The organism is Candidatus Pelagibacter sp. (assembly GCF_052049935.1).
Lineage (GTDB): Bacteria > Pseudomonadota > Alphaproteobacteria > Pelagibacterales > Pelagibacteraceae > Pelagibacter.
The window spans coordinates 57672-114911 of the sequence record NZ_JBNGZA010000003.1 but is presented as its reverse complement, the minus strand read 5'-3'; the positions used below and the strand labels follow the sequence as shown (position 1 = coordinate 114911).

Sequence of the window (57240 nt, the reverse complement as noted above, 5' to 3'; positions counted from 1 at the left end):
AATTATATCTGGGGTTGCTAGAGGTCCAATTTGTTTTCTAACCCAAAGTTTTAAATCTCTTTCAAGCTCCCCATTTTCTTGTTCACCTGCATTTAAAGTAACATAGCAATATAGTCCATTACCTTTTATGTCGTGCGGATAGCCAACCACTGCAGCTTCTGCTACTTTTGGATGAGCTACAAAAGCACTTTCAATTTCTGCTGTCCCTAAATTATGCCCTGAAACAATGATGACATCATCAACTCTACCTGTTATCCAATAGTAGCCATCTTTATCTCTCCTACACCCATCACCTGTAAAATATTTTCCATCAAATTGAGAAAAATAAGTATCTATAAATCTTTGATGATCACCATAGACAGTTCTCATTTGACCTGGCCAAGATTGAGAAATACACAATCTACCTTCACCAGCCCCTTTAATTTCATTTCCATCTTTGTCAACTAACGATGGTTTAATACCATAAAATGGCTTTGTAGCAGAACCAGGTTTTAAGTTGATTGCACCTGTTTGTGGAGCAATCATAATACCACCAGTTTCAGTTTGCCACCAAGTATCCACAATTGGTGACTTTGAATTACCAACAGTTTTATAATACCACATCCAAGCCTCAGGATTAATTGGCTCACCAACTGTTCCTAACAGCTTTAATGTTTTTCTTGAAGTTTTCTTGACTGGTCCATCGCCTTCCCTCATTAAGGCCCTAATTGCTGTAGGTGCAGTATAAAATATATTTACTTTATATTTATCAATGATTTGCCACCAACGCGAGCTATCAGGATAAGTGGGAATTCCTTCAAACATAATTGTTGTTGCTCCGTTCGCCAGAGGTCCATAAATAATATAACTATGACCAGTTACCCATCCAATATCAGCAGTACACCAATAAATATCTTTTGGTTTGTAGTTGAATATATATTCATGAGTCATTGAAGCATAAACCATGTATCCGCCTGTTGTATGAAGAACCCCTTTAGGTTTTCCTGTTGATCCTGATGTATAAAGTATGAACATTGGATCTTCAGCGTTCATCTCTTCAGGTTCACAATGTGATGGAACATCTTTAGTTAATTCATGGTACCAAACATCTCTATCGTAATCCCAACTAACAGAGTTACCTGTTCTCTTAACAACAATGCATTTTTTAACATTCGGACAACTTCTCAAAGCCTCATCTGTAATTTCTTTTAAAGGGATTGTTTTTCCACCCCTTACTCCTTCATCGGCAGTAATGATGTATTCCGACTCGCAATCATTTACTCTTCCTGAAATTGAATCTGCTGAAAAACCTCCAAAAATAATTGAATGAATTGCACCTATTCTTGTACATGCTAACATTAAAACTGCTAGCTCGGGCACCATTGTTAAATATATTGTCACTCTATCACCTTTTTTTATACCTAGTTTTTTTAATCCATTTGCAGCTTTAGAAACTTTTTGGTGTAGTTGTTTATAAGAAATCTTTTGTGAGTCTTTTGGATCATCACCCACCCAAATAATTGCTGTTTCATCACCTTTATCTTTTAAATGTCTATCGATGCAGTTTGCAGAGGCATTCAAAGTTCCATCCTCAAACCATTTTATTTTAACTTCTGATGTGCTGTATTTTACATCTTTAATTTTTGTATATGGCTTAATCCAGCTAATCCTTTTTCCTTCCTTAGCCCAAAATTCATTATTGTTTTTAATAGATTCGTTATATTTTTTTGTATATTGAGCTTTATTAGCTAGACTTCTTTTAATCCATTCAGATCTTGTTTTAATAACCAATTCTTGTTCTTTATTATCATTGTTTTTAGATATTTTTTTTCTTACTTTATTTTTCTTTTTAGAAACTTTCTTTATTTTTATTTGTTTTGATTTTTTTTTGTTAACCTTCTTTTTCTTTTTAACTTTTTTCGAAGGTTTTTTTTTGGACTTCTTTTTTTTCTTTTTTGACATGTTTATGTTTTACTCATTCTTATAAGAATTTTCCAGCTTTTAGAGTCAATACTCATTACGGATAATCTACTTTGTTTTATTAGAGATAATTGGCTTAATTCCTTAATTTTTTTAATTTCATTAAGTGTTATTGATCTTTTAAGTCTCTCTTTAAATTTAACTGTAACCGCAACAAATCTTCCTGATTTATCAGTTTTATCTAAATAGGATTCTTTTAAAACCTCAACTATACCAACTATTTCTTTTCCAATATTTGAATGGTAAAAAAAACAAAGGTCACCTTTTTTCATTTTTTTTAAATTATTTGCTGCTTGGTAATTTCTAACCCCATCCCAAACAGCTCCTTTGTCACCAGCTTTCATCTGTTGAGTTAGCGACCAAACATCAGGTTCTGATTTTAATAACCAATATTTCATTTATAATTAATAAAATATTATTTTAAATATTTAAATAAATAATCATTAAAATTAAATTTTTCTATAAATATATAATTTTTTTGTTTTAGAAATTCATTCAATTTTTCAAATTTATGAGTTTCTACAATTAAATATTGAAAAGAAAAATTATTAAAATTAATTCCATTTAACACTTCAAATTCTGCCCCTTCAACATCTAAACTTAAAAAATTTATTTTTTTTGGGGCATTAGCTTCATACAAAATTGAGTCAAGCGTTCTAGCTTCAGCTAAAAAAGTAGTTTGTTTTTCAAAAAAATTCAATTCAGGTGTAGAAAGATGATCTTCTCTAAATGATTTTGAGGTTTGATCTATAGAGGTAGTTTTTAAATTTGAATAAATTAATTCTACATTTTTTTTCGTAAAATTAAAACTTACACAAGCATTACAAAAGAATAAATTCCTTTGAGATCTATTATGTTTACATTCTTTAAAAAGTTTTGGAGTTGGCTCAATTAAAATTCCCTTCCAATTTTTGTTTTTTTCATAATAATAAGTGTTTGATTGTGTTATCCCATCATGAGCCCCAAGTTCTACATAAAAACCATCAAAAAAATTAAGATATTTTTCCAACTTTAAATCCAAATTATTTTTTCCAAAATTTTTTTTTAATTTTTTTTTGAGGAAAGATGGAATTTTAAAATTAAAGATTTTCTTAAAGTAAAAATATATATTCATTAGATTATTTTTATAATTTTATTTTAAATTAAATTTTTACACCCGCTCCCTTAAGAAATATAGCACTTTCATCAAGTTGCCATCTTGGTTTTGCTGGAAAGTTTAATTTATCTAATAAGCCTAATTTATATTTTTCTAGGCCTACCAAACCAATCATTGCAGCATTATCACCACATAACTCAATTGGTGGAAAAATAGATTTAAAATTTCTTTCATTACAAATTTTTTTGAACATTTCTCTCAATTTTTTGTTAGCCGCTACACCACCTGCTATTACAAAAATATTATTATCTGAGTTGTTTATTTTTTCATATTCATCAAACGCCATATTAGTTTTCTTATACATAATTTGTTCTATGGTGTTTTGAAATGAAGCGGCAATATCAAATTTGTCTTGTTCATTTTTAATTTCTTTTGAAATCTTTAAGATAGCCGTTTTTAATCCTGCGAAAGATAAGTTGCACCCACCTCGATTAAAAATTGGTTTTGGTAGAACAAATCTTTCCTTATTTCCTTTTTCAGCTAATTTTTCAATTTGAGGGCCACCAGGAAACTCAACACCAATTAATTTTGCAGTTTTATCAAATGCTTCTCCAAGAGCATCATCTATCGTTGTTCCAATTCTTTTATATTTATTGAGCCCTTCAACGACTAGATATTGACTATGTCCTCCGGAAATTAATAACAACAAATATGGATAATCTAAATTTGAATTTAATTTTGGACTTAACGCATGACCCTCTAAATGGTTTATAGCAATAAAGGGTTTATTTAGGGAGTTTGCAAATGCTTTACCAAAACTTAAACCAACAGACAAACAAACCACCAACCCAGGACCTGCTGTAGATGCTACAGCATCAATATCACCAATTTTAATTCCACTATCTTCAATTGCTTTTTTGGTTATAAGATCTATTTTTTCTAAATGAGATCTTGCTGCTAATTCAGGTACTACTCCACCAAATTCCTTATGAACATTAGTTTGACTTGAAACAACATTAGACAATGCAACTGGTTGATTTTGACTATTTTCAGTTACAATCGCAGCAGCAGTTTCATCACAACTTGACTCGATACCAAGAACTATGGGTTTTTTACTCATACAAATTATTAATATTAATAGTAAAACTATTACAAAAATAAAACTATGAAAAAAATAATTATTGGAAGTAGAGGTAGCAAACTTGCTTTATTGTATGCCCATAAAGCAAAAAAGAGTTTATTAAGTAACACAAGTTTAGTTGCTGATGAAATCCAAATAAAAGAAATAGTTACAAGAGGCGATCAAGTACAAGATAAAAGATTATCAGAAGTTGGTGGAAAAGGATTATTTTCTAAAAATATTGAACAAGAATTATTGGATAATAAAATTGATATTGCTGTTCATGCTTTAAAAGATATGCCAGCTTTAGAAACAGATGGATTAACAACAAATTGTTTCTTAGAAAGAAATGATCCAAGAGAAGTTCTCATTACAAAAAACAATAAAAAAATTGGTGAACTAAATTCCGATGCAATTGTAGGTACGTCGTCATATAGAAGAGAGTTTCAAATAAAAAAAATTAGAAATGACTTAGAAAGCAAGTTGATAAGAGGAAATGTAGACACAAGAATTAGAAAACTAGATGAAGGCCAATATGATGCTATCATGTTATCTTATGCAGGGTTGGATGCTTTAAGCTTTAATACTAGGATTTCTCAAATATTTTCCGTATCTGAAATATTACCAAGTGCAGGACAAGGTATTATAGCGCTACAATGTAGGTCAGATGATCAGGAAATTAAAACAACACTTGATAAAATAAACGACCATCATACAAAATTAAGAGCACTCACAGAGAGAAATGTATTAAAAGTTTTAGATGGCGATTGTGAAACTGCTATTGGTGTTCATTCTATAATTGAGGGAGACAAAATAACTCTTGAAGCAGAATTGTTTTCTTTAGATGGTACACAAAGATTTTATGAAAAAAAAAGTTCAAATATTTTAAATTGTGAAAAACTAGGTATAGAGGTTGGTAAAATTTTAAAAGAAAAATCAAAAGATAGTTACAAAAAAAAATAATGCATATTTTGTTAACAAGACCAATAGATGACTGTATTGAAATGATAGAAAAATTTAAATCACTAGGTCATGATGTGTCTCATCTAGCATTATTGAATATAGAAAAAGTAAATCATGAAAATTTCAATTATGACAGTTATGATGCATTAATTTTTTCAAGCTCTAATTCAATTAAATTTCTGGACATAAAAAATATTAATAAAGATATTAAATGTTTTTCAGTAGGGTCTGCAACCGAAAGAAAAATTCGCGCGCTAGGATTTCAAAATGTAATACCTGCTGAAGGCAGTGTTAATAGTTTGATAGAAATTATTCAAAATAATTTTGATACTTCAGATGGTAAATTATTATATATCAGTGGTCAAACTATTGCTTATGAATTAGACAAAGATTTAAAAAACAAAGGATACAATATTGATAGATTAATTAATTACAAAACAAGTCATAATGATTTTAACGATATTAATTTTATTAAAGAGTTAAAAAAAAAAATTCCAAATATTGTTTATATTTATTCTGAAAATAGTGCGAAGAGTTTTTTGAAATTCATTAATAATTCAGGTTTGAAAGATGATTGGATGGATACAAACTTAATGTGTATGGGTGAAAAAGCCTCTATAATACTTAATGAGATTAAATGGAAAAAAATTTTTCTTTTTAACCCTGGAGAAGAAGAGTTTTTGTTATATAAAATTTAATTATGGAATTATTTAATAATTTCTCAGATATCTTTTTTTCAGTTTGGAACAAAGGAATTCTTGGTGTAGATATTTTTCAAATTTTAATTGGAGTAGGAATTTTTCTTTTATTCTTAATATTTAGAGGAATCATAAGTAAATTAATAATTAAAAAGTTAGAGTTAATTTCTAAAAGAACCACAAACAAACTAGATGATACATTTGTTAAATCAATGGTGGGTCCAGCAAGATTCTTACCAATTGTCTTAGGTTTTTTTATTGCAAGTTATTACATGACATTTTCAGTTGAAGGTAGGGAAGTTGTAGACACTATAAACAGAACATTAATCACCATTCTTATTTTCTGGGTCATACACCAAATTATAGAACCTATTTCTTATATCTTAAGTGGTTTAGACCAAATTTTAACTAGAGAGCTAATTGGTTGGATTATTAAATCATTAAAAATTTTAATTTTTATTTTAGGTCTTGCAGCAGTTTTAGAATTATGGGGAATAAAAATAGGACCAATTATTGCAGGTTTAGGATTATTTGGTGTTGCAGTTGCTTTAGGTGCTCAGGATTTATTTAAAAATTTAATTTCTGGTATTTTGGTTTTAATTGAAAAAAGATTTAAAATTGGTGACTGGATTTCTGTTGATGGAGTTATTGAAGGTATAGTTGAAAAAATTGGATTTAGATCCACGACAATTAGAAAATTTGATAAATCTCTTGCAATAATTCCAAACTTTCAATTTGCTGAAAATGCAGTTGTAAACGTAAGCGAAACATCAAACTGGTTGATTAGTTGGAATATTACATTGCAATACGACACAACAGTTGATCAACTTAAAACTATCAGAAATGAAATTGAGAAATATATTCTAGAAAGCAAAGACTTTGATACTAAGGTTGGTATTGCGGTTAGAGTTGATAAATTTTCAGATAGTTCAATCGATATGTATGTTCGTTGCTTTACAAATAGTAGAAGTTGGAATGATTGGCTTTCAGTAAAAGAAAGATTAGCGATAAAAATTAAAGAAATAGTCGAGGGTAACAAAGCGTCATTCGCGTTCCCGAGCCAATCAATTTATGTTGAAAAAAAATGATTGCTATATTTTACTTGGCTTTACAAATTTTAAAGCTTTATTCATATGTAGTTGTAGGAAATGTTGTTATAAGCTGGTTAATAGCTTTTAACGTTCTTAATACGGGGAATCGATTTGTTTATGCTATTTTAGAACTTACTTATCGATTAACTGATCCAATTTTAGTAAAGATAAGAAGATTTTTACCTAACCTGGGATCATTAGACATATCTCCAATTATATTACTTTTGTTGATTTGGTTTATAGAAATGTGTATGAAGCTCTACATAGCACCATTAATATTTTAATTTATGATTTTAATTGACGGAAAAGAAGCAGCTGCTGAATTAAGAGAAGAACTTAAACAAGAGGTTACGGAGTTAAAAAGCAAACATAACAGGGTTCCGGGATTAACTGTAATACTAATTGGTGAATTAGCTCCGAGTAAAATTTATGTAAGAAATAAGGAAAAATCTGCAACAGAAGTTGGATTAAAATCAGAAGTAATTAGATACCCAGAAAATGTTGAGGAGAAAACTGTATTAGATAAAATTGAGGAGCTTAATAAAGATGACAGTGTTTCAGGTATATTAGTTCAGTTACCTTTACCAAAACATATTGATAAACAAAAAGTGATAGAAGCAATCTCACCATCAAAAGATGTAGATGGTTTTCATCCAATGAATGTTGGAAATTTATCCTCCGGATATGAAAGTTCTGTGCCTTGTACACCACTTGGATGTTATTTATTAATTAAAAAAATTGAGCCAAACTTAAGTGGAAAAAAAGCAGTAGTTGTTGGTAGATCAAATTTAAATGGAAAACCAATGACCCAATTACTTTTGAAAGAAAATTGCACAGTAACTATTACTCATTCAAGAACCAAAGACCTCAAGGCAGAGTGTTTAGAGGCAGATATAATTGTAGCTGCAGTTGGAATTCCAGAATTAGTTAAAGGAGACTGGGTTAAAAAAGATGCAATCGTAATTGATGTGGGAATAAACAAAACAGATAATGGTATTGTCGGCGATGTTGCTTTTGATGAAGTTTCAAAAAATGCAAAAGCTCTAACACCTGTTCCTGGCGGAGTGGGGCCAATGACAATTGCTTGTTTGTTAAAAAATACTATTGAGTGTTTTAAAAGATCCCAAAAATAAGGACTTTTTTTAAAAAAGTTTAATTGTCTCAACGACTGTATTGATCAAATATTTTCTCTTCACTTTGATAATGTTTCTTTATGAAGAAGCCAAAGTATGAATATAGAATTGCTATAATCATGATACTGCTCACAGCTGTTCCAATAGGAGCAACACAGCTTGGTTGGTATCTTTATGGAAAACAAGTTGGTTTTGATTATGGTATGATAGCAGGAACTTTTGCAGTAATATTGGCTGGGTATTTAATGTACGAAAAAGGTTGGAGAAACGAAGATGAGGATGAGGATTAATTAATGGAAAAAATAATTTTTTTTGGATTAGCAGTACCAATTCTTGGTTTTGTTTTTTATTTAGGTGGCTCAGCAATAATGAAAGGTTTCAAAGCTAAGGTAGAGTTTGCACCAAAAAAAAATCAAGATGAAGATACAGATCAATCTCATTCAGAATTAGATACTAACACTACTAACACAAATAATAATAATCTTAGTTCAGAGTTAGCAAATTTAAATAATCTTCTTAAAGATGGGGTCTTAACTCAAGAAGAATTTGATAAAGCAAAAAAGAAAATTTTAGATAATTAAGTTCATTGGACAAAAAACCATATCATCATTTACCAGATGGAACATTTAGAAATCCTGAAGGTTCTCCAGTTCGCACAAATAAAGTAAATTTTTCATATAGATCATTTAAAAAAAAAACTAATAAAGTAGATAAAAGTGTTCCAAAAGATTTTGTTGTTAATAAACAAATTGTTTTAGAAGATCTCAATAAACATAAAGATGACGATTATATCGCTTGGATTGGACATGCCACTTATTTAATTAAGTTAGGTGAGACAACCATCATTACAGATCCTGTATTTTCAAAAAATGCAGGGCCGTTAATTTTTGGCCCCAAGAGATTTACTAAGCCCGCAATAGATTTAAATGAACTGCCAAGAACTGATTTATTTTTATTAACACATAATCATTATGACCATCAAGACATGAAAACAATTAAAAAGTTTCCTTATAAAAATGCAAAAGTTTTAGTTCCTCTAAATCTTGGAAAATATTTCACAAAAAATAATTACAAAGATGTAAATGAACTAGATTGGTATGATTGTATTAATATTAATAAAGATTTAAAAGTTACTTTATTACCAGCAATTCATTGGTCAAAAAGAAGTTTAACAGATACTAACAAAACTTTATGGGGTAATTTTTTGATAGAATATAAAAATAAAAAAATATTATTTGCGTGTGATACTGGATATGGAAATATATATAGAGAATTAGGTAAAATTTTTGGTCCGATAGATTTAACCATGATTAATATTGGCGCTTATGATTTTAAACCAATATTTGATAAAACTATTTATCACACAACTCCCGAGGAAGCCCTTAATGTTGCTAAGGATTTAAGTAGTAAAAAAGTTTTAGGTATGCATTGGGGAACATTTGTGCTTTCATTCGAACCTGTAATGGAACCACCGATGAGATTAAAAGAAAATGCTGAAAATTATGGTTACAATAAAAAAGATGTATTCACTTTTAAGATAGGTGAGGTTGCTTCATTAAAAAATTTATTATCTTAATAATTAGCTTTTCTCCATAACCCACAAATTATTTTCAGATAAAAAGTAAATTTTTCCATTATTTGGATGAACTTGGATGTCTCGTATTCTTCCAATCTTATTCTTAAAAATTATTTCTTCTTGTATATTTTCTAAATCATTAAAGGTTAATTTTCTTAAAGATTTGTCTTTTAGTGATGTGATTAAAGCGTGACCATTCCATTCTTCAAACTCATTTCCTTTATAGATTGTAATTGCGCTAGTTGCAATTGATGGAACCCAATATTGAATTGCCTTTGTAAAATCCGGTTTCCATTTTGGTCCAATTGGAATCCCTGAATAATTTTTTCCACCCCAGCCTAAAATTTTCCAACCATAGTTTTCACCTTTTTTAATTTCTCCAAACCAATCACCACCTCTAGCACCATGGTTGCTTGCATAAATTTTTCCGTCAAAAGAAGAATAGGTAAGTCCTTGAGGATTACGAACACCAATTTGATAAATTTCTGGTAACCAATTTGATTTACCCTCAAATTTAGGATTATCTTTTGGAATACTACCATCTAAATGAATTCTAATAATACTTCCAGGATGGTTGGTTGGATCTTGAGCAATCATACCACCACCTCTTTCACCAGCAGACGCAAATAAATAATTATCCTTTATAGCCAGTCTTGATCCAAAGTGATAACCAGAATCTATTGGTGGGTTTGCTTGAAATATATTTTTAAAATTTAAATTTTTTTTATCTAATGTTGCTTTAGCTATTGAAGTACTTGTCTTCCAATTCCCTCTATCTTCTGTGTAGGAGATCCATAATTGATTATTTTGATAGAGAATATCTAAAAGTCCACCTTGACCAGATACTGTATAATTTAAATTATGATTTACAATATCTGTATTACCATTTGAAACATTAACAATTTTAATTTGTCCATTTTTTTCAGTAATAATTAATTCGTTTTCATTAATAAAAGATGATCCCCAAGGCTCATCAAGATTTGTAATTTTAGTAAATGATAAGTTTTCTGAAAAACTTTTTTCAGAACAAAAGAGTAAAAAGAATAATATAAGAAAATATTCTTTCACTTTAAGAAAGTTTTGATCTACCACCATCAACAGCAATGATTTGACCAGTCATCCAAGAACTTTCATCTGTAAGTAAAAATTTCGCAAGAGCAGCAGAATCTTGTCCTTCACCCAACCTTTTTAGTGGATGTGCTTTTGCAATGCCTTCCGCTAAAACTTTATTCTTTAGCATTGGTTCAGCTATTTTTGAATTTGTTAAACTTGGAGCTATACAATTTACTCTAATATTAGGTGCAAATTCTGCAGCAATAGAAACTGTTAAACCTTCAACAGCAGCTTTAGCAGATGCAATAATTGCGTGATTAGTAAAACCACGTTGAGCTGCTACTGTAGAAAACAAAACAATAGAGCCTTTATTTTTTTTTAAACTTTCTTGATAACCTTTTATAGCTTCAACTGCTGAATAAAGATTTAATTTCATACAATTGTTCAAATCTTGCTCTTTGACCATTCTAAAAGGTTTAAGATCTATTGAACCCACACAATAAGCTAGACCTTTTGCTTCAGGAATGTCAGATTTAACTTTTTCTATAAAGTTATTTTCTAGAACATCCGCAACTGTATAGGCAGAATCAAGTTGACTTGCTAATTGTTGAACACTTTCTTCATTTCTTGCAACTAGATGTATGTCACGACCAGAATCTTTTAATTTTTTTGCTAAACTAGAACCAATTGAACCAGTAGCTCCAAAGATAATATATTTATCTGACATATAAATTTATTTTAGTTATATTTAATTATGAAATTGTTTTTTATACTTGGCAACCAATTATTTCCATTAAATTATTTAGATAAATTTAAAAAAGATCACTTATTTTTTTTAGCAGAGGATTTCGAACTGTGTACATATGAAAAACATCATAAACAAAAAATATTATTATTTTTGTCATCAATGCGATCATATTTGGATAGACTTAGAAAAGATAAATTTAAAACAGAATATTTAGATATTACTAATAAAAGTTTCAAATCAAGTTATACTGATAAATTAAAATCAATAATTAAATCAAAAAAAATTACTGAAGTTACAAGTTTTGAAATAGAAGATAAATTTTTTGAAAACAAAGTTTCAAATTTTTTTAAAAAAGAAAAAATAAATTGGAATATTGTTCAAACTCCAATGTTTCTTAATTCGAGAGACAATTTTAAAAAATATCTAAGTAAATCTAAAAAGCCTTTTATGGCAACTTTTTACAAAGATACCAGGAGAGAGCTTAACATATTGATGGATAAACAAGGTAATCCACAAGGTGGGAAATGGAGTTTTGATGAAGACAATAGAAATAAATTACCAAAAAACATATCAATTCCTAAATTTCCAAATATTAATGAAACCACACATACAAAAAAGTTAAAACCAATAATTGAAAAAAATTTCAAAGATCACCCAGGCAATACAAAACAGTTCTGGTTTGCAACTGAATATGATGATGTTTTAAATTTATTGAATTTTTTTATAAAAGAGAAATCAAACTTATTTGGTGACTATGAAGATGCAGTTGATCAGAAAGATAATATTTTATTTCATAGTGCTTTAAGTCCTTATATAAATTTGGGAATAATCACACCTGAATTCATAATTAAAAAAATTTTAGACTTTCATAAAAAAAATAAAATTAGAATGAACTCACTTGAAGGCTATGTAAGGCAAGTCATTGGATGGAGAGAATTTATGAGAGGAATTTATCAGAGCTATTCAAAAGAAATGGAAACTAAAAATTTTTTTAATCAAAATAGAAAAATGAAAAAGAGTTGGTATGAAGGAACAACTGGACTTCCACCATTAGATTATGCCATTAAAAATGCAAAAGATTATGGATGGTCACACCATATAGAAAGACTGATGATCCTCTCAAATATTATGAACCTTTGTGAAATCAAACCAACAATTGTCTATAAATGGTTTATGGAAATGTTTGTTGATTCATCTGATTGGGTAATGGTTCCAAATGTTTATGGAATGGGTTTATTTAGTGATGGTGGAATTTTTGCGACCAAACCTTATATCTGCGGATCAAGCTATTTCATGAAAATGATGGATTTTAAAAAAGGTGATTGGTGTAACACAATGGATGGTCTTTACTGGAGATTTATTGATAGAAATAGAAAATTTTTCCTGACAAATCCAAGGCTATCAATGATGGTAAGAATTTTTGATAAAATGAAAACAGATAGAAAAAAAATGATTTTATCTGAAGCTGATAAATTTATTAAATTAAATACTAATTAATATGTATATTTCAATCACAGGCCTTAAACCAAAAAATTTTCTCTCTAAAATCAAATTTTGGATGTTAGCAATTCCGTCTTTTAGAGCAGCTCAAAAAGCTGAAGGTAATTTGTTTTGTGAAGTTAAAGAAGTTGATGGATACAAACACACTTTAACAGCTTGGAAAGACAGAAATTATATGATGGAATATATTAACGGAAAAACCCATTCGAAAGCCATGAAAGAGTTTAGTTCAATTGCTACAGGCTCAACTTATGGTTTTGAGAGTAAAGAAATACCATCATGGGAAGAAGCTTTAGATCTTTGGAAAAAAAATTATAAAGAATATTAGTTTGAAAAAACAAAACTTACCCTCAAAAATTTGCCCCGTCTGTAAAAGACCATTTGCATGGAGAAAAAAATGGAAGCTGAATTGGGATAAAGTAAAATATTGTTCAAAGAAATGCTCTGGTTTAAAATAAAAAAATGAACATTATTGTTTTGCAACACATTAAAATTGAAGATCCAGGCTACATTAAAGATCTAATGCTAGCTGATGGTTTTAAGTTAACAACCATAGAATTAGATGAGGGAGAAAAAATACCTGACGATCTAAGTAAATTTGATGGAATGTTTTGTATGGGTGGACCAATGGATACTTACATGGTGGATCAATATCCTTGGTTGATAGATGAAAAAAAAAAAATAAAAGAATTTGTTGTAGATTTAAAAAAACCATATTTAGGATTCTGTTTAGGATGTCAGCTTTTGGGCGAAGTAGTTGGTGGCAAAGTGGTTAAGTCAAATCCAGCAGAAATTGGAATTATGGATATCAATTTTAGTAAAGAAAAAGTTAATGATAAGCTTTTTAATGAATTTCCTGATCAAATTAAAAGTCTTCAATGGCACTCTTATGAGGTTCAAGGGATTGAAAATAATAAAGATGTAACATTAATCGCCTCATCACCAGTTACAAAATTTCAAATTTTTAAATATCAAAATCATGCATATGGAATTCAATTTCATATCGAAATTAAAGACACAACAGTAAATGAATGGGGGTGCGTTCCTGAATATAAAAAAGCTTTAGAGGAGCAATTAGGTGAGGGAGCTTTAGAAAAATTTGACCAAGCAGCCAAAGACAATATGAAAGATATGAATGAATATTCTCGATCACTCTATGAGAATTTTAAAAAAATATTATGAAAAAATATAAAATAGGGTTTCCTGTAAAATTTAAAAAAGCAAAATATCCAACTAAAAAAAAATTAGTTGGTAAGTATTGTGTTTTAGAGCCTGTAAATGTTAAGAAACATGCAAAAGATCTCTATGAAAATTTTTCAATTGATAAAGAGGGAATTGATTGGATCTATATGCCAACAGGTCCTTATAAATCTTTTTCTTCGTTTAAAAAATATCTAATAACAGAAAAGTTATCTGGAAATCCTTTCTTTTATTCTATCTATTCAAAAAAACTTAAAACTTATTGTGGATTAGCAAGTTATTTGAGAATTACACCTGAGGTAGGAACGATCGAGGTGGGTTGGATAACATATGCTAAAAATTTACAAAAAACAGTTGAAGCAACTGAAGCTATGTATCTTATGATGAAGAACGCTTTCGAGATCTTGGGGTATAGAAGATACGAATGGAAATGTGATAGTCTCAATAAAAGATCTAATAAAGCTGCATTAAGATTAGGTTTTAAATTTGAAGGAGTTTTTAGACAGGCTACAATCTATAAAAAGAGAAATAGGGATACCTCTTGGTATGCTATAATTGATAAAGACTGGAATAAAATTAAAAAAGGTTATCAGACTTTTTTAAAGCCATCAAATTTTAAAAATTCCAAACAAATTAAAAAGTTAAAATTTTAGTTTAAATTTTCTTTAATAAAATTTTTTAAATACTCAGAGCTTTGTGCACCTGATACGTATTGATCATTAATTTCAAAAAAAGGAACTCCCGAAATGTTTTTTCCCTTTGCAATGTTTTGATAAGAGTAAATTTTATTTTTATTAATCTCTGAAAAATAATTAATAACTTTTTCTTTTGAAATATTATTACGTTCAGCTATTTTAAATAATACGTTTTCATCACCAATATCTTCACCCATTATAAAGTAGCTTGTATAAATCTCTTTTTTGATTTGATTTTCTTTTCCACTATCCTTTGCTAATAAAATCAGTAAATGTGAAAGAACAGTATTTGGCGTTTTGATAATTTTTTCTAAATTTAAATTTAATCCAACTTCTTTTGCTTTTTGAGTCATTGATGCATACATCGGGGCCGCAAATTTCTTACCACCAAATTTAATGTTTAGATAATCGTTTCTTGATATTCCACTTTCAGGCATATCAGGATTTAGTTGAAAAGGTACGTGTTCAACTTCTATCTGTTTATTTTTGTAATCTTCTAGTGCTTTTTCTAGGTTTGTTTGACCTATAAAACACCATCCACATATTGTATCTGCATAAACTTTAATTTTCATAATTTATGTAAATTTGCTTACGATTTTAGGAATATGATTTTTAAAATTAAAAAAACCTTTGTTACAGAATTGCCAAGAAAAAGAATCTAAGCTTCTGTATAAAAATTTATAATTTTCAAGATTTAGTTTTATTAAAAAATCCAAACTTTCTCCAATTGATGGATATAAAATATAGAAATCCTCATCAATATTTTTTAAATCATTGATGTCTAATATTTGACATTCAATATTTTTTTGTTTCAACCGTTTTTTTTGATCTTCATTTAAAAGCTCCTTAAATTTCACTACATTTTCACTTAACTTTATTTCTCTATTTTCATTATTTTGTTTAATTAGAATAATTTTTTTAAATTGAGTGTCAGTGAAATTTGAACTTTCAAAGGAAAGATTATTATCAAAAATTACTAAAGTTTTTTGTTCATCAATTGATGGATTGATAAAATCTTGTTTAATTATCGTATATGTTTTTTCACTAATTTTAGGAGTAGCGTTTTCATTAAGCTTTATTTGATTAAATCTATTATTAGTAAATTTTTTAATATTCCATTCAGAAGCCAAATAATGTTTACCTTGAGTTTGTATACCCGCAACCCATCGCCATCCAAGCGTATTTGAAGCTGGATCACCGTCTAATAAATGTTCTAAAAAAAATTCTGCTCCCAACTGCCAAGGTAAATCTAATGTAAAAATCCAAATACTAGCAAACCACATCCTAGTATGATTGTGTAGATAATTTGTACCTTTTAGTTCTTTTACCCAAAAATTAAAGCATTCAATATTTGTATTACCTTCAATAGCATTAAGATAATTTTCATTATCCTTGTATTTGTTTTTTATTGAATTCAATTCTACTAAAAAATCTGTCCATACATTTGGACGTAATTCTAACCACCCTTTCCAATATGTTCTCCATAAAACTTCTTGAATAAATTTTTCATTTTTTGAAAAAGAAAATTTGTTTAGTGATTTTTTAATAACCTCGATTTCATTTATAGCACCATGTGAAATATAGGGTGAAAGACAAGATGTATTGTCTCTTTGATCAGGCCCAAAATCAAAGTTTCTGGCTTTTGAATAATCTTTTAATCCATTTTCAATGAAATAATCTAATTTTTCTAGAGCTGAAGCCCTCGTAGGAATAAAATTCATAATATTTTTTATTATAGTTTTGTTTTGTGAAAATTTATAAATCTTTCAACATTTTTTTTATTAAAAGATTTATTTTCTTCAAAGGATACTTTTTTCATTGAATAGGCATTACTTTTTGTAATTCTTGAATGAATTATTACATTACCTTTATAAAGTTTTAACTTCACAGAACCATTTACTTTGCTCCTTTTTAAATCAACTATTTTTTGAAGTTTAATTCTTTCCTTTGAAAACCAATATCCATTGTAAATTAGCTCTGCATATCTGGACATAATTGCATCTTTTTTATGCATAGTATCTTTATCTAATGTAACAGACTCCATTGCTCTATGTGCAATAATTAATAGTGTTCCACCAGGTGTTTCATATACTCCACGAGACTTAATTCCTAAAAATCTATTCTCAACTAAATCAACTCTTCCAACACCATTTTTTCCAGCAATTAAATTAAGTTTCTGTAATAATTTAGAAGGGCTTAATTTTTTTCCGTTAACGCCAATTGGATCTCCATTCTTGAAATTTATCGTCACAAAAGAGGTCTTGTTTGGAGCTTTTTCAGGAGACACTGTTCTTTGAAATATAAATTCTGGTGCAAAATTTTTTGGATCTTCCAAAGCCTTACCTTCAGTTGAAGTATGAAATAAATTATCATCTACTGAAAAGGGTGGCGCTCCTTTTTTATCTTTTGGTATTTCAATATTATTTTTCTTTGCGTAATTAATTAAATCAGTTCTTGATTTTAAATTCCATATTCTCCAAGGAGCAATTACTTTTATTTTAGGACCAAAATAATGATAACCTAATTCGAATCTAACTTGATCATTTCCTTTCCCAGTGGCTCCATGTGATACAGCATAAGCTTTGTATTTTTTTGCAACTCTAATCTGATCTTTTGCAATGAGCGGCCTTGCAATCGAAGTACCTAATAAATAAACACCTTCATAAATAGCATGTCCCCTAATCATTGGATAAACATAATCTTTTACAAAAATATCTTTAAGATCTTGAATGATTATATTTTTAACACCTAGTTTTTTTGCATTTCTAAAGATTTTTTTTCTATCTATTTCTTGTCCCACATCTGCAGTGTAGCAAATAACTTCAGCATTATAATTTTCTTGAAGCCACTTTAAAATAATAGATGTATCTAAACCGCCAGAGTAGGCTAATACAATTTTTTTCTTAAAATTCATTTAGTTAACTACAGGCACTTTTTGCAGCTTTATATGCTTTCGTAAATCCTAGTAGTGAGTAATGATCGATTGTTTGTGACCCTTTAGCATTAAATCCAGTTACCATAATTCTCGAACCTTTCATCATCACTTTGATCATTTTTTTTTCATTTTTATTACTTGTCATCCAGGCAAAACCTTGTTGTTTAATATCAAAATTAAATTTATTTTTCCCAGATGTTGCAATTACTTTATTGTTTTTATTAAATTCATAACCTGGTGTAGTGCTAATCTCATCTGCAATTTTATCTCCAGGTCTAAAACTTACAAATAATCTTGCATCTCTTTTATTAGATTTTGGTGCTTGTAAAACAGGAGACGATTGTGCAAAACACGTATTTCCAGTTGCTTCAACCAAAACCATCGTTTCCCAATCTTTGTATTTTCCAACTTTTTTTACTTCTTCTGCAAAACTTTGAAATGTACTTAAAATAAAAATAAAAAATAATTGGGTTAAAACTTTTTTAATCATGGGCATGGGTTAGGGTAAATTTTTTGAACTTCATTAATTTCTTCAATAACTTCATCAGTTAATTTTACATTTACACTTTCTATATTAGTTTTCAACTGTTCCATTGTAGTTGCTCCTATTATTACACTAGTCATAAATGGTTGGATTTCACAAAATTTCAAAGACATTTGTGTAAAATCGATGTTATGTTTTTTTGAAATTTCATAATAAGCTTCAACAGCTTTAGTTGTGTTGGGTTTATTGTATCTCGTCCAAAAATCACCATCCCTCTCTAATCTAGAATTTTTAGGCATTTGGTTGTTTCTATATTTCCCAGTTAGATAGCCACTTGCTAATGGAGAATAAGCTAACAATCCAATTTCATCTCTTATAGAGATTTCTGCTAATCCAACTTCGTAAGATCTATTTAATAAGCTATACGGATTTTGAATAGACATCATTCTTGGTAGATTATTTTTTCTTGAAAGCTGAAGGCATTTATTCACTCCCCATGGAGTTTCATTAGAAAGTCCCACCTCTCTTATTTTTCCTTCTTTCACAAATTTTTGTAAATTTCCAAGAACATCTTCAAACTTATTCCAGTTATCTTCTTCTTTATGTTCATAACCTAAACGACCAAACATATTTGTTTTTCTTTCAGGCCAATGTAGTTGGTAGAGGTCTATGTAATCGGTCTTTAATCTTTTAAGACTGTCATTTAAAGCAATTGTTATATTCTTAATTCCATAATTATTTTCACCATTTCTAATGTAATCTCTTGCCGGTCCAGCTACTTTTGTAGCTAATATTACTTTGTTTCTTTTTTTTGTTTTTTCAAACCAATTTCCAATTACTATTTCTGTATGACCAAAAGTTTCTTCTTTTGGTGGGACAGCATATAATTCTGCCGTATCCCAAAAATTTACTCCTTGGTCTAATGCAAAATCCATTTGTTCAAAACCCTCTTCTTGAGTATTTTGTTCACCCCAAGTCATTGTACCGAGACAAATTGTGCTAACGTCAATGTCAGTATTTCCTAGTTTTTTATAATTCATCTTTATTTGTTAATGTTTTGTTAATATTTTATGGTGTCTTGAATAATTGTTATTCTAACATTATATATATTATATGAATTTAGATAGAGAAAATATGATTAAATCGCAACAGGCTCAACAAGCTACTGCGGTAATGGATGAAGGCTTAAGAGCCTACATGCTTAAAGTTTACAATTACATGGCAACTGGAATTTTATTGACTGGAATAGTCTCGTTAATAACTTTTAAAATGGCAGTTGTGTCAGTTTCAAGCACAGGAATAGTTTTAACTGGATTTGGAAATGCGATTTATAATTCTGCTTTGATGTGGGTGGTGATGTTAGCTCCTCTAGCAATCGTATTTTATATGAGTTTTGGAATTAACAAAATGGGTTTTGCAAAAGCTCAAACTTTATTTTGGGTTTATGCTGGACTAATGGGTTTATCTTTATCTTCAATATTGCTTGTGTACACAGGCGCAAGTATTGCAAGAGTATTTTTTATTACAGCTGCTACTTTTGGTGCAATGAGCATTTATGGCTATACAACAAAAAGAGATTTAACAAAGTTTGGTTCTTTTTTGATGATGGGTCTAATTGGTATAATCATAGCTTCATTAGTAAATATTTTTATGAAGTCGTCTATGATGTACTTTGTAATATCTGTATTAGGTGTTCTAATTTTTGTAGGTTTAACAGCTTACGATACGCAAAAAATTAAGAACATGTATGTTGCAAGTGACTCAGGTGAGTTGATGGGTAAGAAAGCTGTAATGGGTGCATTAACACTATACCTAGACTTCATCAACTTAATGATAATGCTTCTAAGACTTTTTGGTCAAAGAAGATAATTATTATTTCTGTAGTTTTTTCCAATTGGTGTTTTTTAAGAGAGATTTTAAGTCGTAAGAATTTTTCAAAATTTTTCCGCTTACATCTGTTATTGAATATCTAAGATTAGGATTTTTTGGCTTAAAATTTTTACAAATTTTATATAGAGCATTCTCTGCAGCATTTTTAAAAACACTAAAACCTACCTGCTTGCTGGAAATGCTTAAACCATAATCACGCCATGAACCTTCCGAAACCATTTTAGCATATAAGTCTAAAATAATTTTAAGTTCCTCTTTTTCAAAAAAATATTTTTCCTCAATCTGTTTTTGATTAGAGTTATTTACTACAAGTCTTAAATTTCTATTCATTAATTTTATATTTATTTATCAAACCAATTTGAAAAGCTGTGAATATAAAAGTGATAGGCAGCAAACCCCATACTTTAAAATTTACCCAAAATTCTTCTGATTGAGTTCTCCAGACAATTTCATTTAATAAAGCAAGTCCAAAGAAAAAATAAACCCACCTCTTATTTAAAACTTCCCAACCTTCCTCTGTTAAAGCAATAGATTTTCCCACCAATTTTTTTAGAACTGGTTCTTTTGTAAAATATTTCCCAAATATCAAAGCCAATCCAAATAGAATGTTTATAATTGTCGGCTTAATATAAATAAAAACTGGATTATCGAAGTAGATTGTTAAACCACCAAAAAAAGTAATTAAAATTCCACTTAACAATGGAACTTTAGGAATAGTTTTTTCTAACACCCACATAATTGCTAAAGCTAATAGGGTTGCGACAATAAATGGTGGAATAGCAATTTTTAAATCTTTACCACTGTCATAATAAAAGTAAAAAAATATTACTAAAGGCCCAAAATCTGTTAAAAATTTTATAAAAGATTTATTCACATCAAGATACTAACATATCCACAATTTCACAAAACCTTAAAATTTTTGATATTGATTTTTAATTTTAAATACCCATACTAAAGTCAATGGCAATTCAAAAAGCTAAATTCTCAATTGGCGAAATTGTAAAACATAAACACTTTGATTTTAGAGGTGTCATTTATGATGTTGATTTTGAATTTAATAATTCTGAGGAATGGTATCAATCTATTCCAAAAAATGTACGACCGCGTAAAGATCAGCCTTTTTATCACTTGTTAGCTGAGAATGATGAGATTACTTATGAAGCATATGTTTCAGAGCAAAATCTTTTAGTCGACGATTCTGACGAACCAATCAAACACCCTTTGATAGAAGAAATTTTTTCAGGAAAAAAGGGTGCTAGCTATTTTAAACAGTCAAATTAATAAATTAATCACTTTTAAGACATAATTGGTTCAAACCTTAGTCATACATAATTGTTAATATTTACTATATCTGATCAAGAGTGCTAAACGTTAACCCCTTATTATCTCTCTCTGCATTCTTGATCAGAGAGATTTAGATATTAAATATCCCTTAAAATAAAAATAATATAATACATTTAAAATGTTTAAAATTTTTGAGCCAAATAAAATTTTTTTAGTTACCTCAAGACTACCAAAATATGTAGTTGGCTTATTTTGCATCGTCTTAATTATTGGATTAGTTGAAGCATTAATATTTTCTCCTGAGGATTATAAACAAAGTGATGCAGTAAGAATTATGTATGTACATGTTCCGGCAGCTTGGATTTCGTTGGGTATCTTTACATCAATAACTATTTTATCTATTTCAGGTTTTATTTTTAAAAGTAAAAATTTATTTTTAATCGCAAAAAGTTTGGCTCCTTCAGGGTTCGTTTTTAATTTAATAGCACTTGTAACAGGATCTATCTGGGGAAAACCGACTTGGGGAACTTGGTGGGCATGGGATGCGCGAATTACATCTATGTTAATTTTGCTACTTTTTTATGGAATGTATTTAATTGTTTGGAGAATTTATGAAGATAAAGAAAAAGTTTATAAAATTTCGATGATTATTACTTTGATCGGAATAATTAACGTTCCAATAATAAAGTATTCTGTTGATTGGTGGAATACACTTCACCAACCAGCATCAATAAATATTTTGGCTAAATCTTCAATACACAGTTCAATGTTATTTCCTTTAGGAATAATGACTGCGGCATTTGCTCTATTTTCTCTACTGATTTTTTTAATGAAATATAATACAGAACTGATAAAAATTAAAAATAAAGGCTTAGATAGATTATGATAAATGAATTACTAAACATGAATGGCTACGGACTTTACGTATGGTCTGCGTTTGGTTTTACTCTTTTTAGTTTTGGAGGTTTGTATATTGTTACAAAAATTCAGTACGTTAAAGAACAATCTAAATTTGTAAAAAAATTTGGAAACTTAGATACAAGCAAAGCTGCTCAAGCTAGAACACAAAGAATTAATCAAGAAATATTATCTGGCGCATCAAATATTTAATTCAATAAATGTTTGGTCGTAAGGTTAAGTTAAGGATTTTGTTTATATCTTTAGCTTTTATTACTTTAATCCTTACTATTTTTCTAATTCTTAAATCTTTAGAGGAAAACGTAGTTTATTTTCAATCGCCATCAGAAATAAGAGAAACTACAGAACTATCAAAAAAGAAAATTAGGATTGGAGGAATGGTAAAAAAAAACTCAATAAGCATGAATACCAATCAAGTAAATTTTATCATTACTGATTTTAAAAATGAAATAAATGTATCTTATATGGGTGTTCTGCCTAATTTATTTGAAGAAGAAAAGGGAGTAGTTGCGGAGGGATATTTAAAAGATAGAAATTTTTTTTCAGCAACAAAAATACTTGCAAAGCATGATGAGAATTACATGCCCCCTGAAGTCAAAGAGGCGTTGAAGGAGAAGTAAATTGTTACCAAGTGTTATAGGTAAGTATTCGTTAATTTTTGGATTTTTGATTTCATTTCCGATTTTTTACTATTCATTCATTGATTATAAAAAATCAGGCAATCTAAACACAAAGATTATATCTTTTAGTTTTTTACAATTATTATTTATTTTAATTAGCTTTATTTGTTTAATTATTTCGTTTGTTATTTCAGATTTTAGTAATGAAACTGTTTTCAATAACTCTCATACTACTAAACCTTTATTTTATAAAATTGCTGGAACCTGGGGAAACCATGAAGGAAGTTTATTATTGTGGTTATTAGTTTTGACATTATTTGTCTTTATTTTTTTATTAACTTCGAAAAGACAAATAAAAAGTTATAGAATTTTAACAACCATATTCCAACAGATTATCATTTTTGGATTTTTTGTATTTGTTATAAAAACATCAAATCCATTCTCGCATATATTTCCAGTTCCTAATGAGGGACTTGGCTTAAACCCAATTTTACAAGACCCTGCCTTAGCCATACATCCTCCCATTTTGTATTTAGGGTATGTGGGTGCATCAATTATTTTTTCATCAGCTTTATCAGCTACAGTTTTAAATTATATTTCTAGTTCTTGGGCTTCTCACATAAAAGTATGGACGTATATTTCCTGGATTTTTTTAACACTTGGTATCTTGTTAGGATCTATTTGGGCATATTATGAATTAGGTTGGGGTGGTTTTTGGTTTTGGGATCCTGTGGAAAATGTATCTCTTATGCCTTGGTTAGCTTTAACTACGTTAATACATTGTTTAATAGTTTTAGAAAAAAGAACTTTACTTAAATCTTGGGTAATAATTCTTTCAATTACCACTTTTACTCTAAGTATGAGTGGAACTTTTTTAGTGAGATCAGGAATATTAAATTCAGTTCATACGTTTGCTAATGACCCTGAAAGAGGTATTTTTATTTTATTATTTTTATTTTTATTAATTATATTGTCTTTAGTAATATTTTTTTTCTTTAATAAAAATCAAGATAGAAACTCAAGTAATTTTTTTTGGTTGAGTAAAGATACTTCGCTATTAATAAATAATTGGTTTATGATGTATTTCTTATCAGTAGTTTTGATAGGAACACTGTATCCAATTTTTTTAGATGTAATTTCATCTGAAAAAATTTCTGTTGGACCACCTTTCTATCATAAACTCATAGCTCCATTTTTAATTTTTTTCCTAATTGCCATGGCTATTGGGCCAAAATTAAGTTGGATAAAATCGAAATTTATAGAAAAATTTTCATTAGTTTCTTTTTTTGGAATTTCATTACTTTTGAGCTCTTATTTAGTTTTTAAATTAAATGTAGATTTTCTGATAAATACTTTATTATTGAGTGCTGCCCTTTTTCTTTTTTTGATTACTCTTAAAGATTTTTTTATCAACAAAACTAAAAATATTTCTCAGAAAATCTCTCACTTTGGTTTTGGATTATTTATACTAAGTGTACTTTTAAATAATTTTCTCTCTTCTGAAATTATAACTAATCTTAAAGTAGGTGAAAGCTATGATGATGGCAAAGTAAAAATTTATTTAGAAAAAGTGGAGAAATTCAAAAAACAAAATTATGAATCTGTAATTGGATATTTTGATATTACAGATCAAAAAAATAAGACTGAAAAATTTAAACCTGAACTAAGAATTTATAATCAACCTGTCATTATCACTAGTGAAGCCGACATTAAAACAAGCTTATTTCATGATAAGTTTTTAGTTATTAACGTTGTCCAAAATCAAAATTATTTTAATCTTAGATATCAATTTAAACCTTTAATGAGTTGGATTTGGATTTCTGTACTTATAATTTCAATGGGTGGATTTACTAATTTATTATATTCTAGAAATGAAAAATAAGATTGTTCCATTTATAGTTTTCTTCTTTTTAATATTTATGTTTTTTGTTTTTTACAAAAGTCTTAATCAAACAAATATTTATACGCCAAACGTAAATTTGAATAAAAACATTCCAGAATTTGAGGCAAAAATTTTTAAATCAAATGATAATTTTTCAAGTAAAGATTTTATGCTTAATGAATATTATTTGATTAATATATGGGCATCATGGTGTGCCCCATGTCGATTAGAGCATAAATATTTGTTAGAATTAAATGATATCAATTCACTTAAAATCATTGGAATTAATTATAAAGATCTAAAATTAAATGCTGAAAATTTTCTTAATGATTTAGGCAACCCTTATGATCTAATTCTTAATGATGATAATGGAAAACTATCAATAAATTGGGGTGCTTATGGAGTACCAGAAACTTTTATAGTTTTTAATAATAAGATTGTTAAAAAATACACAGGCCCACTAAAGGAAATTAATGTTCAAGAAATCAGAAAAATTTTAAGTCAATGAAAAAAATTTTAATTTTTTTATTATTGATAAACATTTCAACCGCACACGGAGAAATACAAAACGATAAGCTTAAAATTGAGATTACAAAAAATCTTAGATGTTTAATTTGTCAGGGTCAGTCTGTTTATGATTCTGACTCTGAATTTGCGAATAGTTTGAAGTTAGTAGTTGAAGACAAATTGAATGAGGGTATGGAAGAAGAGGATATTTATGTGTTTTTAAAAGAAAAATATGGAAACTGGATCTTATATGACCCTGAATTATCAAAAAATACATATATTTTGTGGATTTTGCCTTTATTGTTATTTTTATTAGGTGGTGTCATAATATTAAAAAAATTGAAAACTAAAAATTTATAAGCATAGTGCCTGAAATGATTAAAAAAGTACTGACTATTTCTATTTGTATTATCTTTGCTTTAATAAGCTTTGCAAGTGCAGATGACAGTAAAATTGAAACAGACTCAACAAAGTTAAATTTCTATACTGGTATGTTTGATTTTAGTGATGATGGTAAAAAATCAGAATTATTCGGTGTTCAACATCAAAATGAAGATTTAAATAGAGATACATTTTTAGGTAATTTGTCACCAGTGACAGGCGCAATGATGACAGCAAATAATGCAAGTTATTTTTACACAGGTGTACAAGCCCAATATAAGATTGGTAGTTTAAATTTTAATCCAAGTTTTGCCCCAGGGTACTATAACGAAGGAGATGGCAAAGATTTAGGTCACGCTTTAGAATTTAAAAGTGAGGTTCAGTTGTCTATGAATTTGCCTAAAGATAGTTTTATCGGAGTATCATATAACCATTTATCTAATGCAAGTTTAGGAAGTAAAAATCCTGGTGCGAATAGTTATATGTTTAATTTTCTTAAAAAATTTTAATAAAGAGCATTAAAGAAAAATGAATTTAAAAGATTGCCACAACTTTAATGATTTTAGAAATCTTGCAAAAAAAAATCTCCCATCACCTATATTTCATTATATTGATGGTGGTTCTGATGATGAAGTTACTTTAAGAAGGAATACTGACGCATTTAATGATTGTGATTTAGTACCGAATGTTTTGGCTAGTGTTGGAAAGCCAGATTTATCTACTACTGTTTTCGGAAAAAAAATTGATATGCCAATATTTTTATCACCTACAGCTATGCAAAGATTATATCATCATGAGGGAGATAAAGCTTCAGCTAGAGCTGCAGAAAAATTTGGCACTTTTTATAGTATGTCTACAATGGCAAACACTACTATTGAAGAGATTGCAAATGTTTCCAGTGGTCCAAAGTTATTTCAATTGTATGTTCATAAAGACACTGGAATTACAGATGATCTTATTGAAAGATGCAAGAGAGCAAATTTTGATGGAATGTGTTTAACTGTTGATACATTAGTAGCAGGTAATAGAGAGAAAGATCATAGAACAGGTTTTACAACGCCTCCCAAACTTACATTACAGAGTTTAATGAGTTTTGCGATGCACCCTAAATGGGTTTTTAATTATTTAACTCATGAAAAATTTTCATTAGCAAATGTTGCAACTAAAACAGATAAGGGAACAAACATTGCTAAGTCTGTAATTGAATATATCAATGAACAATATGATCCAGCAATGAGCTGGAAAGATGCTGAATACTGTGTGAAAAAATGGGGCAAACCTTTTGCACTTAAGGGAGTTATGTCAGTTGAGGATGCTAAAAGAGCAATAGACATTGGATGTACAGCAATCATGATTTCTAATCATGGTGGAAGACAACTTGATGGCTCAAGATCTCCCTTTGATCAAGTAAAAGAAATATCAGATGCAGTGGGAGATAAACTAGAAATCATACTAGATGGTGGAATTAGACGTGGCACTCATGTGTTAAAAGCACTTGCGGCAGGAGCAAAAGCGTGTAGTTTTGGTCGAATGTTTCTATTTGCTTTAGGTGCAGCTGGTCAGCCAGGTGTAGAAAAGTTACTTCAAAACATGCACGATGAAATAAATAGAAATATGGTTTTAATGGGTTGTAAAAATTTGAGTGAATTAAATAGAACAAAAATAATATACAGGAGATAAATTATGAAATTAGCTGAAAGTTTAAATAGACTGGGTACCGAAACTGCATTTAGTGTTTTGGCAAGGGCAAAAAAACTTGAAGCACAAGGTAAACCCATGATCCATTTAGGATTAGGGCAACCTGATTTTAAAACTCCTAAGCATATAGTTGAAGCTGCAAAAAAAGCTTTAGATGATGGTCATCATGGATACGTATTATCAAATGGTATCTTAGAGTGTCGTCAATCTGTAACTAGAAAAATTAAAAGTCTTTATAATCAAGAGATAGATCCTGAAAGAATAATTATCATGCCTGGTGGAAAACCTACCATGCATTATGCAATACAATGTTTTGGTGAACCAGGTGTTGAGATTATTCATCCAACTCCAGCGTTTCCTATTTATGAGTCGATGATTAATTATACTGGTTCTACTGCTGTTCCTTATGATTTAACTGAAGACAAAGATTTAAAATTTAGTGCAGATAAAATTCTTTCATTAATCACTGACAAAACAAGATTGTTGATTTTAATTAATCCAAATAATCCTACAGGAAGTTTCGTAGAAAAATCAGAAATTGACAAGTTAGCAGAAGGATTAAAGAAACATCCACATGTAACAATTCTTAGTGATGAAATTTATAGTAGACAAATTTTTGATGATAAAGAAATGCCAACTTTTTTTAATTATCCAAAATTAAGAGACAGATTAATTGTTCTAGAAGGATGGAGTAAAGCATATTCAATGACAGGTTGGAGATTAGGATGGAGTTTTTGGCCTGAGCATTTAGTTGAACATGTTAACAAACTTTTAATAAACAGTGTTTCTTGTGTAAATGCTGCTGCCCAGTTTGCTGGTATTGCTGCATTAGATGGTCCAGATGAATCAATTCATCACATGATGGAAAAATTTACTCAAAGAAGAAAACTAATTCACGAAGGTTTAAATAGTCTTCCAGGTGTTGAGTGTAGTTTGCCTGGTGGGGCTTTTTATGCATTTCCTAAGATAATTGGAACAGGTATGAATGGTGAGGAATTTTGTCATAAAGCAATGCATGAAGCAGGTGTAGCAATAGTACCAGGAACTGCTTTTGGTAAAACTTCGGGCGATTATGTCAGATTTAGTTTTGCTGCATCACAAGATAATATTTCTCAAGCTATTGATAATATTAAAAAAATGCTTGGATAGATAAATGGAGTTAGCTTTACCAAAAATTGATCAAAAAACGATAGATAACAAAAGTTCTATTGTTAAAAATTTATGCAAGCTGACCGATCCAGAAAATGTTTTAAGCCATGTAGATGAAATAAAACCATACGAGACAGATGCGCTAGCTGCATACACTCAAACACCTTTAGCAGTTGTACTTCCTGAAAATACTAATGAAGTAAGTGAAATCTTAAAATATTGCCATAAAGAAAATATTAAAGTAATTCCAAGAGGTGCTGGCACAGGTTTATCCGGAGGAGCATTACCATTGCAAGATGCAGTAATTCTTGGTTTGGGAAAATTTAATAAAATTTTAAATATAGATTTTCCAAATAAATGTGTTGTTACTCAACCAGGTGTAACAAATTTAGGAATAACGCATGCTGTTCAACACAAAGGCTTCTATTATGCACCAGATCCCTCTAGTCAATTAGCTTGCTCTATTGGAGGTAATGTTGCTGAAAATTCAGGCGGAGTACACTCACTTAAATATGGAACAACTACAAACAACATTCTTGGTGTTGAAATGGTCATGATGGATGGAACCATCTGTAGATTTGGTGGAAAAACATTAGATCAAGAAGGTTATGATTTGATGGGATTAATTTGTGGATCCGAGGGTTTATTAGGAGTTGTTACAGAGGTAACAGTAAAGATATTAAAAAAACCACAAGTAGTTAAAGCTGCATTGATTGGTTTTCCTTCAATTAAAGAAGGTGGTGATGCAGCATCAGAAATAATTTCAAGCGGAATTGTTCCGGCAGGTATGGAAATTATGGATAGAGCATTAATTGAAGCAACTGATAACTTTAGTAAAGCAGGATATCCAAGAGATGCAGAATTACTTTTAATTGTAGAGCTTGATGGAACAGAGTCTGAAGTAAATGAATTATTAAAAAAAGTAAGTGAAATTTCTAAGAAAAATAATTGCTCAAGTTTAAAACTTAGTAAAAATGAACAAGAGAGATTAAAATTTTGGGCAGGTAGAAAAGCAGCGTTTCCAGCATGTGGGGCAATGGCTCCAGATTATTATTGTATGGATGGGGTTATACCAAGAGGAAAACTTGCAGAAGCTCTTCTCGAAATTAAAAAACTTTCTGAAAAATATGATTTACCTGTTGCAAACTGTTTTCATGCAGGCGATGGAAACTTACACCCACTAATTATGTTTGATGGAAGTGACAAAGAACAGTTGAGAAAAACAGAAGAATTTGGAGCTGAAATTTTAAAAACTTGCGTAAAATTAGGTGGGGTTATTACTGGAGAACATGGAGTTGGAATAGAAAAAAGAGAACTAATGTGTGAAATGTTTAATAATATAGATATTCAGCAACAACTCGATATTAAAAAATCTTTAGATGAAAAAAATTTATTAAACCCTGGAAAGGTTTATCCGATTCTAAGAAAATGTGCAGAGGAAGGAAGGGTTCATGTCCACACAAGTAAGAACAAATTCCCAGATCTTCCAAGATTCTAATAATACTTATTTTCCAAATGATGAGAATGAAGTTTCTATTCTTGTTAAGGATATTTTTGATAAAAATTCTTCAGCAGAATTAATAGGATCAAATTCAAAAAAATTTATTGGAAACAAAACACAAGCAGCGAATAAAATTTCATTATCAAAACTATCTGGAATTATCGAATATTATCCAGAAGAACTGTATATCAAAGTTAAAGCAAACACTTTGATAGAAGATATTGAAAGAGAATTAGAGAAAAATGAACAAGAATTAGCATTTGAATTAATTGATTTTGGATTTATTGAAAATGGCAAATCAAATAAAGGTACAATAGGTGGTTATCTTGCCTGTAATTATGCTGGTTCAAGAAGATTTAAAGTAGGAAGTGTCAGAGATCATGTGCTTGGTTTTAGAGGAGTGAATGGAAAAGGTGAAATAATTAAGTCAGGCGGAACAGTAGTGAAAAATGTTACGGGTTATGATCTATCAAAGCTAGTTGCTGGATCGTTTGGTACTTTGGTTGCTCTTACAGAAATAACCCTTAAGGTTTTACCAAAAAAAAAGATATCAAATACAATTGTTATTGATGTTGATGATCCAAGCAAAGTTTATGATATATTTGATAAAATATCAGATTCTAGTAGCGAAGTTTCTGGTGCCATTTTTATTCCAAGTGAACCAGAAGACACAGATATTGAAAAAAATAAGAATGAAGTTTTTAAATTTAATGATTTAGAAGTTAAGAATTCATTTTTAGCGTTGAGAGTTGAAGGAGATAAAGTTTCAGTAGGAGAAAAAATAAAAAGTATAAGTGAAGAGTTAGAATTAGATAAATTTAAAAGCGTAATTTTAGAAAGCTATCAATCAGCTCCATTTTGGAAAAAAGTTAATAATTTAGAATTATTTTCTAAAACAAAAAATAATCTTATACGTTTAGTTATAGAGCCTGCATCAGGTATTGAAATGATGAAATATTTAGGAAACAAGTTTAAATATTATATTGATTGGTGTGGTGCTTTATTTTGGATTGAGGTTCCTTCAAAAAAAAATAATAAAATTAAAGAGATGAAAGAATTAGCTATAAAACTTGGGGGATATTTTACAATTATTAAGCCAGCCCAAGATTATGATTATGAGGAAACTATTTTTACAATTGATAAAACAAGATTGATCATTTCAGAAAAAATAAAACAAAGTTTTGATCCTAAGAGGGTATTTAATCCAGGCAAGATGTATAGAGGAGTATAATGCAAACAAATTTTACAGAACCACAATTAAAAGATTCTGATAATAAATCTACAGATAAAATATTTAAAAAATGCGTTCACTGCGGAATGTGCAATGCAACATGTCCTACGCATCAATTATTAGGGGATGAATTAGACGGTCCAAGAGGTAGAATTTATTTGATTAAGGACATGCTTGAAAATAATAAGCAACCCAATGAGAAAGTAGTTAAGCATATTGATAGATGTCTATCTTGTTATAGTTGTATGACTACATGTCCAGCAGGTGTTAATTATATGCACGTAATAGATCATGGAAAAAAATATATTGAAAAAAATTATAAAAGACCTTTGTTTGATAGACTTATAAGATATTTCTTATCTATTACTCTTCCAAATGTAAAAATTTTTAAATTATCAAGTTATGGTGTGAAACTTATCAAGCCATTTAAATTTTTATTTCCAACAAAAATTAAAGATATGATTGAGTTAATGCCAACATCATTTCCAAAAAAAACTTTACCAGTTCAAGAAATATATAAAGCGAAAGGAAAAAATAAAATTGCTAGAGTTGCTTTATTAACGGGTTGTGTGCAAAAAGAAATTTCTCCACAAATTAACGAAGCAACAATAAGATTATTAAACAGACATGGGGTTGAGGTTGTTGTTCCAAAACAAATAAGATGCTGTGGTTCGTTAAATCATCATTTAGGAAAAGAAGATGATGCACATCAAGATTTCAGAAATAATATAAATACCTGGTATGAAGAACATAAGAAGGGCAATTTAGATGCAATTTTATCTAATACTTCAGGGTGTGGAACAACTATGAAGGATTATGGATTTATTTTTAGAGATGATAAAGAATTAAGCAAAAAGGCAAAACTAATATCTTCGCTAACTAAAGATGTTTCTGAGTATCTTTTCGAAAGTTTAAAACTTGATATTAAAATTAAAGATAAAAAATATAAAGTTGCCTATCATTCTGCTTGCTCAATGCAACATGGTCAAAAAGTTCATGCTCAACCAATTTCATTATTAGAAAAGACTAATAACGAGATTATGGAAATTCCAGAGGGGCATATTTGTTGTGGGTCAGCTGGAACATATAATATTTTACAATCAAAAATTGCTAAACAACTTTTAAAGAAAAAAGTTAATAATATAGAGAGTTTAAATCCAGATTTTATTTCAACAGGAAATATAGGTTGTATTACACAAATATCTCATGGTACTAAAGTTCCAATTTTGCATACAATTGAAGTTTTAGATTGGTATACAGGTGGCCCAAAACCAGAGGTTTTAAAATAGGAGAGCTATGAAAAAGATTTTAGTTACAAGAAAATTGATTAGAGAAAGTGAAGATAAAGCTGCAGGATTATTTGATGCAAAATTAAATACTAACGACGAACTATATTCTCAATCAAAGATAATAGAAATGAGTGAAGGTTGTGATGGAATTTTGTCATCATTAACTGAAAAGATGGATGCTGATACAATAGATAAACTTCCAGACTCAATAAAAATAATTTCAAATTTTGCAGTTGGTTTTGGAAATATAGATTTAGAAGCTGCTAAAAAAAGAGGAATAGCTGTAACAAATACCCCAGAAGTTTTATCTGATGCAACAGCTGAGATTGGAATATTACTTATTTTAGGAGCGTGTAGAAGAGCTTCCGAAGGAATAGAGTCTGCTAGAGAAGGTGGATGGAAATGGTCTGCGGATTATTTAATTGGTAAACAGCTTACAGGTACACGTTTAGGAATTTTAGGCATGGGTCGAATAGGTCAAAAAATTGCAAACATTGCAAGATCTTTAGGCATGGTAATTCATTATCATAATAGATCAAAGTTGAGTGAGGATAAAGAACAGGGCGCTGTTTATCATGACAATATCAAGAGTTTGTTTTCTGTGTCTGATGTTCTTTCTATTTGTTGTCCAGCTACTAAAGAAACTGAAAATATGATTAATAAAGAAACAGTAGAATATTTTCCTAAAGGTGCAGTTATTACTAATGTTGCAAGAGGAGATATAGTAGATGATGAAGCATTAATTGATGCTTTAAATAGACGAAAAATTTATGCAGCAGGTTTAGATGTTTATAAAAATGAACCCAATTTAAATCCAGGATATAATAAAATTAAATCTGTATTTATTTTGCCTCATCTAGGAAGCGCCACCAAGGATACAAGAATAGCAATGGGTAACTTAGCGATAGATAACCTTGATGAATTTTTTAAGACAGGAAATTGCAAAAATAAAGTAAATTAAACTGGGATGCCAAAACCAGTTTTAACAAAATCAAAAGCTATAATAATTTTTTTAGTTTTTGCTCTTGGATATTTTATATCTACGTTACTAAGAGCAATTAATGCAACAATTTCACCTGAATTAGTCTCAGAGTTTAATTTATCTGCAGGAGATTTAGGATTACTAAGTGGAGCATATTTTTTAGGTTTTGCTAGTGTTCAAATTCCATTAGGATACTTATTAGATTCTAAAGGTCCTAAAAAAATTGTTTCTTATTTTTTATTATTAACAATAGTAGGAATAATATTATTTGCTAATGCAAAAAATTTTCAAATATTGTTGTTATCAAGACTATTAATTGGAATTGGTGTAGGAGCATGTTTGATGGGACCACTTACTGCCTATCGAGTTTGGTTTCAAGACGAGACACAACAAAGATCAAATTCGTGGATGTTGATGGTAGGAGCAATCGGTATGTTATCTTCTAGTTTACCTGTACAGTATTTATTACCAAGTATTGGATGGAGAGGTGTTTTTACAAATTTAGCAATATTAACATTTATCTGTATTGTTTTGATCGTTTTATTTATTCCAAAATGGGAAAATTCAAATTTTGATCAAAACTCAAACCAAGGAAAGTTGAGTGATATTTGGAATAACGATTTTTTCAAGAGCTTGATTCCTATGGGCTTCTTTAATTATGGTAGTCTTTTTGCTATTCAAACATTATGGGCTGGACCATGGTTAACAAGAGTTTCAGGATATACACCTGAAGAAAGTGCTAAGGGTTTATTTTTACTTTATTCTAGTTTGTTATTTTCTTTTTTACTTTGGGGCTATTACATACCAAGGTTTTCTAAAAATATTTCTGATGCAGTAAAACTTTTAAGATGGGGAGCTCCATTAAATTTAATTGTTTTAGTTGTAATAATTATACTAGGTTCTAAAGCGGGCGCAATTCATTGGGCAATTTTCGGTATTAGTTCAATATTTTTATCATTAACTCAACCAGCTGTTGGAATGGCATTTCCATTAAATAATGCTGGTAAGGCATTAACATCATTTAATTTACTTCTATTTGTTGGAGCTTTTGTTTTACAATGGGTAATAGGTTTAATTATTGATTTAGGTATGAAAATAAATATTTCTGAGGAAAATTCATTTAAAATTGCAATGTCGTTTGTATTATTGACATCGTTTTTTTCTTACCTTTTCTTTTTGTTTAAAAGCAAAAATTAATTCAAGTGTTTATAAACAGTTGTTCTAGATATACCTAGCCTTCTAGCAGTTTTAGATATACTTTGAGTTTGTGCAAAAGTAGATTTTATTAATATACATTTTTCTCTTTTCATCTTTGCATCTTTACAATTTTCACAAGCATACGTTTTTATATTTTGAATAATTTGTTTTTTATTTTCACCATTATAATTTTGATTTTTGACAACAAATACTGATGAACCTAAATAGTCAGTAACTTTAATAATTTTATTGTTCAGTATATTGCTAGCTATCGATGAAAATGACTCCGTAAAAATATTATTAAAATCTTGATTTTTAATATCCATCAAACCATGTAACATAATTTTCGCATTAGAATTTGATCCTACAATTATTCCATCACCATTAATCGCTAATAAGCCTACGCTGGTAGTGGACAAGTATTCTTGCCTTGGATGGAAATTTAAAATTAGTTCACTTTTAAATTGCTCAATAAATAATTTTGTTTCAATACTTCTTGTAGCAAGATTAACTAATGCCAAAGTATGTTGTTCCCTTGACCTTGCGTCGGTTGATGCATCAATTATTCCAACTGTTTTTCCTTCATGATTGATTATGGGACTTGCAAAGCATGAAATTTTTTCATGATTAGTAAAAAAATGTTCTTTGCCAGAAACTATAGTTGGTTTTTGTAATGCAACTGCAAGACCAAGACCATTTGTTCCACAAACTTTTTCTGACCATATAGATCCAGGTATTACTGCTTTTCCTACATCCCCATCTAAACATGTTTTGTCGTAAATTGTATCTAAAACTAAGCCTTCATTATCAGAGAAGGCTACCATAAAATTTGTGCCAGCAACTTGAGAATATAAAAGTTCTAATTCTGGAATAATAATTTTTCTTATGCTCTCTTTTTTTTGTCTAATTTCTTCTAATTCTTGAAATGATATTACGCTTCTCTTTGGTCTTTTAAATGGATCTAAACCGTTAGAAATACATCTTGCCCAGCTGTCTGAAATTTCAGAGTTCATGTTAGCGGTTAACATTTCTCTTTTTTTTAAGATTGTCTTAAACTCTATTTCTACCATTGATAAATTTGGCATGAGTAACATTAAATTTTTTTAATAATTTAAACAACCAACCATAGGTTGTATATGTTAATTTTCTGAACATCTTTCAATCAGTTGGACTCCTTTAAATTCTCTAAATTTAATAGTCTTCTTACTAGAGGGAGATAAAATATATGAAAGCTCAAGTTTTACATAAATATGACCCAGAGATGAAAGAACAGACCTGGGTAACTAATAAAGAAATGCCCGATCCAAAAATCGAAAAGGCTTCTGATGTAATTGTAAAAATTGGTGCTGCAGGTGTTTGCAGAACTGATCTACATATTATTGAAGGAGTTTGGAAACATATTCAAGATCCAGATGGTGAGTTATTGCCATGTGTAATGGGTCATGAAAATGCAGGTTGGGTTGAAGATGTTGGTAAAGACGTTACTGATTTTAAAAAAGGTGATCCAGTAATTCTTCACCCATTAATATCAGGAACAGATGGCACATGTTTAGACTGCAGAAGAGGAAATGATATGCATGCTGCTGGAGGTGCATTTCCAGGTTTAAGTATTAAAGAAGGTGGATATTCTGAATTATTAAAAACAAGTGTTAGAAATTTAATCAAACTTCCAAAAGTTTTAGCACCAAAAGATGTTGCGCCTTTTTCAGATGCTGGCTTGACTGCTTACAGAGTAGTTAAGAAAGCTACAAGACATTTGTTGCCAGGACAAAGCTGTACGATAATTGGAGCTGGTGGTTTAGGACATATTGCAATTCAATGTTTAAAAGCAATGTGTGCTGCAGACATCATCATTGTAGAAAAATCTGAAAAAGCATTGAAACATGCAATGGAACTTGGTGGCGATCACGGAGTTTTAATTGATGGTAACGAAATCGAAAAAGTAAAAGAACTTACAAAAGGAAAAGGTTCTGAAGCTGTAATCGATTTTGTTGGTGAAAAAGGATCCACAGCTATGGGAATTCAAATGACTTCTAATGGTGGTTTTTATTACATTGTTGGATATGGAGAAGAAATTAAATCACTAGCAGTTGATTTGATTATTTCTGAAAAAACAATTGTAGGTAATTTAGTAGGAACGTGGTCTGAGTTATATGAACTGATGGAATTAGCTGACAGAGGAAAAGTCAAGCTATCTATGCAAGAGTATAAATTAGATGATGCTAACAAAGCACTTCATGACTTAAACGAAGGTAAAGTTAAAGGTCGTGCAGTCTTAGTTCCATAATAATAAAAAGGAGAAGAGATGAAGACAATAAAAACATTCGCAACAGCTCTTTTATCAGGATTAATGGTATTCAGTCCTGTTGCGTACGCTGATAAGTGGAGTGATCAATTTCCACATATCAAAGCTACAGGAGATATCCCTGGTATGTGTTCTTATGAAGAAATTTCTAAAAAGGACTACAGTGGGAAAACTCTAAAAATCAATACACACGCAATTCCAGTAATGGGAGAGCCAACGGCTTTACATGCTGAACAGTTTGAAAAATTAACTGGAGCTAAAGTTGAAGTTACACATACACCTGCAGGTGATTTGTACTCTAAGGCAATGGTTCCATTTCAAGCTGGACAAGCACCTTACGACATCGTGTTTGGATTTTCTAATTTCATTAATGATTGGAAAAGATACTTAGCACCAGTACCTAAGAAGTACATGAATTCACCTGAGATGAAAGATGTAACTAAATCTCATATGGGTGTGTCTTCATGGGATGGTACAATGTATCAATATCCAGTTGATGGTGACAGACACTATTTAAAATATAGAAAAGATGTCATCGATAATCCTGAAATGCAGAAAAAATATAAAGCTGACACTGGTAAAGAATTAAGAGTTCCTAGAACTTGGAAAGAGTACGGTGAAATGGCTAAATATTTTAACGATTGGGATTGGGATGGAGATGGTGAAAAAGAATATGGTTCAGCTGAAGTTATGAAAAAAGATGACTTAATGTTTGCAGCTTTTTTCAGCAGATCAGTTGCATATGCTAAAAACCCTAGAACTCCAGGTGGTTTCTTTTTTGATTTAGAAACTATGAAACCAAATATCAATAACCCAGGATTTGTAGAAGCATTAACTGATTGGGTTGAAGCTACTAAATATGTTCCCCCGGGAGGAACTAACTTTGGTCTAGGTGATGAAATTGGATCATTTGGTGGCGGACAAACTTTATTTAGTTTTTCATGGGATGATGCTTTCATCGCTGCAATGCAAGATGATAGTCCTATTAAAAATAAAGTAGGTGCGGCTCCACTTCCAGGTTCTGACAGAGTTTGGAACAGAGTATCTAATGGCTGGGAAAACCAATTTAACCAAGCTCCATACATCGTTTGGGGTTGGGCAGTAGGTGTTGCAAAGAAAAGTAAAGTAAAAGATATGGCTTTTGATTATCTATGTTTCTTTTCTAATGGTGCAAACCACCAAGCTGATTTAGCAATCGGTAGATTTGGTGTTAACCCATTTAAGAACTCAGACTTTGACCCTAACATTTATATTAATAGCATGGGTTGGGATCCAGAGATCGCTAACAGTTACACTAAAACACTTTTAGATATGGAAAAAAGTAAGAACAGAGTTTTCCCTCTAAGAGTTCCAGGTGTATTTGAATTTACAAGTGCTGTAGCTACAGGAACTTCGAAAGCTCTTGCAGGACAATTATCTCCTCAAGCTGCATTAGATGAAGTTGCTAAAGAGTGGGAAGCAATTGTAAGCAGAGTAGGAAAAAAAGCAGTACAAAAAGCCTATGCTGTTGGTGTCAAAATGGAAGATAACGAACTATAGTTAACTAACTTTATGTGGCCATTAAAATTAATGGCCACATTAAACAAAAATTATATAATCCAAATTTACAAATGAACTTTAAGCATAAATACTTTTTTTTGTTTCCTGGTTTATTTGTGCTTATAGGAATTTTAATTTTTCCAATAATATTTGTAGTAAGATTAAGTTTATCAGGATGGAATAGTTATAATCCAGGATTAGATTTTATTGGTTTAGAAAATTATATAAGATTATTTACAGATGATCCTAGATTCTGGGAATCGTTTTTTAGATTAAGTTTTTTGTCAGTTACAACTGTAATTCTTCAATATGTGATTGGTTTTGCTTTAGCACATATGGTTTGGAAAGATATTAAATTTAAAAGATTTTTTAGAGTTTTATTCTTAATTCCGATGATGACTACACCAGTCATCATGACTGTAATATGGAGAACTTTTTTTCACGAGTCCCTTGGACCAGTAAATGACATTTTGTCTAATTTTGGTTTTTCACCTAAATGGCTTACAGATCCAGTCATCGCAAAGTTTACGGTAATTATCGTTGAAGTCTGGCAGTGGACTCCGTTTATGTTTTTATTATTATTAGCAGGATTATTGTCATTACCAAAGGAACCTTTTTTAGCCGCCGCTATAGATGGTGCTAGTCCAGTGAGAAAATTTATTTATGTAACATTTCCTTTAATGGCCCCAATATCAATAGGCGCAATAATTATTAGATTAATTGAAGCGTCTAAAATTATGGATACAGTTTATGTTTTAACTTCAGGTGGTCCTGGAACTTCAACAGAGACATCAAGCTTTTATATTTTCATTAAAGGATTAAGGGAATTTCAAATGGGCTATGCAGCTTCAATGTCATTTACATATTTGATTATAATGATCATAAGCTTAACAATCATTGCCAAGGTTTTAACAAAACTTCTACTAAAGGAATAAACGATGAATAAACTTTATATATTTTTAAAATATTTCTTTATAGTTTTTTGGACAATATTTGTAGTAGCACCATTTCTTTGGGCATTGACAACATCTTTTAAAGATTTTCAATCTGTCAATGCGGGAGTAACTTATATTCCTTGGGTTGATTTTGAACCAAATTTAGAGGGCTGGAAAGTTTTAATCAAGTCTCCTGCAAAAGGAGGTGTAGACATTGTAGAACCTTATTTTAATAGTCTGTTCGTTACATGTACTGCAAGTTTAATTAGTATTATTCTTGGAACTTTATCGGCATATGCATTGTCAAGATATACATTTAAGGCTGGGTTTGTAAAAAATAATGACATTACGTTTTTCTTTATTTCTCAAAGAATTATGCCTCCTATCGTTTTATCAATTCCATTTTTTTTATTTTTAAGCTCCATAGATTTGCTTGATAGTCTTTCAGGGTTAATAGTCGTTTACATAGTCTTATTAATGCCAATAGCTGTTTGGATTATGGTTGATTTTTTTAATAAGGTTCCAAAAGAAATAGATGAGACAGCATTAATCGATGGATGTAATCCTTATCAAGCATTTTTAAAAGTAGTTCTACCAAATTCAATACCAGGCTTAATAGTTGCTGGTATGTTTTGTATTATATTTGGTTGGATTGATTTTTTCTTTGCATTTATTTTAACATTTACAGAAGTTCAGTTGTTACCAGTTAAAATTGTGGCTTTAAATTCATCTGTAACTCCTTGGTGGAGTTTATCTGCATCAGCTTTAGTATCTGTTGCGCCTTTAATTATTGTTGCATTTATTGTTGAGAGGTATTTATCAAAAGGAAATTTATCTGGAGCAATTAAATAATGGATCTGATTGCTAAAAATTTATCTTATAAACCAACAGATCAGTTTCATTTAAATGATGTATCTTTCAATTTTAAAAATGGAAATCTTTATACAATTTTAGGCAGAACTTTATCTGGAAAAACAACATTACTCAAAACAATAGCTGGTCTACTAACGCCAGATAGTGGAGAAATAGATTTTGATGGAAAAGATTTCCTTAGAACACCTGTATGGGAAAGAAATGTAGCTATGGTTTACCAGCAGTTCATAAATTATCCTCATTTAAATGTTTTTGAAAATGTTGCATTTCCTCTGAAACAAAGAAAAATGGAGACAAATGTAATAAACGAAAAGGTTATAGATGCTCTTAAATCTGTAGGATTATCTGGTTATGAGAATAGAAAAATTCAAGAACTTTCAGGAGGACAACAACAAAGAGTTTCATTAGCTAGATCATTAGTAAAGAATGCAAAAATTTTATTATTAGACGAACCATTAGTAAATTTAGATTACAAATTAAGAGAACAATTAAGAGAAGAATTCAAAAATTTATTTTCAAAGGGATTAGCAGATGAAACTATCCTAATTTATTCTACCACAGATCCAAGAGAAACTATGGAGTTAAATGGAGAGGTGATTGTATTAGATGAAGGAAAAGTTTTGCAAGTAGGCCCTGCAAAAGAAATTTTTGAAAATCCCAATTCTTTAAAAGTGGCTGAAATTTCAAATGACCCACCTATGAATATTATTAATGCTGAAATTTTAGAAAGTGAAGTAAGTTTTGAGGGTATATCAATTAATGCGCCGAAACATTTTAATAATATAAATAATAAAAGTTTTAAAATTGGGCTTAGATCTTCAGATATTATATTAAACGAAAAAGGTTATGAGTTTGAAGTTGAGTTAGCTGAAATAAGTGGTTCGGAAACTCTTCTTCATTTAAAAAAAGGTAACACAAAACTAATCATGTCGATTGAAGAAGTAATGAATTTTAAAATTCATGACAAGGTAAAAATAAATTTTAAAATTGAAAAAGCTTATGCGTTTAACTCTAACGGAGATTTAGCTTCTTCACCATTTAGGAGTAAAAATGGCTAAAATAGATCTAAGTAATATTTCTCACTCTTATAATCCAAACGATCCTAATCCGATTTATGCGTTAAATCCTTTTTCAATGACTTGGGAAGATGGGAATAGATATGCAATTTTAGGACCATCTGGATGTGGTAAAACAACTATGCTCAATATTGTTTCTGGTCTTGTACGTCCATCAGCAGGAAAAATATTATTTGATAACAAAGATGTTACAGATTTAAAAACAGAAGATAGAAATATAGCACAAGTATTTCAGTTCCCAGTTATTTATAGCACGATGACAGTTTTTGAAAATTTGGCATTTCCTTTAAAATGTAGAGATTTTGCAAAATCTAAAATAGATGAAAGAGTAAACTCAGTTGCAGAAACTTTGAATTTAAATTCTTATTTAGATTTACCAGCAAGGAAATTAACTGCTGATCAAAAACAATTGATATCTTTAGGTAGAGGCCTTGTGCGAGAGGATGTTGCTGCAGTTTTGATGGATGAACCTTTAACAGTAATTGATCCTGATTTGAAATTTAGATTAAGAAGAAATTTAAAAGAGATTAATGAACAGTACAAAACAACTTTAGTTTATGTAACTCATGATCAAAATGAGGCTATGACTTTTGCAGATAATATAATTGTAATGAGTGAAGGTGAAGTTGTACAAACAGGTTCTCCTAAAGATCTGTTTGAAAGACCAAACACTACTTTTGTAGGTTATTTTATTGGATCACCCGCAATGAATTTATTCGAGTCTGAGGTTGCATCAGAAACTGAGGTAAAAGTAGGTGATATAAAAATAAAAACAAATACAAATTTATCTAAAGTAAAAAACAAAAATATAAAATTAGGAATTAGATCAGAATTTATCGATTTAGCAGACAAAGAAGGAAATAATACTGTTAAGGCTAAAGTACAAAAGGTTGAAGATTTTGGTAATTTTAAATTACTTACCGCCACAATGAAAAATTTTACAATAAAATCTAAAATTGAAAGAGAAAAACCTATTTCAAATGATGAGGTAAATCTTTATATTCCAGCAGAAAAATGTTGTGTTTATGAAGATGAAAAACTTATTTAGAATTATTATTATCGTCAAAAGTTTTTTATTTTTATCATTTTCTTTAAATACTAATGCTCATGAATTTTGGCTAGAACCAGAAAATTTTAATACAGGCTCTGATAGTTCAATTATTCATATAAAAATTGGTACAGAATTTATAGGAACAGAGTTTGGTTTTAAAAAAAAATTTAAAGACAAATTGTATAAAGAAAACAATAAAGAAGGCAGGATAAATCTTGAACAGAAAGATGGTAGTTTTCCAGCTTTTACTTTTAATATTTCTGAAGAATTTAATATTTTTACTTATGTTAATAATTTTACATTTCTTAAATACCGAAGTTTAAAGGGTTTTGAGAATTTTTTAGAAGAGCAAAATCTAACTTCGATTATCAAAAACTATGACCAAAATAAAATTCCAACTGAACATTATAAAAGATTTGCAAAGACAATTTTAAATTTTGATAATTCAAGTTTTTTTGTTGAAAAGCCTACTTTAGATTTTGAAATAATCCTTTTGAGTAAAGTTGATAAAAACTTACTAAAGTTTGGTGTTTTTCATAATGGTAATTTAGTAAGAAATTGGCCTGTTGAAATATTCAGCAAAAATAACAACGGTGAAATTTTAACTGAACAATTAAAAACAGATAGCAAAGGAAATTTTAATTTAACTATATTTAAAGAGAGAGTTTATTTAATTAATTCAGTTTTAGTTTTTAAAGCAAAAGATAAGTCCGAATTAAATTTATCTTCTGATTGGATTAGTTACTGGGCAAGTTTAACATTTCAAAATAATTAAAATACACCTCAAAGTTGAATAAAGTTGTAATAACATACTATTGTGCACCCATTTTAAATTGATTCTAAATTAGAATTTTGATTAGATGCTCGCTGGTTAATTAACTAAAAATAACAAGGAGAAATATGATTAAAGAAAAAAAATCATTGAAGAATTCAACTTCTTCAAGACGTAAGTTCTTTAAGACTGCTGCTAAAGCTGGTGCTGTAGCTGCAGCAACAGTTGCTATGCCAAACATCGCAACTGCTGGTTCTCACGCTAAAGTATTAAAGATGCAAGCTGCATGGCCATCAGGTGCAAACATCTTTTTTGAAATGGCAGGGGACTACTGTAACATGGTTAAAGAAATGTCAGGTGGATCTTTACAGATCGATCTACAACCAGTTGGTGCAGTTGTAAAAACTTCTGAAATCGGACAAGCTGTAAGTTCAGGTGTAGTGGATATGGGTCACTGGGTGACTGCATACTGGTACGGAAAGAATGCAGCAGCTTCTTTATTCGGAACTGGTCCATCATACGGAATGTCATCTCAAGAAGTAATGGGATGGATGGAGTACGGTGGAGGTAGAAAACTGTACGATGAAACTTTAGCAAAAGTAGGTTTCGATTACATCGGTTTCTTCCATATGCCAATGCCTGCTCAGCCTTTTGGTTGGTTCAAAAAGAACGTAACTAAAGTATCTGATGTAAAAGGTATGAAGTACAGAACAGTTGGTCTTGCAACTAACGTTCTTACAGCAATGGGAATGGTAGTTAGACAATTACCGGGTGGTGAAATCCAACCAGCAATGAAAACTGGTTTGATTGAAGCTGCTGAGTTTAACAACCCAACTTCAGACTCTCAGTTTGGTATGCAAGACGTTTCTAAGCATTATCACTTAGGAAGTTTCCACCAATCACAAGAGATGTTTGAAATACCGGTTAACAAAAAAACATACAACAGTTTATCACCAGCACACCAAGCAATATTGAAAAATGCTGCTTACGCTGCAAACAGTGATAACTACTTTAAAGCTCTTGTAAGATACTCAGCTGACTTAGCTAAGTTAATGAACGAGCACAAAGTAAATGTTTACCAAACATCGGACGAGATCCTAGCTGAGCAATTAAAAGGTTGGGATAAAGTAATTGGTGATTTCAATGCGAAAGATCCATTCTTTAAGAAGATCGTTGATTCTCAAAAAGCTTACGCTAAGAGAGTAATGAAATACTTACTAATGAATCAGCCGAACTACAAACTTGCGTACGAAAATGAGTTTGGTCCAATTGGAAAAGTTAAACTGTAGTTAGTTTAATTTAAAATGATTTAAAGGGGGGGCTTTTGCCCCCCTTTTTTATTTGATTATTAGTTACAATACATTATTAATTGTCCTTTATGATGAGAACCTACATTAAATTTGCTGACCGATTGAGTGTTTCAATGGGTAAAGCTTTTTCTTGGTGTATTGTGATTTTAATGGGTGGAACTTGTTACGAGGTATTTATGGCTTATGCTTTAAATGCACCCACACTATGGAATTTTGATTTCAGTCTTCAAATGTATGGAGCAATATTTATGATGGCTGGAGCTTACACGCTTTGTACAGAAGCGCATGTGAGAGGAGATGTGATTTACAGATTATTTTCACAAAGAACACAAGCATGGATAGATATTGTCTTATACTTTATTTTCTTTTTCCCAGGTGTTCTAGCTCTAGCATTTTATGGTTATGAATACGCTGCTTTAGCTTGGAAAATAAAAGAAACAAGCTGGAATAGCCCAGCACAAATACAAATTTATATGGCAAAATCTTTAATACCTTTGTCAGGTGCTCTTTTATCTATTCAAGGATTAAGCGAGGTATTTAGATGTGTAATCTGTATACAAACAGGTTCTTGGCCAGAAAGAAATGCCCAAGGCGATGCTGAAGAAACAGAAAAAATTTTAATGAGAACTTCTCAAGAAGGAAACAAAGAAGATGTTATTTAGTTTAACAAATCCAGAGATTGCAATCATGATGATGGGACTGTTTTTATTTGCAGTTCTATTGGGCTTTCCTATTGCTTTTACACTAATGGCTATGGGTCTTGGATTTGGATATTACGCTTATTTTGATCCAACTAAAATGGAACATTTATTTGATAATAGGATATTCCAACTTTTTGTTCAAAACACATATACTGTAATGGATAATAACGTTTTAACAGCAGTCCCCTTATTTTTATTTATGGGTTATCTTGTTGAACGTGCAGGCATTGTAGCAAAATTATTTTTTGCAATCAGATTAGCATCACACAGATTACCTGCTTCTATGGCGGTGGCAGCATTAATTACATGTGCTCTGTTTTCAACAGCCACAGGTATTATAGGTGCTGTAGTAACTTTAATGGGATTATTAGCTTGGCCGGCAATGGTTAAAGCTGGTTATGACAAAAAATTTGCATCAGGAATAATTTGTTCAGGTGGATGTCTTGGTATTTTAATTCCACCAAGCATTATGTTAATTGTTTATTCGGTAATTGCTCAATTGTCTCCATTAAGATTATTTGCAGCTGCTATTTTTCCAGGTTTAATGTTAGCTGGGCTTTATATAATATATGCAATCACTAGAGCTTATTTTAATCCTTCGATAGCTCCAAAACCAAAAGCTGAGGAAATACCGCCAACAGCAGTAATTATGAAAGAAGTTTTGGTTTCTTTCTTACCATTGTTTTCATTAATCATATTAGTTTTAGGAACTATCTTAGCAGGTATTGCAACTCCTGCAGAAGCAGCAGCGGTAGGTGCATTTGGTTCATTAGTTCTTTCTTATTTCTATAAAACTTTAAAATGGAAAAATTTCAAAGAGTCTGTATTTTTAACAGCAAAAACAACAGCTATGATTATGTGGCTGTTTATTGGATCTTGGACTTTTGCATCAGTATTTTCTTATTTGGGAGGTCATGAAGTTTTTGAACATTTCTTTAAATCTCTTAACTTACAACCTTGGCAATTCTTAATTATTACTCAGTTGATTATATTTTTATTAGGATGGCCTTTAGAGTGGACAGAAATTTTAATTATCTTTGTGCCTATATTTTTACCACTAGTAGAATTTTTTGGAGTAAATCCATATTTCTTTGCAATGTTAATTGCGTTGAATCTTCAAACTTCATTTTTAACACCACCCATGGCAATGTCAGCATATTACTTAAAGGGTGTGCAAGCAAAAAATGTTGAATTGATGGATATATTTAGAGGAATTATGCCTTTCTTAGCAATTGTTATTTTTGCTATGGTGTTAATGTATATTTTCCCAGGTATTGCTTTATGGTTACCAGAAACTTTATTTGCAAATTAATTCTTAATTAAATGTCAGAGATTATTTCCTTAAGCTTAGAGCAGCTAGCTACCAAAATAAAAGATGCACAATTATCATCAGTTGATGTTTGTAAGGCTTTTATAGAAAGAATTGAAAAATATGAGAAAGATATAAAAGCTTGGGCTCATTTTGACAAAAAAGTTCTATTAGAAAAAGCTGAAGAAGCCGATGAACATAGGAGATCAGGAAAACCTTTAGGATCTCTTCACGGCGTACCTGTTGCAGTAAAAGATATTATTGGAACAATTGATATGCCTACAGAATGTGGAACAGTTATTAGAAAAGGTAAGTCTTATTCTCAAAATGCGGAAATAATTGATATGCTACATTCAGCAGGTGCTTTAGTGATGGGAAAAACTGCAACATCAGAACTTGCTTTTTTAGGACCACCAGCGACAACCAATCCTCATGATAACTCAAGGACACCAGGAGGTTCTTCAAGTGGCTCGGCTGCAGCCGTTGCTTCTTTTATGGCACCAGTTTCAATTGGATCTCAAACAGGTGGTTCAATAATTAGACCAGCCTCTTATTGTGGTGTTGTTGGTTACAAACCAACTTATGGTTTAATTTCACGTAATGGAGTTCTGAGAACTTCCTATAATCTTGATCATATGGGAGTATTTGGAAGATCTGTAGAAGATGTTGCCATGCTTGCAAAGGTACTAATTAAAAAAGATAAATATGATCCTGCAACAATTCATTATTCTGCAGATAATTTTGTAGAGGAGACAAAAAAAGGACCGTTGTTTGAACCAAAATTTATTTTTTATAAAACTGAATATTGGAAATTGATTGATAAAAAATCTAAAGCTGCATTTGAATATTTTATTAAATCATTTCCAAAAAACATTGAGGTGTTTGATACTCCTTCTTATTTTAAAGATATCCATAAATATCATCAAATAATACACGAAACAGACTTAGCAAATAATTTTTCTGTTTATTATAAAAAGTATAAAAAGAAACTTTCAAAATATATGCAAGATGCAATAGCAAATGGAAATAAACATTCTGCTAAAGAATACGCTGAAGCTATAGATTTTATGAAGAGAAGTTATGAGTCTTACCAAGAAGTATTTGAAGATTATCATGGAGTCTTGTCACCATCTAGTCCAGGTGTTGCACCCAAAGGACTTAAGAGTACAGGGACAGCTGAGTTTAATAAAGTTTGGTCTTACATGGGCACGCCATGTATATCTCTTCCTTTACTTGAGGGAGAAAATAACTTACCATTAGGAGTTCAAATAATTGGTGATAAATATGATGATCACCGATTTTTAGGAGTAGCAAACTGGTTAGAAAAGGAGTTTAAAGAATAATTATGAATAAAATAACAACCATAATTGGATTATCTTTTGCAATATTTTTTCTAGTTGGATTAGCAACTACGCTTACTAGATCAATGATGATTGGTTTTTTAGATGTATTGCCAGTCTACATTCTGATGATTGTAGCAATCATTATGATGGTTTACGAAGCCTTTTTTGATAAAAAATAAACCTCTATAAATTGAAAGACAGAAACAAAAATTTATTTGGTTATTCCTTACTTTTGATACAACCTATTTTTATGGCAAGTAATCTTGTTGTTGCAAGAGGTGGGGTTGAATACGTGCCTCCTTTGTCACTCGCGTTTTGGAGATGGGTAGCAGTATTTGTTATATTACTTCCATTTACATTTACAGCTTTAGCTAAAAACATAGAGATAATCAAAAAAGAGTATAAACAGTTATTTTTTTTAGGCGCTATGGGATGTGGTGTGTGTGGTGCATTTCCATTTTTAGCAGGTGAAACTACCACAATAACAAATATGGGGATTATTTATACTTCATCACCAGTTTTTATAATTATAATTTCTTATTTCTTTTTTAATGAAAAAATAAATTTGACAAAATTTGTTGGACTTGTTTCATGTTTAATTGGTGTGTTTGCTATCATCATAAAAGGTGATGTTAGTCTCTTATTAAGTTTGAAATTTACCGTTGGTGATCTTTGGATGTTAGGTGCTGCAATAGGATGGGCACTTTATTCTATATACTTATTTTATTGGAGAACAGATTTAGCGATCTTTCAAAGATTCACTCTTGTAGCTTTTTTTGGTGCTTTGAGTTTAATGCCATTTTATTTAATTGAGCAATTCATTTTTGAGCCTACTTCATTTAATTCTGATTTTTTTGCCTGGGTAATTTTCGCTGCTATATCACCAGGAATTATTGCATTTACTTTGTACACAATGGCTCAAAAAAGATTAGGCGCTTCTATAACTGGATTTACATTATATATTTTTACAGTTTATGGTGCTGTTTATGGATATTTTTTATTTAACGAACAATTTGAATTTTATCATTTGATTGGAACTATATTAGTATTTTTTGGAGTATTTTTAGCAAAAAGAAAAAATGAAAAAAAAAATTAAGGATATTTTCTTGTATTTTTTAATTGCGATACCAACAGTATATATTTTGCTTCTGCTTTTTCTTTATTTTTATCAAAGAAATTTATTATATCACCCTAATGAAAATAACTATTTTGGTGATAATTTAAAAATAGAAGTAGATAGAATTAAAATAAAAACTTCAGATAATTTGGATCTTAATGCTTGGTATTATGAAAAAGACAAAAATAAATTTAAAACTTTATTATTTTTTCATGGAAATGCTGGTTTATTAGAAAACAGAATTTACAAATTGAATGCACTAGATAAGTTGGATTTAAATATTTTAATAATTGCATGGAGAGGTTTTAGTGGAAATGAGGGAAAACCAAATGAAAAGGGTTTATATGAAGATGGCAAAAGTGCAATTGATTGGTTATTAAATAACGGAGTAAAAGAAAAAAATATAATCCTTTATGGAGAGTCATTGGGGACTGGTATTGCAACTCATCTTGCACAAAAAAGAGACTTTGCAGGTGTTATTCTAGAAACACCATTTACCTCTATGATAGATGCAGCAAAAACATTTTATCCATATGTTCCAGTAAACATTTTACTTAAAGATAGATATGAAAATAAAAGTAAAATAGTGAATATAAATTCACCGATACTAATTATGCATGGAGAAATAGACAATATAGTTCCATTTCATATGGGAAAAAAATTATTTGAAATAGCTAACGAACCAAAAACATTTTATTCAACCAAAACAGACAATCATATGATGGAGTATGATGATAAATTAATAAATGAGCTAGATATTTTTATAAAAAGCTTAAATTAATTTATTTAATATTTGTAAATGCTTCAGCAAATTTTTCAGAATCAAATATTTGTAGGTCATCTTCTTTTTCACCTAAGCCTAAAGCAATTATTGGAAGTTTAAACTTTTTGGATACTGCTAGTAGTATCCCACCTTTTGCAGTGCCATCTAACTTTGTCATTACCAAACCTGTAACTGGAATAATTTTATTAAATTCCTCCACTTGATTTATTACATTTTGTCCTGAAGTTGCATCTAGAACAAGGATAACTTCATGCGGAGCATCGCTCTCAACTTTTTTAACTACATTCGCAATTTTTTTGTATTCTTCCATTAAGTTTTTTTTATTTTGCAGTCTTCCTGCGGTATCAATTATTGTTTGATTGAAATTATTATTTTTTGCTTGCTCAACCGCCTTATAAGCAACTGAAGCAGGATCAGATCCCTGAGAAGATTTTACTATTTCAACATTGATTTTTTTTGCCCAATTATCCAATTGTTCTATTGCGGCAGCTCTAAAAGTATCTGATGCTGCTAATATTACCTTATTATCTTTTTCTTTAAAAATTTTGCTTATTTTTCCAATTGTAGTTGTTTTGCCTACACCATTAACACCTGAGATTAAAATTACATTTAAGTGATCTTTTTTTTCAAAAAAGTTTTGTTTTTCCAAAGGTTGCATCAAGTTGATAATGTATTCTTTTAAAATTAAATTGATTTCTGATGTAATTTCTTGACTAGGGTCTATCTTTTTTTTTGAAATAATTTCTTTAATTTCAGATGCTGCAACGGTTCCAACATCAGATGAAATTAAATAATCTTCAACTTGATTAAGAGTTTCATCATTAATTTCTTTTTTTATAACTATTTCTTTAAGTCCAGATGAAAAAGCTTCTGCACTTTTTTTAAAACCACTTTTAAACTTTTCAAATATACCCATTAAATTTTAATATTTATTTCTTTAATATCTGAGACAGGACCTTTCATGTGAATACTTTCTTTTTCATCAATATGAATAGATAGTTTTCCACTTGCAAATTCAATTTCTGTATTGTTTCCAGTTAATTGATTTATTTTACCAGCATAAGCGGTTGCACAAGCTGCTGTACCACAAGCTTTAGTGAGACCTGCTCCTCTTTCCCAAACATTAACTTTTATATGATCTTTATTAATTTTTTGGGCAATAGTAACATTACATTTTTCTGGAAATAGCTCAGAGTTTTCAATTATTGGACCAATCTTTTTAATTTCAAATTTTGAAATATCATCAACAAAAAAAATTACATGTGGATTTCCAACATTAACCGCAGTACCGCCCATGAAATCATTTCCATTTTTATCTGATATTTTTATCCGCAGGTTTTTGCTGTTTATATCTTTTGACAAGGGAATTTCATTCCATTTAAGCTTAGGTATACCTATTTCAGTACTCACAAGTCGATCTCCTAAAATTTTTGAAATTAATTCACCTGAAGATGTTGTTAGAACAATTGTTTCTTTTTTATTTTCTTTATTCAAAAATTCAGCAATACATCTTGTCCCGTTACCACAAGCTCCAGAAATACTTCCATCTGAATTATAGAAAATTAGTGATGCATCGGTGTTTTGATTTTTTTTTAAAATAATAAGTTGATCACAACCAATATATTTGCGATCACAAATTTTAGTTATTTGATCATTAGAAAGTTCAATTTCCTCTGATCTAGCATCTATAATTACAAAATCATTACCTAAACCATCCATTTTGTAAGCTTTAATGTTCATATATCTTATTTAACTTATTTATTGACTTTTTGAACCTCTATTATAGTTTGCAGCAGTTTCCGCAAAAACGTTAAATTTGCGGTGTCTTTGGAAACAAAGAGATCGACACTAGTCAGCGAGGGTTCGCCCACTAGTGCGGTTACTGCTGTGCGTTATAAATATGTTTGAAAACTTAACAAATAAATTTGAAGAAATTTTTTCTTCACTAAAAAAGGCTCCTTCACTTGATGAGAAACAAGTAGATGAAGGATTAAGAAGTATTAGGCAAGCCTTATTAGAGGCTGATGTTTCTTTAGAAGTTGCAAAACAATTTGTAGAAACCGTCAAACCTAAAGCACTGGGTCAAGAAATTATAAGATCCACATCTCCTGGAGATATGGTTGTTAAGATTGTTTATGATGAATTGGTAAGCTTTCTTGGAGACAGCAACCAAGATCTAAATCTAAGTGCAGTTCCACCAGTGCCCATGATGTTAGTCGGTCTACAAGGGTCAGGTAAAACGACAACCACAGCAAAATTAGCAAAATTTATTGAGTTAAATAAGAAGAAAAAAGTAATGATGGTCAGTTTAGATATCTACAGACCAGCCGCTCAAGAACAATTGAAAACTCTTGGAGAACAAAACAATCTATTAACTTTACCAATAATTGAGGGCCAACAACCAGCTGACATTTGCAGAAGAGCTATTAGTGCAGCAAGCCTTAATGGAGCAGAAGTTATTTTATTTGATACTGCTGGAAGAACTCAAATAGATCTTCAAATGATGAGTGAGATAAAACAAATTGAAAGTATCATTAATCCAACTGAAACTATTTTAGTTGCAGATTCACTAACTGGTCAAGTTGCAGCCTCTGTGGCAAAAGAATTTAAGAATACAGTAAACCTTTCTGGAATAATATTGACTAGAGCTGATGGTGATGCAAGAGGTGGTGCTGCCGTTAGTATGAAATTCGTTTCTCAGGTTCCAATAAAGTTTTTAGGTATTGGAGAAAAGATAGATAATTTTGAAGCATTTCATCCTGATCGTATAGCAAATAGAATTTTAGGTATGGGAGATATTGTTTCTCTTGTTGAGAAAGCTGCACAGGACTTAGGTGAAGAAAATATCAAAAAAGCCGAAGAAAATTTAAAAAAAGGCCAATTCTCAATGGAAGATTATTTATCACAATTAAGACAAATGAAAAAAATGGGGGGCATTGAAGGAATAATGTCTTTTATGCCTGGAGTATCCAAAATGAAATCACAAATGGATGCTGCTGGTGTAGATGAGAGTATTATAACAAAGAATGAAGCTATAATTTTGTCTATGACAAAAAAAGAAAGAGAGAATCCAAAAATAATCAATGGTTCTCGAAAAAAAAGAATTGCTAATGGTTCTGGAACTGATCCTGCCACTATCAATAAATTGCTTAAGCAATTTAAAATGATGTCTGAAATGATGAAAAAGATGTCTAAAGGAAATCTGAAAGGAATGTCTGATAAAGGTATTCCACCAGAACTATTTAATCAATTAAAACAATAAAGGAGAATAAATGTTAAAACTTAGATTATCTAGAGGCGGAACTAAAAAAAGACCTGTTTACAAAGTTGTTGTTGCAGACAGTCGTTTCGCAAGAGATGGAAGATTCATTGAAAAAGTAGGATTTTTTAATCCTCTTCTTCCAAAAGAAAAAAAAGAAAGAATTGGTTTAGAGGCTGAAAGAATTAAGTATTGGCTTGGACAAGGTGCTCAACCAACTACTAGAGTTGCAAGAATTTTAGGTGAAAATGAGTTAATGCCTATGCCTGTAAATGGAAACAATCCTCAAAAAGCTGTTCCAAAGAAAGAAAGAAAAAAAGAAGGTGAATCATCAGAAGCTCCTAAAGCAGACGCAGCTCCAGTAGCAGAAGCTCCTAAAGCAGACGCAGCTCCAGCAGCAGAAGCTCCTAAAGCAGACGCAGCTCCAGCAGCAGAAGCTCCGAAAGAAGAAGCTCCTAAAGCAGACGCAGCTCCAGCAGCAGAGGAAAAAAAATAAACAGTTAGTATTTTATGTTGAGAGCTCAAATATTTACTCTTTACCCAGAGTTTTTTCCAGGCCCTTTATCAAAAGGACTTTATGGAAAAGCAATGTCGAAAAAACTTTGGGATCTTAAAGTTGTAAACATTAGAGATTATGCCACTGACAAACATAAAACTGTTGATGATACTCCTTATGGTGGAGGATCTGGAATGTTGATGAAGCCAGATGTTCTTGCAAAATCAATAGATGAAAACGTTGTTAAAGATGAAAGAATATTTTATCTTTCACCTAAAGGTAAATTATTTGATCAAAACTTTGCTAAAGATCTTTCAAAGGAACAATCAATTTCTTTAATATGTGGACATTTTGAAGGTGTAGATGAGAGGATACTTTCAACAAGGAAAATTGAAGAAATAAGTCTTGGAGATTTTGTTTTATCTGGTGGCGAGACAGCAGCGTATGTAGTTTTAGATAGTATTTTAAGATTATTGCCTGGCGTTCTTGGAAATGATCAATCTACTAATGATGAGAGCTTTGAAAATGGGCTTCTCGAGTATCCGCAGTATACAAAACCACCAATTTGGGAGGAAAAATCAGTACCAGATGTCTTATTATCTGGAGATCACGCTAAAATTAAAGACTGGCGTTTATCTCAATCTGAGGCTATAACACGCGTCCGAAGACCAGATTTGTGGGAAAAATATAACAAGAAAAACTAAACCGAGTATTAGAAAATGAAAACGATTGAAGAAATAAATCAAAGCAAAGTTAAACAAATTCTTTCAGAAAAGAAAATCCCAGCTTTTTACCCAGGTGATGTTGTAAAAGTAGGTGTGAGAATAACTGAAGGTAAAAAAGAAAGAATTCAGTATTTCGAAGGTGTTTGTATTGCAAAAAAAAGTAGAGACATTAATTCTTCATTCACTGTAAGAAAAATATCTTTTGGTGAAGGAGTAGAAAGAACATTTCCATTATATGGTCCAGTAATTGATTCAATAAAAGTAATTAGATCAGGTAAAGTAAGAAGAGCAAAACTATATTATCTAAGAGACAGAACTGGTAAATCAGCAAGAATTGCGGAAAAGATAAGAAAGAATATAGGTATAGATGTTGATACAAAACCTGAAACAGTTACTGAAGAAAATGTTGCTACACCGGCAGTAGAGCCAGAAGCTCCTATAAAAGAAGCAACTGAAACTGTAAAGGCAGAAACTCCAGCTAAGTCAGAAGCAAAAGAAGCAAGCCCAGCACCTGAAGCAAAAACAGAAAGCACAGAAGAAAAAAAATAATTTTTTCTAAATGGCCTTAACACTTTACGATAAGATTTGGAAAGATCATCTAGTTGATATTCAAGATGATGGAACTGCTTTATTATTTGTTGATAGACATTTAGTTCATGAAGTTACAAGCCCACAAGCTTTTGAAGGCTTAAGAAATTCAAATAGAAAAGTAAGACATCCAGCTTTAACATTAGCTGTTGCAGATCACAATGTTCCTACAACTGATAGGACAAAAGGAATAGCAGACGAAGATTCAAAAATTCAAGTCGAGACATTAGAAAAAAATTGTAAAGAATTTGGAGTACAACTATTTGGTATGGATGATAAGAGACAAGGTATTGTTCATATAATTGGTCCTGAACAAGGTTTTACTCAACCAGGTACTGTAATTGTTTGTGGAGATAGTCATACAGCAACACACGGTGCATTTGGTGCATTAGCTTTTGGTATTGGAACTTCAGAAGTAGAGCATGTTTTAGCAACACAAACCTTAGTTCAAAAAAAAGCAAAAAATTTTAGAATTAATGTAAATGGAAAATTACCTTTAGGAGTAACTTCTAAAGATGTAATTTTACAAATTATTGGAAAAATAGGTACAGCAGGTGGGACAGGCTGTGTAGTTGAGTATGCGGGTAATTTAATTAGCTCTTTGAGTGTTGAGCAAAGAATGACGATTTGCAATATGACTATCGAAGGTGGTGCCAGAGCTGGCTTAATTGCACCAGACCAAAAAATATTTGATTATTTAAATGGAAAACCAATGTCACCAACTGGAGAGAATTGGAATAAAGCAGTTGAGAACTGGGAAAAATTGAAATCTGATGATGGAGCATCTTTTGATAAAGAAATCAATCTTGATGCAAATGAAATTAAACCAATGATCACATGGGGAACTTCACCACAAGACGTCATTACAATAGACGGAAAAATTCCAAACCCAAGCAACGAAAAAGATGAAGATAAGAAAAACTCGATTGAAAGAGCTTTAAAGTACATGGGATTAAAACCAGATATGTCTGCAACAGATATTAAAATAGATAAAGTTTTTATTGGAAGTTGTACGAATGGGAGGATTGAGGATTTAAGAGAAGCAGCAAAAATTTTAAAAGATAAGAAAAAAGCAAGTCATGTTCATGCAATGGTGGTTCCGGGATCTGGATTGGTAAAAGAGCAAGCAGAACAAGAGGGATTGGATAAAATTTTTATAAACTCAGGATTTGAATGGAGAGAACCTGGTTGTTCAATGTGTTTAGCTATGAATGCAGATAAATTAAAACCTGAAGAAAGATGTGCGTCTACTTCAAATAGAAATTTTGAAGGCAGACAAGGCAGAGGAGGAAGAACACATTTAGTTAGTCCAGGCATGGCAGCTGCTGCTGCGATTTCAGGAAATCTTGAAGATGTTAGAAAGTTTGAAAACTAATGCAAAAATTTAATAAATTAAAAAGCATTCCTGCATATTTACCAATTGTAAATATTGATACAGATATGATTATTCCAAAACAGTTCCTAAAGACAATTAAAAGGACAGGACTTGGTAAAAACTTATTTTTTGAAATGAGATATGATGAAAATGGAGAAAAGATAAATGATTTTATCTTAAATAAAGATCCTCATGATAATTCAAAAATATTAATAGCTGGTAAAAACTTTGGATGTGGTTCTTCTAGAGAGCACGCTCCATGGGCATTATTAGATTTTGGAATTACTTGTGTAATTAGTTCAAGCTTTGCTGATATCTTTTATAATAATTGTTTTAAAAACGGAATTCTTCCAATAATTGTAGAGGAAGAAAAAATTAAAGAATTATCAGAGTATTCAAATAGAAAAGAAGAAATTTCGATTAATCTTGAAGAAGAAAAAATAATTTATGGTAACAGTGAGATCAAATTCGAAATTGACCCGTTTAAAAAGAAATGTCTATTAGAAGGTTTGGATGATATCGCTCTATCTTTAAAAAAATCTGAAAAAATAGAATCTTTTGAAAAAAATTTAAAAAATCAAAAACCTTGGATCTTTAATGATTAAAGTTAAAAAAAGAAAAATTCTTCTGCTTGCTGGAGATGGAATTGGTCCTGAAGTTACTGGAGAAGTAAAAAAAATTATAAATTGGTTTAATTCAAAAAAGTCACTTGATTTTGAAATAGATGAAGATTTAGCAGGAGGTTGTTCTTATGATAAACATGGAACTCCCTTAACTGATGAAGTTTTTTATAAAGCTCAAGAAAGTGCTGTAGTTATGTTAGGAGCTGTGGGTGGACCAAAATGGGATAATGTAGAGTTTTCAAAAAAACCTGAAAGAGCATTATTAAAATTAAGAAAAGA

General features: G+C 30.3%; 66 protein-coding genes (2 of these 66 running past the window's edge). 50 read left to right on the top strand and 16 right to left on the bottom strand.

The window, feature by feature from the left end; translation table 11 throughout:
• The 4 genes in view from acs to tsaD are tightly spaced (at most 28 nt apart) and all read right to left on the bottom strand, a layout consistent with a single transcriptional unit that may run on beyond the window.
• Positions 1-1941 carry the 5' portion of an acetate--CoA ligase gene (gene acs / locus ACTT90_RS02460; RefSeq protein WP_440937270.1) on the bottom strand. It extends 159 nt beyond the left edge of the window, so 1941 of the gene's 2100 nt are visible here — the first part of the coding sequence; it begins with the start codon at positions 1939-1941; the stop codon falls past the left edge of the window.
• Positions 1942-1943: 2 nt separating this feature from the next.
• On the bottom strand, positions 1944-2357 hold the full coding sequence (locus tag ACTT90_RS02455; RefSeq protein WP_440937269.1) for an EVE domain-containing protein: 414 nt from the start codon (positions 2355-2357) through the stop codon (positions 1944-1946).
• Positions 2358-2374: 17 nt separating this feature from the next.
• Positions 2375-3073 carry an FkbM family methyltransferase gene (locus ACTT90_RS02450; protein ID WP_440937268.1) on the bottom strand — a complete coding sequence of 233 codons (699 nt, stop codon included), beginning with the start codon at positions 3071-3073 and terminating at the stop codon, positions 2375-2377.
• Positions 3074-3101: 28 nt separating this feature from the next.
• The gene (tsaD, locus tag ACTT90_RS02445; protein WP_440937267.1) at positions 3102-4175 is read right to left on the bottom strand and encodes a tRNA (adenosine(37)-N6)-threonylcarbamoyltransferase complex transferase subunit TsaD; all 1074 of its coding nucleotides are present in this window, start codon (positions 4173-4175) and stop codon (positions 3102-3104) included.
• 45 nt (positions 4176-4220) lie between these two features.
• Between tsaD and hemC the strand changes: the two genes are divergently transcribed.
• From hemC to ACTT90_RS02405, 8 genes are all read left to right on the top strand, one after another.
• Positions 4221-5138, top strand: a complete 918-nt coding sequence (hemC, locus tag ACTT90_RS02440) for a hydroxymethylbilane synthase (RefSeq protein WP_440937266.1) — start codon at positions 4221-4223, stop codon at positions 5136-5138.
• Positions 5138-5836 (top strand): uroporphyrinogen-III synthase, encoded by a 699-nt coding sequence (locus tag ACTT90_RS02435; protein WP_440937265.1) that lies wholly within the window; start codon positions 5138-5140, stop codon positions 5834-5836. The genes hemC and ACTT90_RS02435 overlap by 1 nt, the downstream gene beginning before the upstream one ends.
• Before the next feature lie 2 nt (positions 5837-5838).
• Entirely contained in the window at positions 5839-6924 is a 1086-nt protein-coding gene (locus tag ACTT90_RS02430; RefSeq protein WP_440937264.1) for a mechanosensitive ion channel family protein, read from the top strand.
• Positions 6921-7211, top strand: coding sequence for a YggT family protein (locus ACTT90_RS02425; protein WP_440937263.1), 291 nt, complete (start codon positions 6921-6923; stop codon positions 7209-7211). The genes ACTT90_RS02430 and ACTT90_RS02425 overlap by 4 nt, the downstream gene beginning before the upstream one ends.
• Positions 7212-7214: 3 nt before the next feature.
• Positions 7215-8060 (top strand): bifunctional methylenetetrahydrofolate dehydrogenase/methenyltetrahydrofolate cyclohydrolase FolD, encoded by an 846-nt coding sequence (gene folD / locus ACTT90_RS02420; RefSeq protein WP_440937262.1) that lies wholly within the window; start codon positions 7215-7217, stop codon positions 8058-8060.
• 80 nt (positions 8061-8140) lie between these two features.
• A complete protein-coding gene (locus ACTT90_RS02415) occupies positions 8141-8350 on the top strand; it encodes a hypothetical protein (protein ID WP_014953981.1) in 210 nt (69 codons plus the stop codon).
• Between the two features lie 3 nt (positions 8351-8353).
• Complete coding sequence (locus tag ACTT90_RS02410; RefSeq protein ID WP_440937261.1) at positions 8354-8641, top strand: SHOCT domain-containing protein; 288 nt, start codon at positions 8354-8356, stop codon at positions 8639-8641.
• A gap of 5 nt (positions 8642-8646) precedes the next feature.
• Positions 8647-9636, top strand: coding sequence for an MBL fold metallo-hydrolase (locus ACTT90_RS02405; RefSeq protein ID WP_440937260.1), 990 nt, complete (start codon positions 8647-8649; stop codon positions 9634-9636).
• 3 nt (positions 9637-9639) lie between these two features.
• Here ACTT90_RS02405 and ACTT90_RS02400 read toward each other — a convergent pair whose 3' ends face one another.
• Both ACTT90_RS02400 and ACTT90_RS02395 read right to left on the bottom strand, forming a co-directional pair.
• The gene (locus tag ACTT90_RS02400) at positions 9640-10731 is read right to left on the bottom strand and encodes a PQQ-dependent sugar dehydrogenase (RefSeq protein WP_440937259.1); all 1092 of its coding nucleotides are present in this window, start codon (positions 10729-10731) and stop codon (positions 9640-9642) included.
• Complete coding sequence (locus ACTT90_RS02395) at positions 10706-11416, bottom strand: SDR family NAD(P)-dependent oxidoreductase (RefSeq protein ID WP_440937258.1); 711 nt, start codon at positions 11414-11416, stop codon at positions 10706-10708. The genes ACTT90_RS02400 and ACTT90_RS02395 overlap by 26 nt, the downstream gene beginning before the upstream one ends.
• Before the next feature lie 27 nt (positions 11417-11443).
• On the opposite strand from ACTT90_RS02395, the gene ACTT90_RS02390 reads away from it, so the two are divergent.
• The 5 genes from ACTT90_RS02390 to ACTT90_RS02370 all read left to right on the top strand — a co-directional run bounded on the left by ACTT90_RS02390 (position 11444) and on the right by ACTT90_RS02370 (position 14790).
• Positions 11444-12934, top strand: a complete 1491-nt coding sequence (locus ACTT90_RS02390) for a cryptochrome/photolyase family protein (RefSeq protein ID WP_440937257.1) — start codon at positions 11444-11446, stop codon at positions 12932-12934.
• 61 nt (positions 12935-12995) lie between these two features.
• Complete coding sequence (locus ACTT90_RS02385; protein WP_440937256.1) at positions 12996-13265, top strand: hypothetical protein; 270 nt, start codon at positions 12996-12998, stop codon at positions 13263-13265.
• A gap of 1 nt (position 13266) precedes the next feature.
• The gene (locus ACTT90_RS02380; RefSeq protein ID WP_083848107.1) at positions 13267-13395 is read left to right on the top strand and encodes a DUF2256 domain-containing protein; all 129 of its coding nucleotides are present in this window, start codon (positions 13267-13269) and stop codon (positions 13393-13395) included.
• Positions 13396-13399: 4 nt separating this feature from the next.
• Complete coding sequence (locus ACTT90_RS02375; RefSeq protein WP_440937255.1) at positions 13400-14119, top strand: type 1 glutamine amidotransferase; 720 nt, start codon at positions 13400-13402, stop codon at positions 14117-14119.
• Positions 14116-14790 (top strand): GNAT family N-acetyltransferase, encoded by a 675-nt coding sequence (locus ACTT90_RS02370; RefSeq protein ID WP_440937254.1) that lies wholly within the window; start codon positions 14116-14118, stop codon positions 14788-14790. Before ACTT90_RS02375 ends, ACTT90_RS02370 begins: the two co-directional genes overlap by 4 nt.
• On the opposite strand, the gene ACTT90_RS02365 is transcribed toward ACTT90_RS02370, so the two are convergent.
• The 5 genes from ACTT90_RS02365 to ACTT90_RS02345 are packed head-to-tail and all read right to left on the bottom strand — an operon-like array spanning position 14787 to position 19291.
• A complete protein-coding gene (locus ACTT90_RS02365; RefSeq protein ID WP_440937253.1) occupies positions 14787-15404 on the bottom strand; it encodes a DsbA family oxidoreductase in 618 nt (205 codons plus the stop codon). The two genes, ACTT90_RS02370 and ACTT90_RS02365, sit on opposite strands and share 4 nt — an antisense overlap.
• A 3-nt stretch (positions 15405-15407) precedes the next feature.
• On the bottom strand, positions 15408-16553 hold the full coding sequence (locus tag ACTT90_RS02360; RefSeq protein ID WP_440937252.1) for an FAD-binding domain-containing protein: 1146 nt from the start codon (positions 16551-16553) through the stop codon (positions 15408-15410).
• Positions 16554-16564: 11 nt separating this feature from the next.
• Complete coding sequence (locus tag ACTT90_RS02355; protein ID WP_440937251.1) at positions 16565-17746, bottom strand: argininosuccinate synthase; 1182 nt, start codon at positions 17744-17746, stop codon at positions 16565-16567.
• A 4-nt stretch (positions 17747-17750) separates the two neighbouring features.
• The gene (locus tag ACTT90_RS02350; RefSeq protein ID WP_440930248.1) at positions 17751-18257 is read right to left on the bottom strand and encodes an invasion associated locus B family protein; all 507 of its coding nucleotides are present in this window, start codon (positions 18255-18257) and stop codon (positions 17751-17753) included.
• Positions 18254-19291, bottom strand: coding sequence for an aldo/keto reductase (locus ACTT90_RS02345; RefSeq protein ID WP_440937250.1), 1038 nt, complete (start codon positions 19289-19291; stop codon positions 18254-18256). The genes ACTT90_RS02350 and ACTT90_RS02345 overlap by 4 nt, the downstream gene beginning before the upstream one ends.
• A 73-nt stretch (positions 19292-19364) precedes the next feature.
• Here ACTT90_RS02345 and ACTT90_RS02340 point away from each other — a divergent pair, with 73 nt between their 5' ends.
• Positions 19365-20120 carry a Bax inhibitor-1/YccA family protein gene (locus ACTT90_RS02340; RefSeq protein ID WP_440930246.1) on the top strand — a complete coding sequence of 252 codons (756 nt, stop codon included), beginning with the start codon at positions 19365-19367 and terminating at the stop codon, positions 20118-20120.
• Positions 20121-20123: 3 nt separating this feature from the next.
• Here the strand turns inward: ACTT90_RS02340 and ACTT90_RS02335 are convergent, their stop codons facing one another.
• Together ACTT90_RS02335 and ACTT90_RS02330 are read right to left on the bottom strand one after the other, a co-directional pair.
• Positions 20124-20471, bottom strand: a complete 348-nt coding sequence (locus ACTT90_RS02335; RefSeq protein WP_014954000.1) for a DUF2794 domain-containing protein — start codon at positions 20469-20471, stop codon at positions 20124-20126.
• Positions 20464-21015, bottom strand: a complete 552-nt coding sequence (locus tag ACTT90_RS02330) for a septation protein A (RefSeq protein WP_440937249.1) — start codon at positions 21013-21015, stop codon at positions 20464-20466. The genes ACTT90_RS02335 and ACTT90_RS02330 overlap by 8 nt, the downstream gene beginning before the upstream one ends.
• An 86-nt stretch (positions 21016-21101) precedes the next feature.
• Here ACTT90_RS02330 and hspQ point away from each other — a divergent pair, with 86 nt between their 5' ends.
• From hspQ to ACTT90_RS02255, 15 genes are all read left to right on the top strand, one after another.
• On the top strand, positions 21102-21422 hold the full coding sequence (hspQ, locus tag ACTT90_RS02325) for a heat shock protein HspQ (protein WP_440937248.1): 321 nt from the start codon (positions 21102-21104) through the stop codon (positions 21420-21422).
• 181 nt (positions 21423-21603) lie between these two features.
• A complete protein-coding gene (gene ccmC, locus ACTT90_RS02320; protein ID WP_440937247.1) occupies positions 21604-22311 on the top strand; it encodes a heme ABC transporter permease CcmC in 708 nt (235 codons plus the stop codon).
• The gene (gene ccmD, locus ACTT90_RS02315; RefSeq protein ID WP_440937246.1) at positions 22308-22535 is read left to right on the top strand and encodes a heme exporter protein CcmD; all 228 of its coding nucleotides are present in this window, start codon (positions 22308-22310) and stop codon (positions 22533-22535) included. Before ccmC ends, ccmD begins: the two co-directional genes overlap by 4 nt.
• Before the next feature lie 8 nt (positions 22536-22543).
• The gene (gene ccmE, locus ACTT90_RS02310) at positions 22544-22963 is read left to right on the top strand and encodes a cytochrome c maturation protein CcmE (protein ID WP_440937245.1); all 420 of its coding nucleotides are present in this window, start codon (positions 22544-22546) and stop codon (positions 22961-22963) included.
• Position 22964: 1 nt separating this feature from the next.
• The gene (locus ACTT90_RS02305; RefSeq protein ID WP_440937244.1) at positions 22965-24845 is read left to right on the top strand and encodes a heme lyase CcmF/NrfE family subunit; all 1881 of its coding nucleotides are present in this window, start codon (positions 22965-22967) and stop codon (positions 24843-24845) included.
• Positions 24835-25353 (top strand): DsbE family thiol:disulfide interchange protein, encoded by a 519-nt coding sequence (locus ACTT90_RS02300; RefSeq protein ID WP_440937243.1) that lies wholly within the window; start codon positions 24835-24837, stop codon positions 25351-25353. The genes ACTT90_RS02305 and ACTT90_RS02300 overlap by 11 nt, the downstream gene beginning before the upstream one ends.
• On the top strand, positions 25350-25712 hold the full coding sequence (locus ACTT90_RS02295) for a cytochrome c-type biogenesis protein (RefSeq protein WP_440937242.1): 363 nt from the start codon (positions 25350-25352) through the stop codon (positions 25710-25712). Before ACTT90_RS02300 ends, ACTT90_RS02295 begins: the two co-directional genes overlap by 4 nt.
• A gap of 14 nt (positions 25713-25726) precedes the next feature.
• Positions 25727-26242: an acyloxyacyl hydrolase gene (locus ACTT90_RS02290; RefSeq protein ID WP_440937241.1), complete on the top strand. Its 516-nt coding sequence runs from the start codon at positions 25727-25729 to the stop codon at positions 26240-26242.
• 19 nt (positions 26243-26261) lie between these two features.
• The gene (locus tag ACTT90_RS02285) at positions 26262-27413 is read left to right on the top strand and encodes an alpha-hydroxy acid oxidase (protein WP_440937240.1); all 1152 of its coding nucleotides are present in this window, start codon (positions 26262-26264) and stop codon (positions 27411-27413) included.
• A 3-nt stretch (positions 27414-27416) separates the two neighbouring features.
• On the top strand, positions 27417-28580 hold the full coding sequence (locus ACTT90_RS02280; RefSeq protein ID WP_440937239.1) for a pyridoxal phosphate-dependent aminotransferase: 1164 nt from the start codon (positions 27417-27419) through the stop codon (positions 28578-28580).
• Positions 28581-28584: 4 nt separating this feature from the next.
• Entirely contained in the window at positions 28585-30078 is a 1494-nt protein-coding gene (locus ACTT90_RS02275; RefSeq protein WP_440937238.1) for an FAD-linked oxidase C-terminal domain-containing protein, read from the top strand.
• Positions 30032-31312, top strand: coding sequence for an FAD-binding protein (locus ACTT90_RS02270; RefSeq protein WP_440937237.1), 1281 nt, complete (start codon positions 30032-30034; stop codon positions 31310-31312). The genes ACTT90_RS02275 and ACTT90_RS02270 overlap by 47 nt, the downstream gene beginning before the upstream one ends.
• Positions 31312-32601, top strand: a complete 1290-nt coding sequence (gene glcF / locus ACTT90_RS02265; protein WP_440937236.1) for a glycolate oxidase subunit GlcF — start codon at positions 31312-31314, stop codon at positions 32599-32601. The genes ACTT90_RS02270 and glcF overlap by 1 nt, the downstream gene beginning before the upstream one ends.
• A 7-nt stretch (positions 32602-32608) precedes the next feature.
• The gene (locus tag ACTT90_RS02260; protein WP_440937235.1) at positions 32609-33562 is read left to right on the top strand and encodes a 2-hydroxyacid dehydrogenase; all 954 of its coding nucleotides are present in this window, start codon (positions 32609-32611) and stop codon (positions 33560-33562) included.
• A 6-nt stretch (positions 33563-33568) separates the two neighbouring features.
• Positions 33569-34780: an MFS transporter gene (locus ACTT90_RS02255; RefSeq protein WP_440937234.1), complete on the top strand. Its 1212-nt coding sequence runs from the start codon at positions 33569-33571 to the stop codon at positions 34778-34780.
• Here the strand turns inward: ACTT90_RS02255 and ACTT90_RS02250 are convergent.
• A complete protein-coding gene (locus ACTT90_RS02250; RefSeq protein ID WP_440937233.1) occupies positions 34777-35865 on the bottom strand; it encodes a GAF domain-containing protein in 1089 nt (362 codons plus the stop codon). The two genes, ACTT90_RS02255 and ACTT90_RS02250, sit on opposite strands and share 4 nt — an antisense overlap.
• Before the next feature lie 140 nt (positions 35866-36005).
• Between ACTT90_RS02250 and ACTT90_RS02245 the strand changes: the two genes are divergently transcribed.
• The 14 genes from ACTT90_RS02245 to ACTT90_RS02180 all read left to right on the top strand — a co-directional run bounded on the left by ACTT90_RS02245 (position 36006) and on the right by ACTT90_RS02180 (position 49892).
• Complete coding sequence (locus ACTT90_RS02245) at positions 36006-37067, top strand: NAD(P)-dependent alcohol dehydrogenase (RefSeq protein ID WP_440930308.1); 1062 nt, start codon at positions 36006-36008, stop codon at positions 37065-37067.
• A gap of 18 nt (positions 37068-37085) precedes the next feature.
• Entirely contained in the window at positions 37086-38624 is a 1539-nt protein-coding gene (locus tag ACTT90_RS02240) for an extracellular solute-binding protein (protein WP_440937232.1), read from the top strand.
• A 71-nt stretch (positions 38625-38695) separates the two neighbouring features.
• A complete protein-coding gene (locus tag ACTT90_RS02235) occupies positions 38696-39559 on the top strand; it encodes a carbohydrate ABC transporter permease (protein WP_440937231.1) in 864 nt (287 codons plus the stop codon).
• A 3-nt stretch (positions 39560-39562) separates the two neighbouring features.
• Entirely contained in the window at positions 39563-40411 is an 849-nt protein-coding gene (locus tag ACTT90_RS02230; protein WP_014954021.1) for a carbohydrate ABC transporter permease, read from the top strand.
• Entirely contained in the window at positions 40411-41490 is a 1080-nt protein-coding gene (locus ACTT90_RS02225; protein ID WP_440937230.1) for an ABC transporter ATP-binding protein, read from the top strand. The genes ACTT90_RS02230 and ACTT90_RS02225 overlap by 1 nt, the downstream gene beginning before the upstream one ends.
• Positions 41483-42556 (top strand): ABC transporter ATP-binding protein, encoded by a 1074-nt coding sequence (locus ACTT90_RS02220; RefSeq protein ID WP_440930312.1) that lies wholly within the window; start codon positions 41483-41485, stop codon positions 42554-42556. Before ACTT90_RS02225 ends, ACTT90_RS02220 begins: the two co-directional genes overlap by 8 nt.
• Entirely contained in the window at positions 42540-43334 is a 795-nt protein-coding gene (locus tag ACTT90_RS02215) for a DUF4198 domain-containing protein (protein ID WP_440937229.1), read from the top strand. The genes ACTT90_RS02220 and ACTT90_RS02215 overlap by 17 nt, the downstream gene beginning before the upstream one ends.
• Positions 43335-43459: 125 nt before the next feature.
• Entirely contained in the window at positions 43460-44620 is a 1161-nt protein-coding gene (locus tag ACTT90_RS02210; protein ID WP_440937228.1) for a TRAP transporter substrate-binding protein, read from the top strand.
• A gap of 92 nt (positions 44621-44712) precedes the next feature.
• Entirely contained in the window at positions 44713-45303 is a 591-nt protein-coding gene (locus tag ACTT90_RS02205; protein WP_440937301.1) for a TRAP transporter small permease subunit, read from the top strand.
• On the top strand, positions 45293-46654 hold the full coding sequence (locus ACTT90_RS02200; RefSeq protein WP_440930545.1) for a TRAP transporter large permease: 1362 nt from the start codon (positions 45293-45295) through the stop codon (positions 46652-46654). The genes ACTT90_RS02205 and ACTT90_RS02200 overlap by 11 nt, the downstream gene beginning before the upstream one ends.
• A gap of 11 nt (positions 46655-46665) precedes the next feature.
• Positions 46666-47994 carry an amidase gene (locus ACTT90_RS02195; RefSeq protein WP_440937227.1) on the top strand — a complete coding sequence of 443 codons (1329 nt, stop codon included), beginning with the start codon at positions 46666-46668 and terminating at the stop codon, positions 47992-47994.
• 2 nt (positions 47995-47996) lie between these two features.
• On the top strand, positions 47997-48173 hold the full coding sequence (locus ACTT90_RS02190) for a hypothetical protein (RefSeq protein ID WP_440937226.1): 177 nt from the start codon (positions 47997-47999) through the stop codon (positions 48171-48173).
• 11 nt (positions 48174-48184) lie between these two features.
• Positions 48185-49090 carry a DMT family transporter gene (locus tag ACTT90_RS02185; RefSeq protein ID WP_440937225.1) on the top strand — a complete coding sequence of 302 codons (906 nt, stop codon included), beginning with the start codon at positions 48185-48187 and terminating at the stop codon, positions 49088-49090.
• On the top strand, positions 49074-49892 hold the full coding sequence (locus ACTT90_RS02180) for an alpha/beta hydrolase (protein ID WP_440937224.1): 819 nt from the start codon (positions 49074-49076) through the stop codon (positions 49890-49892). The genes ACTT90_RS02185 and ACTT90_RS02180 overlap by 17 nt, the downstream gene beginning before the upstream one ends.
• 1 nt (position 49893) lies before the next feature.
• Here the strand turns inward: ACTT90_RS02180 and ftsY are convergent, their stop codons facing one another.
• A complete protein-coding gene (gene ftsY, locus ACTT90_RS02175; RefSeq protein ID WP_440937223.1) occupies positions 49894-50811 on the bottom strand; it encodes a signal recognition particle-docking protein FtsY in 918 nt (305 codons plus the stop codon).
• Positions 50811-51635: a diaminopimelate epimerase gene (gene dapF / locus ACTT90_RS02170; protein WP_440937222.1), complete on the bottom strand. Its 825-nt coding sequence runs from the start codon at positions 51633-51635 to the stop codon at positions 50811-50813. Before dapF ends, ftsY begins: the two co-directional genes overlap by 1 nt.
• Before the next feature lie 160 nt (positions 51636-51795).
• Between dapF and ffh the strand changes: the two genes are divergently transcribed.
• The 7 genes in view from ffh to leuB are tightly spaced (at most 15 nt apart) and all read left to right on the top strand, a layout consistent with a single transcriptional unit that may run on beyond the window.
• Complete coding sequence (ffh, locus tag ACTT90_RS02165) at positions 51796-53157, top strand: signal recognition particle protein (protein WP_440937221.1); 1362 nt, start codon at positions 51796-51798, stop codon at positions 53155-53157.
• A gap of 10 nt (positions 53158-53167) precedes the next feature.
• On the top strand, positions 53168-53650 hold the full coding sequence (gene rpsP, locus ACTT90_RS02160) for a 30S ribosomal protein S16 (RefSeq protein ID WP_440937220.1): 483 nt from the start codon (positions 53168-53170) through the stop codon (positions 53648-53650).
• 14 nt (positions 53651-53664) lie between these two features.
• A complete protein-coding gene (gene trmD, locus ACTT90_RS02155) occupies positions 53665-54354 on the top strand; it encodes a tRNA (guanosine(37)-N1)-methyltransferase TrmD (RefSeq protein ID WP_440937219.1) in 690 nt (229 codons plus the stop codon).
• 15 nt (positions 54355-54369) lie between these two features.
• Entirely contained in the window at positions 54370-54924 is a 555-nt protein-coding gene (rplS, locus tag ACTT90_RS02150) for a 50S ribosomal protein L19 (RefSeq protein WP_440930324.1), read from the top strand.
• 10 nt (positions 54925-54934) lie between these two features.
• The gene (leuC, locus tag ACTT90_RS02145) at positions 54935-56338 is read left to right on the top strand and encodes a 3-isopropylmalate dehydratase large subunit (protein ID WP_014952609.1); all 1404 of its coding nucleotides are present in this window, start codon (positions 54935-54937) and stop codon (positions 56336-56338) included.
• The gene (gene leuD, locus ACTT90_RS02140) at positions 56338-56943 is read left to right on the top strand and encodes a 3-isopropylmalate dehydratase small subunit (RefSeq protein ID WP_440930326.1); all 606 of its coding nucleotides are present in this window, start codon (positions 56338-56340) and stop codon (positions 56941-56943) included. The genes leuC and leuD overlap by 1 nt, the downstream gene beginning before the upstream one ends.
• Positions 56936-57240, top strand: the start of a protein-coding gene (gene leuB / locus ACTT90_RS02135; RefSeq protein ID WP_014952611.1) for a 3-isopropylmalate dehydrogenase. The gene runs 802 nt beyond the window's last position; the window shows 305 of its 1107 coding nt (coding positions 1-305); it begins with the start codon at positions 56936-56938; the stop codon falls past the right edge of the window. The genes leuD and leuB overlap by 8 nt, the downstream gene beginning before the upstream one ends.

Excerpts from the sequence above, each read along its gene's own strand:
- ACTT90_RS02425 (WP_440937263.1), top strand. The coding sequence starts at position 6,921 with ATGATTGCTATATTTTACTTGGCTTTACAAATTTTAAAGCTTTATTCA.
- ACTT90_RS02365 (WP_440937253.1), bottom strand. The coding sequence starts at position 15,404 with ATGAAAATTAAAGTTTATGCAGATACAATATGTGGATGGTGTTTTATA.
- ACTT90_RS02375 (WP_440937255.1), top strand. The coding sequence starts at position 13,400 with ATGAACATTATTGTTTTGCAACACATTAAAATTGAAGATCCAGGCTAC.
- ACTT90_RS02180 (WP_440937224.1), top strand. The coding sequence starts at position 49,074 with ATGAAAAAAAAAATTAAGGATATTTTCTTGTATTTTTTAATTGCGATA.
- folD (WP_440937262.1), top strand. The coding sequence starts at position 7,215 with ATGATTTTAATTGACGGAAAAGAAGCAGCTGCTGAATTAAGAGAAGAA.
- ACTT90_RS02255 (WP_440937234.1), top strand. The coding sequence starts at position 33,569 with ATGCCAAAACCAGTTTTAACAAAATCAAAAGCTATAATAATTTTTTTA.
- ACTT90_RS02335 (WP_014954000.1), bottom strand. The coding sequence starts at position 20,471 with ATGAATAGAAATTTAAGACTTGTAGTAAATAACTCTAATCAAAAACAG.
- ACTT90_RS02240 (WP_440937232.1), top strand. The coding sequence starts at position 37,086 with ATGAAGACAATAAAAACATTCGCAACAGCTCTTTTATCAGGATTAATG.
- ACTT90_RS02210 (WP_440937228.1), top strand. The coding sequence starts at position 43,460 with ATGATTAAAGAAAAAAAATCATTGAAGAATTCAACTTCTTCAAGACGT.
- ACTT90_RS02355 (WP_440937251.1), bottom strand. The coding sequence starts at position 17,746 with ATGAATTTTAAGAAAAAAATTGTATTAGCCTACTCTGGCGGTTTAGAT.
- ccmD (WP_440937246.1), top strand. The coding sequence starts at position 22,308 with ATGATAAATGAATTACTAAACATGAATGGCTACGGACTTTACGTATGG.
- ACTT90_RS02195 (WP_440937227.1), top strand. The coding sequence starts at position 46,666 with ATGTCAGAGATTATTTCCTTAAGCTTAGAGCAGCTAGCTACCAAAATA.
- ACTT90_RS02455 (WP_440937269.1), bottom strand. The coding sequence starts at position 2,357 with ATGAAATATTGGTTATTAAAATCAGAACCTGATGTTTGGTCGCTAACT.
- tsaD (WP_440937267.1), bottom strand. The coding sequence starts at position 4,175 with ATGAGTAAAAAACCCATAGTTCTTGGTATCGAGTCAAGTTGTGATGAA.
- ACTT90_RS02235 (WP_440937231.1), top strand. The coding sequence starts at position 38,696 with ATGAACTTTAAGCATAAATACTTTTTTTTGTTTCCTGGTTTATTTGTG.
- ACTT90_RS02370 (WP_440937254.1), top strand. The coding sequence starts at position 14,116 with ATGAAAAAATATAAAATAGGGTTTCCTGTAAAATTTAAAAAAGCAAAA.
- ACTT90_RS02280 (WP_440937239.1), top strand. The coding sequence starts at position 27,417 with ATGAAATTAGCTGAAAGTTTAAATAGACTGGGTACCGAAACTGCATTT.
- ACTT90_RS02435 (WP_440937265.1), top strand. The coding sequence starts at position 5,138 with ATGCATATTTTGTTAACAAGACCAATAGATGACTGTATTGAAATGATA.
- ffh (WP_440937221.1), top strand. The coding sequence starts at position 51,796 with ATGTTTGAAAACTTAACAAATAAATTTGAAGAAATTTTTTCTTCACTA.
- ACTT90_RS02200 (WP_440930545.1), top strand. The coding sequence starts at position 45,293 with ATGTTATTTAGTTTAACAAATCCAGAGATTGCAATCATGATGATGGGA.
- ACTT90_RS02450 (WP_440937268.1), bottom strand. The coding sequence starts at position 3,073 with ATGAATATATATTTTTACTTTAAGAAAATCTTTAATTTTAAAATTCCA.
- ACTT90_RS02245 (WP_440930308.1), top strand. The coding sequence starts at position 36,006 with ATGAAAGCTCAAGTTTTACATAAATATGACCCAGAGATGAAAGAACAG.
- ACTT90_RS02190 (WP_440937226.1), top strand. The coding sequence starts at position 47,997 with ATGAATAAAATAACAACCATAATTGGATTATCTTTTGCAATATTTTTT.
- hspQ (WP_440937248.1), top strand. The coding sequence starts at position 21,102 with ATGGCAATTCAAAAAGCTAAATTCTCAATTGGCGAAATTGTAAAACAT.
- ACTT90_RS02340 (WP_440930246.1), top strand. The coding sequence starts at position 19,365 with ATGAATTTAGATAGAGAAAATATGATTAAATCGCAACAGGCTCAACAA.
- ACTT90_RS02360 (WP_440937252.1), bottom strand. The coding sequence starts at position 16,553 with ATGAATTTTATTCCTACGAGGGCTTCAGCTCTAGAAAAATTAGATTAT.
- hemC (WP_440937266.1), top strand. The coding sequence starts at position 4,221 with ATGAAAAAAATAATTATTGGAAGTAGAGGTAGCAAACTTGCTTTATTG.
- ccmC (WP_440937247.1), top strand. The coding sequence starts at position 21,604 with ATGTTTAAAATTTTTGAGCCAAATAAAATTTTTTTAGTTACCTCAAGA.
- ACTT90_RS02395 (WP_440937258.1), bottom strand. The coding sequence starts at position 11,416 with ATGTCAGATAAATATATTATCTTTGGAGCTACTGGTTCAATTGGTTCT.
- ACTT90_RS02385 (WP_440937256.1), top strand. The coding sequence starts at position 12,996 with ATGTTAGCAATTCCGTCTTTTAGAGCAGCTCAAAAAGCTGAAGGTAAT.
- ACTT90_RS02430 (WP_440937264.1), top strand. The coding sequence starts at position 5,839 with ATGGAATTATTTAATAATTTCTCAGATATCTTTTTTTCAGTTTGGAAC.
- ACTT90_RS02295 (WP_440937242.1), top strand. The coding sequence starts at position 25,350 with ATGAAAAAAATTTTAATTTTTTTATTATTGATAAACATTTCAACCGCA.
- leuC (WP_014952609.1), top strand. The coding sequence starts at position 54,935 with ATGGCCTTAACACTTTACGATAAGATTTGGAAAGATCATCTAGTTGAT.
- ACTT90_RS02275 (WP_440937238.1), top strand. The coding sequence starts at position 28,585 with ATGGAGTTAGCTTTACCAAAAATTGATCAAAAAACGATAGATAACAAA.
- ACTT90_RS02285 (WP_440937240.1), top strand. The coding sequence starts at position 26,262 with ATGAATTTAAAAGATTGCCACAACTTTAATGATTTTAGAAATCTTGCA.
- ACTT90_RS02400 (WP_440937259.1), bottom strand. The coding sequence starts at position 10,731 with ATGGTGGTAGATCAAAACTTTCTTAAAGTGAAAGAATATTTTCTTATA.
- rpsP (WP_440937220.1), top strand. The coding sequence starts at position 53,168 with ATGTTAAAACTTAGATTATCTAGAGGCGGAACTAAAAAAAGACCTGTT.
- ACTT90_RS02350 (WP_440930248.1), bottom strand. The coding sequence starts at position 18,257 with ATGATTAAAAAAGTTTTAACCCAATTATTTTTTATTTTTATTTTAAGT.
- ACTT90_RS02345 (WP_440937250.1), bottom strand. The coding sequence starts at position 19,291 with ATGAATTATAAAAAACTAGGAAATACTGACATTGACGTTAGCACAATT.
- ACTT90_RS02390 (WP_440937257.1), top strand. The coding sequence starts at position 11,444 with ATGAAATTGTTTTTTATACTTGGCAACCAATTATTTCCATTAAATTAT.
- dapF (WP_440937222.1), bottom strand. The coding sequence starts at position 51,635 with ATGAACATTAAAGCTTACAAAATGGATGGTTTAGGTAATGATTTTGTA.
- ACTT90_RS02225 (WP_440937230.1), top strand. The coding sequence starts at position 40,411 with ATGGATCTGATTGCTAAAAATTTATCTTATAAACCAACAGATCAGTTT.
- ACTT90_RS02415 (WP_014953981.1), top strand. The coding sequence starts at position 8,141 with ATGAAGAAGCCAAAGTATGAATATAGAATTGCTATAATCATGATACTG.
- ACTT90_RS02230 (WP_014954021.1), top strand. The coding sequence starts at position 39,563 with ATGAATAAACTTTATATATTTTTAAAATATTTCTTTATAGTTTTTTGG.
- ACTT90_RS02410 (WP_440937261.1), top strand. The coding sequence starts at position 8,354 with ATGGAAAAAATAATTTTTTTTGGATTAGCAGTACCAATTCTTGGTTTT.
- leuD (WP_440930326.1), top strand. The coding sequence starts at position 56,338 with ATGCAAAAATTTAATAAATTAAAAAGCATTCCTGCATATTTACCAATT.
- ccmE (WP_440937245.1), top strand. The coding sequence starts at position 22,544 with ATGTTTGGTCGTAAGGTTAAGTTAAGGATTTTGTTTATATCTTTAGCT.
- trmD (WP_440937219.1), top strand. The coding sequence starts at position 53,665 with ATGTTGAGAGCTCAAATATTTACTCTTTACCCAGAGTTTTTTCCAGGC.
- ACTT90_RS02270 (WP_440937237.1), top strand. The coding sequence starts at position 30,032 with ATGTCCACACAAGTAAGAACAAATTCCCAGATCTTCCAAGATTCTAAT.
- ACTT90_RS02250 (WP_440937233.1), bottom strand. The coding sequence starts at position 35,865 with ATGCCAAATTTATCAATGGTAGAAATAGAGTTTAAGACAATCTTAAAA.
- ftsY (WP_440937223.1), bottom strand. The coding sequence starts at position 50,811 with ATGGGTATATTTGAAAAGTTTAAAAGTGGTTTTAAAAAAAGTGCAGAA.
- ACTT90_RS02290 (WP_440937241.1), top strand. The coding sequence starts at position 25,727 with ATGATTAAAAAAGTACTGACTATTTCTATTTGTATTATCTTTGCTTTA.
- ACTT90_RS02260 (WP_440937235.1), top strand. The coding sequence starts at position 32,609 with ATGAAAAAGATTTTAGTTACAAGAAAATTGATTAGAGAAAGTGAAGAT.
- glcF (WP_440937236.1), top strand. The coding sequence starts at position 31,312 with ATGCAAACAAATTTTACAGAACCACAATTAAAAGATTCTGATAATAAA.
- ACTT90_RS02215 (WP_440937229.1), top strand. The coding sequence starts at position 42,540 with ATGAAAAACTTATTTAGAATTATTATTATCGTCAAAAGTTTTTTATTT.
- rplS (WP_440930324.1), top strand. The coding sequence starts at position 54,370 with ATGAAAACGATTGAAGAAATAAATCAAAGCAAAGTTAAACAAATTCTT.
- ACTT90_RS02220 (WP_440930312.1), top strand. The coding sequence starts at position 41,483 with ATGGCTAAAATAGATCTAAGTAATATTTCTCACTCTTATAATCCAAAC.
- ACTT90_RS02300 (WP_440937243.1), top strand. The coding sequence starts at position 24,835 with ATGAAAAATAAGATTGTTCCATTTATAGTTTTCTTCTTTTTAATATTT.
- ACTT90_RS02205 (WP_440937301.1), top strand. The coding sequence starts at position 44,713 with ATGAGAACCTACATTAAATTTGCTGACCGATTGAGTGTTTCAATGGGT.